A 52,165-nucleotide genomic window follows, 5' to 3' on the forward strand; every position below is an offset into this window, starting at 1 on the left:
CGGGGCGGCTGACCAGGACGAGTGTGGTGCGTGCGCCATCGGCCAAGGCGGCAACGGCACCGGCGTAAGTCTCCTTCTGAGCTGCGAGCCCTTCTAGGGGGCCGAGGCAGGAGGTCCCGGAGGTGTTGGTCTCGATATACCCGGTCCAGGCGCTAGGCAGAGAGAGCAGCCGCAACGTGTGCCCGGTCGGTGCTGTGTCGAAGACCAAGTGGTCGTAACCCTCCGCAGCTCGAGGATTGCCCAGCAGGTCGGCAAAGGCGTCGAAGGCGGCGATCTCCACGGTGCAGGCACCAGAGAGCTGCTCCTCCATGCTGCGCACGACGGCCTCGGGCAGTTGCTCCCGGTAGGGTCCGACCACGCGCTCCCGGTACGCTGCGGCAGCCTTTTCCGGATCGATATTGAGCGCGTGCAAACCCTCGACACCCTGAACCGGGCGCGGAGTGTCGTCCAAGTCGGTCTCTAGCACCTCGTCGATGTTGGAGGCCGGATCGGTGGAGATAAGCAGCACCCGCTTGCCCTGCTCTGCTAAGGCCAGCGCACTGGCGCAGGCCAGCGAGGTCTTGCCCACTCCTCCCTTACCGGTGAAGAAGAGATTGCGCGTGGCGTTGTCGAGAAAGCTCATCGGTGAACCCCGTGGAGATGCGAAGAGAGAGAAGCCGCAGACGCGCCCTGTTCAGTCGCAGGGCACTTTGGACCTCTAGCAGCAGCCGCTGCCGTGCCGCTTTTCGGCACCGTCGCCACAGCAACCGCCGGAGTCGTCCCCGCTCGAAGAGGGGGACACACCCACCCAGCTGGCCAGCGCCTCGCGATCCGGATAGCTGCCCTGACTCATCACCTCGCCATCCACTAGGAAGACCGGCAGGGCGTCCTCGCCCCGACGTTCGAGGATGGCCTTGATGGTGGCGTTCTCCACGAAGGCGCCAGGCTGCTGGGAGAGGTTGTAGCGGGTCACCGCCACCCCCTGGTTCTTCAGCCAATCCAGGTCAGCGGCCAGCCTCGAGAGCTTCGGATCGACGCTGGGGCCGCAGACGCCGGTACTGCAACATTGCGGGGGGTCATACACAGTCAGTTCGGTCATGTCGGAATCCTGTCATCATCAAGTGGTGGGCGATTGGGCATGCCGTCGAGACGGCGCTGAGCCGCCCGCCAAGAGTGGTGAGTGGCGGCGGCCTCAATGACCCGGTGTACCCAATCGGGCAGATCGTCGGCCAGCCGGTAGTGCACCCACTGCCCCTGCCGCTCGTCCACCAGCAAACCGGCGGTACGCAGCTGCGCGAGATGGCGGGAGATCTTAGGCTGGGACAGATCAAGGGCGTGGGTCAGCTCGCAGACACACAGGCGACCTTCGCTGTGCAGCAGCAGCACGCTCTGCAGCCGCGTAGTGTCCGCCAGCAGGCGGAAGAGTCTCTCAGGTACGATGTCCATGGGCATACTATACGCATATCCGTATATGCGCGTAAGCGTATTAGGTGATCAGCACGGAATCTGCGACCCCCGATAGGTCGAGGGTGCTGGTGTCGGCCTTCACTAGCCAGCGATTGACGATGATACCGAGAAGAGAATGATCGCCAATGCACGGTCGATGAACCTGTCGAAGAGCAAATGGATGGCCAATGTAATCCGGGAAAAATTAGTCGACGACTGGCCGACTGGCCAGACACGGTGCGGGAGTTGCCCGGAAGCTGGGCGGACTTCCCCTCACTAAAGGAGTTGCGCACAGGTGCTGATGCCGACTCGGAGCGCGAAGCGCGCTAATGCTTTAATTAACGGCGTTCCGTTGCCGCTCTTACGCCCTGACGCTCAGGCTCTTGTCTTTCCAGAAGACGGCACTCTGCTCAAGCCGCTGCCATACCTCGGTGAAGTGGCGCAGCTGGATCTCGGCCTGTGCCGCTTGCCAACCGATAACGATGCCGCCGGCGCAGGCCAGCATCTCGGGCGCCGGCTGTGCGGGTGACCGGCGACGGCGAGCGCCCTTTGACGGTGCCGATTTGACACCGGCAGCGGCCCCTTCTGCGGCCTGCCCCGACGTTGCTGAGTCGACGCCTTGATGCGGACCCGGCTGGAGAGCCTGCTGTTGCAGCTCCCAGACGAGTTGTCGTCCGACAGCCGCATCGTTGTAGACCCCAAGGCAATCCTGGAGCGCTTTGACCTCTTTAAGATAGCGCCCCGTTGCTTGGCGGCGAAACAGTGGAGCGAAAAACTCTACTGCATAGCGCAACTTTTTGCCGCGGATGCGAAGTTCGTGGAGCTGTTGATCGTTCAGCTCCGCGCTCCGCCGACCGAGCTTGCGCAGCTTGCGCCGGCGCCCTTTGAGCTGTTTGACGGCAAAGGGAGCAATCGGCTGTAGCCGCGGGTCGTGCGGCTCCGCGCGCCAAAAGCTATCGTCCGGCAGCGTCTCAAGGCGCGTCATCAGAGTGCGGTAGCGCTCGCCGCGCAGTGCTGCATGCGCTTGCGAGTAGGCGTGGCGTTGATAGTCGTGGGCTGCCGCCGCGATCGGCTCTAAGGAGATATGGGGGCCGACCCACTCGCGGATAGGGGGCAGCGTCTCATGCAGAAAGACATCGGCATCACGCGCCGGCCCGAGCGCTTGCTGCAGCCAGCGCAGTTCGGTACGAAGCCACTCATACGGCTCGGAAGCAATCACCTCGCTGAAGGTGTTGAGCAGGGCACGCAGGCGGCGAACCCCGACGCGCAGCTGATGAACGCCCTCCGGATCGGTTCCGACCAACGCGGGCGCTTCGTTGCTGCGAATTTGCCAGCGGCAGTCCTCAAGCAGGCGGGCACAGGCGCTTGCAACGGTGTCGTCTTTGCGCAGACTCGAAGGTGGGGCCTTCTGCGGACGCGCTTCAGTTGCCGTGGTTGCCGTGGTTGCCTGATTCGCAGTGGCTTCGGCCGGCGTGGCTTTAACCATTGATCGTCATCTCCGGGACACATTGACGTCATCACTCTGTCACAAAGGATAGCGCCGAAAACTAGCTCCGTGTACAACGAGCCCTACGGTGCAACAAAAAATTCACGGGGCTGTAATATTTTGCCTCGACCGGCGCCCTTGCTCCTTCAGGAGAACTCGAAAAATCCCGTTCTCGACTGATTAGGTGAGTCGCGACTGCAGGCGAGGCGCGACTGTCATCGAGCTGTGATCGGCGAATCATCGCCCTGTCACGGGGGGGACGCATCCTTCGTGGCATGGAACCGTCTATCTCTGCGAGTCTTGACCCAACGGCGCTGCGCCGCATTGCGATCGTCAGCGAGACTTTCGCACCCGAGGCGAATGGGGTTGCGACGACGCTGCGCCACCTAACCGCTGAGCTGCAACGCATGGGCGTTGCGGTCGATCTGGTGCTGCCGACCCATCCCGCGCGCGCACATTGGGGTCCGGCTAGGGGCTCGGCGTGCGCCCCCCCTCTTCAAGGAATCGAAGGGCAACCCCAGCGCGCCGTTTCGTTGCGCGGTGGTAGCGCGCCCGTCGGCGAGGTGCGACTGGAGCCGGTCACCGGAGTGCCCTTGCCCAGCTACCGGGACGTCCGCATCGGTCTAGTCACCACTCGGCGGCTGCGGAAGTTGTGGCGGCAGCATCGCCCGGATGCGCTCTACATCGCGACCGAGGGGCCGCTCGGGCGTGCTGCCTTGAAGGCCGCCGAGCAGCTCGGGATCGCGGCCGTTACCGGCTTCCATACCCGCTTTGATACCTACATTGCCCACTACCTCTCGGCGCGGCTGCAGCCTCTGGCGCAGTCGGTGTTGCGCCGTTTCCATAACCGCGCCGCCAAGACCTTGGTCCCCGATGCGGCACTGGCGCAGCAGCTCGCACACGCGGGCTATCGCCACGTCGCCCTGATGCGCCGCGGTGTCGATACCACGCTGTTCGATCCGCAGCGCCGCTGTCGCGAATTGCGCACGCATTGGGGCGCTGCCCCGCAGACGCCGGTGCTGCTCTACACCGGACGGATCGCCGCAGAGAAGAATCTTGCGCTGCTGGCGCGCGCCTTTGAACGGGTACGTGCCCACTGTCCGCAAGCGCGGTGTGTCGTCGTCGGCGAGGGGCCGTGGCGACATGAACTCAAGCGCCTGGCACCGGCGATCCACTTTGCCGGCAATCGTTATGGGGACGACCTGGCCCGCCACTACGCCTCGGCCGATCTCTTTCTCTTTCCAAGCCTGAGCGAGACCTTCGGCAACGTCACGCTGGAGGCCATGGCCAGCGGTCTACCCGTCGTCGCTTTCGACTATGCCGCGGCCGCCTCCTACGTCGAGGATGGCAACCACGGCTTTTTGGCCCCTTGGGGCGCTGAAGCGGAGTGGGTCACAGCGGCGACGACTTTGGCACAGCTGCCGACGGCACAACGGCGAGCGATGGGGCTGCAGGCGCGCGCCGCAGTCGCCGAATTGGCATGGCAGCAAATTGCCGTGCGGTTTGCATCGATCCTGGCGGAGGCGATGGGTGCCCCGCCGCAACACGACGGGGCCGGACGCCCGCCGCTGGCGCCTCGTGGTGCCCAGGCGCGAGGGTCCAGGTCCAGTGCTGAACCCAATGCGAAGGAGGAGATCCCATGCAACGAGCGTTGAATCGTGTTCAGCAGTGGGAGGTGCAGGTCTGTCTGCTGCTTGCGCATTGTTCGCGGCTGCCGCAACTGCGCGAACTCTTCGTCTTGGCCAGCCGTCTCGGCGATGGCGCGCTCTGGTACGCCTTGATGGCCGCGCTGCTGATGACCTACGGGCAGGCGGCGTGGCCGGCCGTTTTGCATATGGCCGTAACGGCAGTGGTCGGCGTCTTGCTCTACTGGGCGATCAAGCGCAACACCCGGCGCCCGCGGCCCTTCGAGGCTGAGGCCAAACTGCAACCGCTAGCGCCGACCCTCGATCGCTACAGCTTTCCATCAGGACATACTCTGCATGCGGTGTCGCTGACCATGATCGCAGTGGCCTATTACCCGGTGATGGCGGCGTGGCTGATTCCGGTTGCGGCATTGATCGCCGCCTCGCGCGTCGTACTGGGGCTCCACTATCCGACCGACGTGCTCGCCGGAGCCCTCCTCGGTGCGCTGTTGGGCTATGGCGGTTTGGCGCTGATGGGCTTCTGAGCGCGGCGTGCGTAATTGGCGCGAGCAGGACGTCAAGAGAGGGAACGACTGGCGATGAGTCGCGGGGGGAAGAAGAGCGTAAACGTCGAGCCTTGATTCGGTTCGCTGCGGATATGCAATTGGCCTCCGTGACGCTGCATTACGTGTTTGACGATCGCCAACCCGAGGCCGGTGCCGCCGGTGGCGTTGGAGCGCCCCTTGTCGACACGGTAGAAGCGTTCGGTCAGGCGCGGGATGTGCTCGCGCGGGATCCCGATCCCGGTGTCGATCACTTGTCCATAGGCGCCTCTGGCATCGGAGTACCAGCGCACCTCAATCGCCCCGCCATCCGGGGTATAGCGCACCGCGTTGGAGAGCAGATTAGAGAAGGCGCTGCGCAGCTCTTTTTCAGCACCGAAGATCGTCAAACCCGGCTCGGCGGTGAGTTCAACGTGGTGTCCCCGGTCGCCGGAGAGCGTACGCGTCTCGGCGCAGAGCGCGTTGAGCATCTCGCCGATATCGACCGGGTGCTGCTCGGCGCTTGGCGCGGCCGTCTCCAAGCGTGAGAGCATCAGTAGATCTTGTACCAGGGTCTCCATGCGCCGCGACTGATCGCGCAGCAGCTGGATCGACGGAGCCCACTCCGGATGATCGACGGCCAACTCGTCGGCCATCTCCTCGGCGACCCCATAGATCACCGTCAGCGGCGTCTTCAGCTCGTGCGAGACGTTGGCCACAAAGTCGCGGCGCACCGTCTCTAAGCGCTCGGTGCGCGTTGTGTCACGGGCAATCAGAAGGCGCTGATCGCGCCCGTAGGGAATCAGCCGAACCTCCAGCAAGACCCCCGGCTGTGCCGGCGAGGGCAGCGTCAACGGCTCCCGTCCGCCACCTGCAGCCACCCACTCGGCCAAGGCCGATCTACGAATCAGACTGGTGATGTACTGGCGCTCATCCTCGGGCCAACGCAACCCGAGCAAGCGCCGGGCAGCGTCGTTCCACCACACGACCCGATCGCCGCGTTGCAGCACCACGGTGGCATCGGGCAGCGCCTTGGCCGACTCCCGATACTGACGAATGACCCGCTGCAGCCGTACGCGCCGCTCGCGCTGGCGGCGCTGACGACGACTGAGCGCATGGAAGGTCTCTCCCCAGACTCCCCACGACAACGGCGGCTCGATCCGTCGATCGCGACGCGCCCAGCGCTCCAGCCGCGCCAACTGCCACAGGTTCCAGGCGCCATTCAGCGCCAGGAGCAGCGCTGCGATCTCGAGCCACCAGCCGGTCGCTAGGGCAACGACAACAGCAACGCCGCCGACCAGCGCCACTCGACCCCAGAAGGCCGTCCACGGGTTATAACGCATGACTCACCACTACTACCGAACGCATTGGCTCGTGCATTCTCCCGTCGGCACATCCTGTGTCCGCATCCAGCCCCCTCTATTCCCCCCCGCCTCCATTAGGCCCGTTCAGAGAAGCGATAACCGGCGCCGCGCACCGTCTGCACCAGCCGGTCGTGTCCCGTCTCGGCGAGTATTTTACGCAGCCTACGGATATGAACATCGACCGTGCGCTCTTCGACGTAGACGTTGGCGCCCCAGACATGATCGAGCAGCTGCGTGCGCGTAAAGACTCGGTCGCGGTGGGTCATAAAGAAGCGCAGCAGGCGAAACTCAGTCGGCCCGATGGCCAGCGTCTGACCTTCGACACTTACGCGGTGGCTGACTGGATCGAGCACCAGGCCGTCGACCTCCACCGGCTCGTCACTGATCTCCGGCGCTGTGCGCCGCAGCACCGCCTTAATACGCGCTTTCAGCTCGCGTGGCGAGAAGGGCTTGGTGACGTAGTCATCGGCACCGCTCTCCAGCCCCTGCACCTTGTCTTCTTCCTCGCTGCGCGCGGTAAGTAAGATAATCGGAATCGCGCGTGTCTGCTCGCTCTCCTTGAGTTGCCGCGCCCACTCGACCCCGCTCACCCGCGGGAGCATCCAGTCGAGCAAAATCAGATCGGGATGCTCGCGCTTAAGCAGTTCCGCTGCCTGCATCGCATCGCAAGCAACCGTCGTCACGACCCCCTCCCGACCCAGCGTACTGAGCAACAACTCGCGAACCGCCGCATCGTCCTCGACGACCAGAATCTTGCCACTCATTGTCATCGTCACCCTCTCGCCTACAGTCTACCCACAGTGGGCCTCGGCAGTACCCCGCGCTGATCCCGCCTAGTAATAAGGCAAACGGGTGACAGCCGTGTGACATGCGCGGCTTCCATCGTTGCGCCCGATCAGTGCGCCCAGGCGTGTAGATCCTCACCCGGGATCACGAAGACGCCGTGGCCGCCGCGCTCAAACTCCACCCAGACCGCCGGCAGACCGGGGAAGGCCGCTTGCAACGCGCGTTCACTGTCGCCGACCTCAATGACTAAAAGGCCATCATGGCTTAAGCGCCGTGGCGCCTCGGCGAGCAATCGCCGGACCACGTCGAGACCATCGGCGCCAGCGGCAAGCGCAGCGTGCGGCTCATGGTGGTACTCAGGCGGCAACGCCGCCATCGCCGCGGCATCGACGTAGGGCGGATTGCTGACGATCAGTTGATAGGCCGCTCCCTCCGGAACGGCCTCGAAGAGATCAGAGCAGATAAGATCTACCCGTTGCTGCAGGCCGTGGCGGTGGCGATTGAGGGCGGCAACCTCAAGCGCTGCACTGCAGTTATCAACGGCATCAATATGCGCCTCAGGAAAGGCGTAGGCGCAAGCGATCGCGATGCACCCCGACCCGGTGCCGATCTCCAGAATCCGCTCAACGGCAGCGGGCTCAAGCCACGGCCCAAACCCCGCTTCGATCAGTTCTGCGATCGGCGAGCGGGGGATCAAAACCCGCCGATCGACATGGAAAGGCAGGCCGGCGAAGTGAATCTCGCCAGTCAGATAGGGCAACGGAATCCGCTCCTCGATACGCCGACGCACCAGCGCCATGACGGCGATACGTTCACGGCGCGTCAGACGGGAGCCCCAGTAGAGATCAGGCAGCTCGGGAGGCAAGCTGAGGGCGTGCAACGCCAACGCAGCGGCCTCATCTATGGCGTTATCGGTGCCATGGCCAAAGTGCAATCCGGCCTCATTGAAGCGACTGGCGGCAAACCGAACGATATCGCGCAGCGTTACGATCCCAGCGGGGGGCTGATCAACCGGCTCGTGCACCGTAGCCTCCTCTTCCTCTGTTGTTGTTACCATTCAGCCCCGGTCGCCCGCAACACACCAACCACCCGTAAATCAAGCGGACAGCAGGATCTCCGTGGGAGGGAGCATGAACACTTACCTGTTGTTGAGCTTAATTCGTTGAGTTAAAGAAACCGGAACCATCATCCGGGTGCGACCCTATAGAGCCCCCACCCCAGTGGCGCTGTGCAGGAAGGCCCCGGTAAGATGGAGGCCGACCTTAACCTGAACACGCAGTCGTCGAAGGCTCCTATGACGCGCAAACGGGCCCGCATCTTACTATGGACGGCGTTGGCAGTCGCAGCGGTCGTTGCGGCGCTCGCCAGCTTGTGGCTGGTGATCTACACCATCGGCGCCCCCGCTTCGCCGCCGGAGATTCGCGGCACCTACCTTGAGGAGGGGCGCCCGATTGCCGATTTCGAACTCACCGATCATGACGGTAGGCCCTTCACTCCGGAGCGCCTGAGCGGTCAATGGTCGCTGCTAACCTTTGGCTACACCGGCTGTACCGACGCCACCCCCGAGATGCTTGAGCTGCTCACCTTCACCCATCGCCTACTGGAGGAGACCCGTGTGGCGAGGCGGCTGCAGTTGGTACTGATCAGTGTCGATAGTCAGCACGATACGCCGCCACGGCTCGCCGACTACGCACCCCGCTTTCACGACGAGCTGATCGCCCTGACCGGGGAACCCGAGCAGATCTCAACCCTAGCGCAAAGCCTCGGCATCCGCTATACCCCGATCGATGGCAATGGCGCCCCAGCCTACCGTATTGAACCCGTAGCCACCGTGCTGCTGATCGACCCACGCGGGCGCCTGTTGGCTCTCTTTCGTCCGCCACACCACCCGCAGCTGCTTGCCGAGGACCTCTATGAGTTGGCGCAATATCACCGTCGGCAGCAGTGGATCGAACGGCTCGCACCACCTTAGACCAGACCAGACTCCATGACCACCACACCCACGCCACCCCGCATCGGTGCCTCCGAACCGGCAGCGAGCCTCTTCGACCACCTGCGCGCAGCGGGCCACCGTCTGATGCCGACCCATGCGCTCTCGCGCCTGACCTACCACGTCGCACGCGCCCGCGCGCCCTGGTTCAAAGACCGGCTCAACCGCTTCTTTGCCGAGCGCTACGCGCTCGATCTTACCCAGTCCGAACTCGACGACCCGTGCGCCTACTCTTCGCTCAATGCCCTCTTTACCCGCGCCCTACGACCCGGCGCCCGGCCGTTACCGGACGACCCCACGGCGATCATCAGCCCATGTGATGGCACCATCAGCGCCATCGGCACCCTATCCGCGGGGCGGATGATTCAGGCGAAGGGGATCGACTATGCCGCTAGCGAGCTGCTCGGCGCCCTCTACGATGAGTGCTTTGCGGACGGCCACTTCGCCACCATCTACCTCTCGCCGCACGACTACCATCGTTTTCACGCCCCGATCGGCGGGCGGCTGCGCTGCACCCAGCAGATCCCCGGGCGCCTGCTCACGGTGGCACCGCCGGCGGTGCGCTCCATCCGCGGCCTCTTTTTGCGCAACGAACGCTTGGTGACGCGCTGGCAGACCGCGCTCGGCCCCGTCGCCCTAGTCGCCGTCGGTGCGGTCAATGTCGGCTCCATCACCACGGTGTGGTCCGAAGAGGGCACTCCTCTCCCCCGCGGGCAGCTCCGCCACTACGGCGAAAACGGCCCAGCTTTCGAACGCGGTGCTGAGATCGGCCGCTTCAACCTCGGCTCCACGATCATCGTCCTCTTCCCTGCCGGATCGATCACATGGACAGATGGGCTCAACAGTGGAGACCGGATTCGGATGGGCGAGTGGCTCGGCACCCACCCGGGTGGCACTGCCTGATGCAGCGGGCGCTGGGCGAAGGCGCTAGGAGGCCGTCGCGGAGCTCGCTTCATCCCCATCGGCTGACGCATTGCGGTAGTGGACCAACTTCCAGTAGCCAAAGAGGTTGGTCGGATAGACCCCGATGCGGTGGAAGTCGGGCCGCTCAGGCAAGGCGCTGAGCTCCATATCGGGGCGAAAACCGAGCAGTTTAGAGAGCGGTTTGAGGGTTTGTTCGAATTTACGCAGCAACCGATGCTCCGAAGCGAAGTGGTTGACGATAAAGATCTCCCCGCCGGGGCGACAGACGCGCTGAACCTCGGTGATAAAACGGTCCGGGTTCGGTACGACGGAGGCCACATACATGGCCACGACGACATCGAAGCTGTCATCCTCCAATTCCAACGCCTCGGCGTCCATCTCGTAGAGTCCCTCGACAAACTCCAAGCCATGCTCGGCGACCCGCCGCCGTGCAATATCGAGCATATCCGGGCTAACATCGACGCCGACGACCGTGACATCGGGGCGATAGTCCGGCAGCGAGATGCCAGTCCCGACTCCGACCTCAAGGATACGTCGCCCCGGCCGCTCGTTCAGATACTGCATGGTCAGCTTGCGCCCCGGCGCAAAAACAGGGCCAAAGACCCGATCGTAGTAACGCGCATAACGCCGATAGGCACTGCGGATCGACGACAGATCCATTCCTCTCTCCCTTAATCCACCCACAAGACCACTCGCTCACCGGCGAATGGGCACGTGATATCAAACGGCCTACTGCGGTTGCGACACCCTACTGAGCCGTTGCGCGCAGCGCCTCAGCGAAGGCCTCAACCGCGCGGTCAAGCTCTTCGCGCTGAATGATCAGCGGCGGCAGCCAACGGACGATCTGACCCTGCGGGCCGCAGCGAATCATGATCACCCCCCGCTCCTCCATCGCCCGCAGCACCCGGGCCGCGCGCTCACCGTCCGGCGCCCCAGCGGCATCGACGAGCTCAGTGCCGAGCATCAACCCACGTCCCTGCACACTGTGAATGGCCGGCTCCTCTTGCTGCAACGCTTCGAGTTGCGTGCGCAGGTGCGCCCCCTGAACGCGAGCATTCTCCACCAGGTTCTCTTCGTCGATGACCTCCAGGGTCGCGAGCGCAGCGGCACAGGCTACGGCATTCCCACCGTACGTCCCGCCCTGCGAACCGGGCCAACCGCGGCTCATCAGCTCTTCCGTCGCGCCGAAGGCCGAGAGCGGGAAGCCGCTCGCCAAGCCCTTCGCGGTGATGACGATATCGGGCTGAACTTCATCTTGCGCATGGGCCCAGAAGGTGCCGGTACGGCCGTAACCGCTCTGCACCTCATCGGCAATCAGCAGCATACCGTGTCGATCGGCGCGCTCCCGCAACCCCTGCAGGAAGCGCCGTCCGGCCGGGATGTAGCCAGACTCCCCCTGCACCGGCTCGACAAAGAAGGCCGCCGACTCGGCCGGCAACGACTGTGTAGCCAGGATATGATCGAGCTCGCGCAGACAGAAATCGACTGCGGCCTCTTCGCTCCAGCCGTAGCGCACGGCGTTCGGGAAGGGGGCCACCACCACGCCGCCCATCATCGGTTGGACGCCGGCGCGCAGCCCAACGCTCGAGGTCGTCATCGACAACGAGCCCATGGTGCGGCCGTGGAAACCGCCTTGAAAGACGATCATATTCGGTCGTCCAGTCGCCTGCCGGGCTAACCGCAACGCCGCCTCACAGGCCTCGGTACCGGCGTTGGAGAAGAAGAGACGATCGATCGGCCCCGGCATCCGCTCACCGAGGCGCTCGGCCAACTTGAGCAGGCCCGGGTGGCGAACGATGGCGTACTGCCCGTGAATCAAGCTTGCGACTTGGCGCTGCGCGGCCTCGACCACCTTCGGGTGGCAGTGACCGGTCGCCGTCACCCCGATCCCGGAGGTCATATCGAGGTAGCGGGTGCCGTCGCTGCCGATGAGATAGGCCCCCTCGCCCCGCTCGGCGACCACTCCGCTCGAGGTCTTAAGCAGCGGTGAGAGCTGCCCCTGCCCGGTGCTGCGCTGTGCACTGTTCATAGCTCTAACTCCTTCAACAGGGCGCGGCGCACCCCGGTTGGTTTATGACTGCTCGATCTGCTCAGCTGGCGCGGGAGCCGGCGCGCTACGGCTCGGCAACTCTCTAAGGTCGATCCCCGCACCCAACTCCGGGGTCGCCACCTCGGCTCCCTCGGCGCGCAGCGCTTCGGCCAAATCGTCCATGCCGCCGGCCTCGCCATGGACCAGCGCAACCTGCGGGCGTGTCTTGAAGGCCTGATACCAGGCGATCAGCTCGCTGCGCCCGGCGTGGGCTGAGAGACCACCAACGGTGTGCACTTTGGCGCCGACGCGAACGCTCTCACCCCATAGCGTCAACTCACGCGCACCGTCGACCAGGGCGCGCCCCGGTGTCCCCTGCGCCTGGAAACCGACGATGATGACGTGGCTGGTGCTGCGCCACAGGTTGTGCTTAAAGTGGTGGCGAATCCGCCCGCCATTGCACATCCCCGAGCCAGCGATGATCAACGCCCCGCTGCTGACCCGATTGATGGCCATGGAGTCCTCGGCGTGGGGGGTCAAGCGTAGATTCGGCAAATGAAAGGGGCTATTGCTGGGATCGGCGTAGAACTCGCTCGTCTCTTGATCGTAGAGGTGCTCATAGCGGGAGTAGACGTCGGTGGCATTGATCGCCATGGGGCTATCGAGAAAGACCGTCCACTCGTGCAGCCCCCACTCGCGGTAGAACTTGGCCAGGACGTAGAGCAGTTCCTGGGTGCGCCCGACTGCGAAGGCCGGCACCATAATGTTGCCGCGCGCTGCGCGTGCGCTACTGATGATCTCGCCAAGCTCCTCCCAAGTCTCCTCCCAGCTCCGGTGCTCGCGGTTGCCGTAGGTGCTCTCCATGACCACCAGATCGGCCTCGGTCGGACGCACTGGGTCTTGCAGGATCGGCGTATCGTCGCGCCCAATATCGCCGCTAAAGACGACCTTACGCCGCTCATCGCCCTCCTCAAGCCACAGCTCGACGATTGCCGAACCGAGGATGTGGCCGGCGTCCTGCAGCCGGGCAACGATCCCCGGTGCGACTTGCCACGGTGCGTCGTAGTCGCAGCCGATGAAGAGTTCGACCGCCGCCTCGGCATCGGCCACGGTGTAGACAGGATCAACCGGCTCCTCGTGACGCCGCTGACGTTTTTTGCTCTCAATCGCTGCATCGCGCTCCGCCAGATAGGCCGAGTCACGCAGCAAGATATCGCACAACTCGACGCTGGCCTTGTGGGTGTAGACCGGGCCACGGTAGCCGACCTGTGCCAACAGCGGCAAGCGCCCAGAGTGATCGAGGTGGGCGTGGGTCAGGATGACCGCATCAATGGCGTCCGGATCGAAAGGGAAGGCGTCACGATTGCGCACCTCTTGGCTCTTACCGCCCTGGATCATGCCGCAGTCGACCAGAATCTGTCGCCCGGCGCAGCGGACCAAAAAACAGGAGCCGGTCACCTGCCGGGCCGCCCCTAGGAACTCCACGCGCATCGCGCCTCCTTTATTCATCGGGCCTCACGGAGCCTCATCGCAGCAGTTTCATCTCACCCACCTCAACTCTATTGGCACTCGCTGAGCCGCTGCGCAATAGCGGCACCGACTTTCGAGCAGGCACGTCCCGCCATCCCGTGCTCGGCCAAGTCAGCAGCCACCACCTCGCGCAGGGCTGCAGCCGCGCGCGCAGCGGCGGCATCACGCTGGCCCAGCCACTCCAGCATCGCTGCCGCAGTGAGTAGCATAGCCGCCGGATGGGCCTGATCGCGACCGGCGATATCCGGGGCACTGCCGTGAGTCGGCTCAAAGAGCGGTGGGACCGCCGGATCACTCGGGTTAAGGTTCGCCGATGGCGCCACGCCCATACCGCCGGCGAGAACCGCAGCCAAATCGGTGAGGATATCGCCGTGCAGGTTGCTCGCCACGATCACATCGAAGATCCACGGCTGTGTGACCATCTTCATGCAGCAGGCATCGACCAGCTCGTGGTGTGTCGCGATATCGCGATACTCGCTCGCCACTTCGGCGAAGACCTCGGTCCACAGTTCACCGGCGTAGCGCACCGCATTGCGTTTGGTCACCACGCAGACCGCCGCTTCGGCCTCGGCACCCGCACCGAACGGGAAGGTCTTGGCCACGCGCAGCCCCTGACGCCGCTCAGCGGCGCGCGCCCGCGCGCGTTCGAAGGCGTGGCGAATGATGCGCTCAGTAGCAGCGCGGGTAAAGACCTCGAGCTGGGTCGCCGTCTCCCGCGCGCTGCCACGCGCTAACCGCCCGCCTTGATCGACGTACTCTCCCTCGCTATTTTCGCGAATGACCAAAAGGTCAGTCTGCGCAACCCGTGGGTCGGCAAGATACTGCGGCGCACCGGCCATCGGCACGGCCGGGCGCTCACAGGCCCACAGATCGAGCCCCTTACGCATCGCCAACAGTGGCTCTAAGGAGACACCATCGGGCAGCCGGTAGCGCTGTGGGTGGCTAACCGGCCCTGGATCGCCGAGCGCCCCGAGCAGCAAGGCGTCGTAGCCGCTCAGCTGCTGTTGCCAGTCACTCGGCATCATCGCACCGTGCGCCTCGTGCCAGGCGTGTGACGGCCACGGCAGTTCGGTCAGTGCCAGCGCCACCGCCCCGGAGGCGTGCAGCGCCTCCAGGGCCTGCCGAGTCGCTGCAACGACCTCGGGGCCGATGCCGTCCCCTGGCATGACCGCGATGCGCCAGGAGCGCCCCACATCGTCAGGGGAGGAGGTGTTTGACGGCATCCCGCTCCTCGCGCAGTTCGGCGGCGGTACGATCCATACGCTCACGACTGAATGCATCGATCGTTAAGCCAGTGACGATCTGATAGTCGCCTCCGCTGCAGGTTGTCGGGAAGGAGTAGATCAGCCCCGGCTCGATGTCGTAGCTGCCATCGGAGGGGACCGCCATGCTTGTCCAGTCGTCGGCCGGTGTACCGAGCGCCCAGTCACGAATGTGATCGATCGCAGCACCCGCAGCCGAGGCCGCGCTTGAGGCCCCGCGCGCCTGGATGATCGCCGCTCCACGCTGCTGCACGGTCGGGATAAAGTCGCTCTCAATCCACGCGGCATCGACCTTCTCTCGCGCCGGCTCACCGGCAACTAAGCAGTGGCTGAGATCGGGATACTGGGTCGCGGAGTGGTTGCCCCAAACGGCCAGCTTGCGAATATCACGGCTATGCACCCCGACCTTCATGGCCAACTGCGCCAGTGCCCGATTGTGGTCGAGCCGCGTCATTGCGGTGAAGGCGCGCGGGTCGAGATCGGGCGCGTTCTGTTGGGTGATTAAGGCGTTGGTGTTGGCAGGATTGCCGACCGCCAGCACCTTCACGCTGCGTCGTGCGACCCGATTCAGCGCCTGACCCTGAGCAGAGAAGATCGCTGCATTGGCCTCGAGCAAATCCTTGCGCTCCATCCCGGGACCACGTGGCTTCGCACCGACGAGCAAGACGTAGTCGGCATCGGCGAAAGCCTCATCAGCCTGTGCTGTGGCGTGGATCTCGGCGAGCAGCGGGAAGGCACAGTCGTTGAGCTCCATAACGACGCCCTTCAAGGCATCCTGCGCCTCCGGGATCTCAAGCAGCTGCAAGATAACCGGCTGATCCTTGCCAAGCATCTCCCCTGCAGCGATACGAAACAGTAAGCTATAGCCGATCTGCCCGGCTGCTCCGGTGACTGCTACACGCACGGGTGCCTTCATAGTCCTCTCCTGTCAGTCGATTGGCGAATCGCCCTGGCGGCGGTTCGCTCCGTTCGTTCCGCACTGGCCGTCTCCCCCCTTTCGCCGTACGCGCGCTCAAGCGCTTTACACGGGTCAGGGGAAGAACGCTCCGAACACCCTCTAACGGTGCCGCGGTGCCCAATTGTAGCAAACCCGCTGCGGCATAAGCCCCGACGCCCCATCCCCAGCTCCGCTCGTGAGCATGCTGGAATTGAAAGCACAGCGACTACCCAGTGCCGCCCTCTCCGCGCTCCTCGCTCGCCTCACTCTTGCCACCTGCGCCTATCGCCGCGCCCCAACAAAAGCGAACCCCCGGGCCGACCCCGAGACGCTCAGCCGCTGAAGCACTATTCGCAGCGATCTCAACCAAGCCCATCGAGTTGCGATACCAAAAGAGCGCCCCAGGTGGAACGTCGGCGAATGTGCGCGCCGCGCGGATCGGCTGTTCGCCGATGCAGAGCTCTCTCCCCGCCGGCACGGTCTCAGCGCGGCGCCCGGTCATCAGGTTGCCGAAGCCGTCAATGTAGATCACTTCATCGAGATCAACCGGCCAGTCGTAACCGGTCAACTGCTCAGCGGCCACCGTCGGCCACGCCGGCTCATACTCATCAGCATCACCACCGGCGCTGTCGACCGCTGCACTCGCAAGTGCGAGTGTTGAGGCTATCTCGGCGAAGAGATCACGCCCGTGGAAGGTTGCCGACGCTTCTGGGCCAGGCTCTGGCAATCGATAGCAAGCAACGCTACGGCCTCGCGCATGGTGGCGGATCGCCATGGCCAACAATCCGTTATCTGGGCCTACCAACCAGCGACTGCCGAGAGAGACCGCAAGACCGGAACGTACACTACCGACCCCGGGGTCGACGACCGCCAAAACCACCGCTTGATGGGGCAGATAGGGGAGCGAGGCACTGAGCAGATAGGCCGCACGGCGCGGATTACAGCGCGGCGCATCGTGCATTAAATCGATGACGGTCAGGGCGGGTGAAGCGGACCAGAGGCGAGATCTGAGCTGACCAACGTACGGCCCGGAGAGCCGATAGTCGGTATAGAGAATGATGGGGGGAGCATCAGCGCCACCCACGATCCCGGCCCAGTGGCCAGAGTCGTGGGCGGCGTGCATGAGCGTGTTACGTCCGCGCGGCCTCTCCGGCACTTGCGATTTCCGCCTGCTCTTCGACCGTAGCCGGCCGGTTCACAGCCTCGCGCCCGACCAGTTGAACGATCGCCATTGGCGCCCCATCGCCCTTACGGTAGCCGCAACGAAGAATGCGCATATAGCCACCCGGACGGCTCCGGTAAGCCGGCCCCAGATCGGTGAACAGCTTGGTGACCATCTCTTTATCACGCAGCCGTGCAAAGGCGAGTCGGCGATTGGCAGTGCTGTCCGCTTTCGCCATAGTAATCAGCGGTTCGGCTACACGCCGCAGCTCTTTCGCCTTCGGCACGGTGGTGCGAATCTCCTCCTCGCGGAAGAGGGCTGCGGCCATATTCTTGAACATGGCCCGCCGGTGCGCAGGCTTACGGTTCAGATGTCTTCCAGCTTTACGATGTCGCATGGCTTAAAATCCCTTGTTCGCTGTTCAGCCGGCGATGCGTGCTCGGTCCCCGAGCGACGGCGGCGGCCAGTTATCCAGGCGCATGCCGAGCGACAGCCCGTGCGCGGCGAGCGTCTCTTTGATCTCGTTCAGCGATTTCTTGCCCAAATTGGGGGTCTTGAGCAACTCGACCTCACTGCGCTGAACCAGATCACCGACGAAGTGGATGCTTTCGGCCTTCAGACAGTTCGCCGAACGCACCGTGAGCTCGAGATCATCAATCGGGCGCAAAAGGATCGGATCGAGCTCTTGCTCCTGCTGCGGCTCCTCACTCTCGAGCATCCCGCCTTGCAAATCGACAAAGATCGACAGCTGATCACGCAGCAGGCTCGCGGCAAACTTGACCGCCTCCTCTGGCGTTACCACACCATTCGTCTCGATATCCAGGACCAACTTATCGAGGTCGGTGCGTTGCTCAACCCGGGCACTTTCGACCGCATACGCGACTCGGCGCACCGGACTGAAACTAGCATCGAGCGCCAAATGACCGATCGACCGGGTCTCCTCTTCCTCACGCGCCGTGACCGGCAAATAGCCACGACCGCGCTCAACCCGCAGCGATAGCTTGAAGTCGAGTTCCTGCGTCAACGTTGCGATGTGAAGATCGGGGTTTTGAATCTCGACCCCATGATCGATCGCGATATCAGCCGCAGTGACCACCCCTGGGCCACGCTTATGGAGTCGCAGGGTCACCGCATCCCGCTCGTGTAAACGAATCGCCAGCTCTTTGAGGTTGAGCAGGATATCGACCGTATCTTCGTGAACCCCCTCGATCGCCGTGTACTCGTGCTGCACGCCCTCAATCTCGACCTCAGTAATAGCCGTCCCAGGCATGGACGAGAGCAACAAACGCCGCAGTGCATTGCCAAGCGTATGCCCAAACCCACGCTCCAGCGGCTCAAGCACCACCTTGGCTCGGCACTCGGTCAGCGGCTCAATCTCAACCGAGCGCGGCTTGAGAAAATCTTTCAGGTAACCCTTCATCAACGACACCCTGCAGTTGCGGTGTTACTTCGAGTACAACTCGACGATCAGCGACTCGTTGATCTCCGGAGAGAGATCAGTGCGCTCGGGGCACTGCTTGAAGACGCCCTGCATCTTGTTCGTATCGACCTCGATCCACGGCATCCAGCCGCTCTGTGCAGCCAGCTCTAGGGCCGCCTGAATCCGCAGCTGCTTCTTCGCCTTCTCTTTTACCGCCACCTCATCGCCGGGCTTGACCTTGTAGGAGGGAATATTCACCACCCGACCATTGACGGTAATCGCACGGTGATTAACCAGCTGACGCGCCTCGGCACGCGTGCTGCCAAAGCCCATCCGGTAGACGACGTTATCGAGACGGCTCTCAAGCAGTTGCAGCAAGACCGAACCGGTCGCCCCACGACGCCGAGCAGCCTCCTTGTAGTAGTTGCGGAATTGCCGCTCCAGCACGCCGTACATGCGACGAACCTTCTGCTTCTCGCGCAGCTGCAAGCCGTAGTCGGACATCCGACCACCACGCCGCTGGCCGTGTTGCCCGGGCGGCTGTTCGAGCTTGCACTTTGAATCCAGCGACCGCACCCCGCTCTTGAGGAAGAGATCAGTCTTCTCGCGCCGCGCCAGCTTGCACTTTGGACCAATATATTTCGCCATGGCCAGCGTTTCCTCCCTTAGACCCGTCGCTTCTTCGGCGGGCGACAGCCGTTGTGCGGAATCGGTGAGACATCCGCAATGTTCGTAATGCGATAGCCGACCGCGTTCAACGCGCGGACCGCTGATTCACGCCCGGGGCCAGGCCCCTTAACGCGAACCTCAAGACTCTTCAGACCATAGTCCTGCGCAGCTCGGGCAGCGTGCTCAGAGGCCACCTGCGCCGCAAATGGCGTGCTCTTGCGCGAGCCTTTAAAACCGCTACCACCCGCGCTTGCCCAGGCCAGCGCGTTCCCCTGCCGATCGGTGATCGTAATCAGCGTGTTGTTGAAGGTCGCGTTGATATGCGCAACCCCGTCCGTCACCGTCCGCTTTACCTTCTTTTTGCCGCCACTGCGGCTCGCTGCCTTCGCCATAAGCCTCGGTTCCCATTCATGCTTCAGGCATCGCCCGCGCTAGTGTTAAGACGATACCGGAGTGCTCAGACCTCTCGATCAGCGGCTCGCCGGCCCACGCCGCGGCCCTTTTCGGGTGCGTGCGTTGGTCTGCGTCCGCTGTCCACGTACCGTAATCCCGCGCCGATGACGGATGCCTCGATAGCATCCAAGATCCATCAAACGCTTGATATCCATCGCCACCGAACGACGCAGATCGCCCTCGATCACGTAGTTACCCACCTCGCGGCGAAGCGCTTCAATCTCAGACTCACCGAGATCGCGAATCCGCTGATGTGCAGGGACGCCTGCCGCCTTACAAATATCCATCGCCCGCGTGCGCCCGATGCCGTAAATGGACATAAGTGCCACCCAGGCGTGTTTGTTTACCGGAATGTTGATGCCTGCGATTCGGGCCATGGGGCCTCTCTCCCGTGATTCGCGCTACCCTCTGCGCGGGCCGCTCGGTACCGACTTGATCGGTGCCAGTGCGCTGTCAGCCCACGTCAACTGAACTCGTGCAGTGGTCGCATCAGACGACGAGACACAGCCAGGCCGTGCCGTCTCTAGTCAACTCAACCCTGCCGCTGCTTATGTCGCGCCTCAGTACAAATCACCCGCACCGTGCCACGGCGCTTGATGATCTTGCAGTTGCGACAAATTCGTTTCACCGAAGCTCTAACCTTCATGATTATCCCGTCTCCACCTTACCCTGGGGAACGCCGAGCGGGCGGCGCAAAGACGGGGGAGGATACCAGCCTTCCCGCCTCGACGCCACCCCCTCAGGTTGTGGCTGACCGAGCGCCGCTCCCAAGTCGAGCGCCGCGGGGCATACTTCAGCGCAGCAGACCACCACCAGGGCGCTTGTGCCCCTTAAGATTGGCCTTCTTCATCAGTGGCTCGTACTGGTGAGAGACCAAGTGCGATTGCAACTGCGCCATAAAATCCATCACCACGATCACGCTGATCAGTAAGGCCGTACCACCAAAATAAAACGGTACATTCCAATACAGAATCAGGAATTCGGGCATCAAACAGACCGCGGTGATGTAGAGCGCGCCGACAAAGGTCAACCGCGTCATCACCTGATCAATGTAGCGCGCGGTCTGCTCTCCGGGGCGAATCCCTGGTATAAAGGCGCCCGAGCGCTTGAGATTGTCTGCCGTATCGCGCGAGTTAAAGACCAACGCGGTATAGAAAAAGCAGAAGAACATGATCGCCGCAGCGTAAAGAGCCACATAAACGGGCTGCCCTGGCGACAGCGTTGCCGCGATATCACCAATCAAACCGAAGCCCTCGGTTCCCCCAAACCACTGTCCGAGTGTCGCCGGGAAGAGGATGATGCTGGAGGCGAAGATCGGCGGAATAACGCCCGCCATGTTGAGCTTTAGTGGCAAATGACTCTGCTGTGCCGCGTACATCTTGCGCCCGTGCTGACGCTTCGCGTACTGCACGGTAATGCGCCGCTGTCCCCGTTCAACGAAGACAACGAACGCAGTCACTGCCGCAGCCATCGTCAACAGTGCCAGGACGGTCGCAGTACCCAACTCACCGGTCCGGTGCAGTTCCAGTGCTCCGCCCAAGGCGCTCGGCAGACCCGCGACGATTCCAGCGAAGATGATGATCGAGATGCCGTTGCCGATACCACGTTCGGTGATCTGCTCACCGAGCCACATCAAGAAGATCACGCCCGTCGCCAGGGTGATCGTCGAAATCATAACGAACATCGGCCCAGGATGGGCCGCAACCCCCTGCTGCTGCAGAGCGATACTGATGCCGAAGCCCTGGAAAGTCGCCAAGCCTAGGGTGCCGTAACGAGTATACTGAGTGATCTTGCGCCGTCCGCGCTCACCCTCTTTTTTCAACCGCTCCAGGGAGGGCACAACAGCGGCGAGCAACTGCATGATGATCGCCGCCGAGATATACGGCATCACCCCCAATGCAAAGATCGACAGGCGCTCCAACGCACCGCCGGCAAACATATTGAACATTTCGAGGATGGTGCCACGCTGCTGGTCAACCATCTGCCCGAGCGCTGCCGGATCGATCCCCGGGATTGTGATATGGGTGCCGATCCGATAGATGATTAGCGCCATGAGGACGAACAGCAACCGCTGCCGCACCTCCGTCAGCTTACCCATACCGCCTAGTGCAGCTGCTGCCCCGCCTGCGCGTGCCAACCTTAAGCCTCCTCGACCCGGCCACCGGCCGCTTCGATCGCCTCACGGGCGCCGCGAGTCACTTTCAACCCCCGGACCGTAACCGCTCGCTCGATCTTCCCCGAACCTATGACCTTGACGAATCGCATGTTTTTACGCACAACGCCTGCCTGACGGAGAGTATTCAAGTCGACGGTCTCACCCTCAACTCGAGCAATCTCATGCAAACGCACCTCGGCAGTCCAGAGGCCCTTCTGCGAGCGGAAGCCATACTTCGGCACACGGCGCTGCAGCGGCATCTGACCGCCCTCAAAGCCGACCTTGTGGAAGCCCCCCGAACGGCTGCGCTGCCCCTTATGGCCACGGCCTGCGGTCTTGCCATTGCCGCTCGCGGCGCCACGGCCGACGCGCTTGGCATCCGGACGGCTACCGGGCGCTGGCGATAACGTATTGAGTCGCATCAGACCTCCCGTACCTCAAGCATATAGGCGACACGTTCAATCATGCCGCGATTTTCCGGCGTGTCGGCGACCGTGACCGTCTGGTGCATCCGTCGCAACCCCAAGCCAGCCACACAGGCGCGGTGTTTTTTCAGCCGCCCGTGAACGCTGCGCCGCAGCGTAATCTCAAGACTCTTTTGCTGTGCCATGTTCGTCAACCCGTGATCTCTTCGATCGATTTCCCGCGCCGCGCGGCCACGCTCTCAGGCGAGTCCATCTGCGCAAGCCCCTCGACCGTAGCGCGCACCACATTGATCGGGTTGCGCGAGCCGACCGACTTCGCCAGCACATCCTGAATGCCCACGACCTCGAAAACGGCACGCATCGCACCACCGGCGATGATCCCGGTACCCGGCGAGGCTGGCTTCATGAAGACCTTGCTAGCGCCGTGAAAGTGGATCACCGGGTAGCGCAGCGTCGGCCCCTCGAGATGGACGCGCCGCATCCCGACACGGGCCCGCTCCATCGCCTTTTGGATCGCTGCGGGCACCTCGCGCGCCTTGCCATAGCCGAAACCGACCCGACCATCCCCGTCGCCAACCACCGTCAGCGCCGTGAATCCGAACTGTCGACCACCCTTGACGACCTTGGCCACCCGGTTGATCGTGATCAGCTTCTCACGCAGCCCATCGGCGGCGGCCTGTTCTCCATTCGCCATAATCGTATGCCTCTGCCCTAAAACTGGAGTCCCGCTTCGCGTGCCGCCTCGGCTAAAGCCCGCACCCGACCGTGATAGCGATAACCGGAGCGGTCAAAAGCGACACGCTCAATTCCGGCCTGTTTGGCACGCTCTGCAATCAACCGCCCCACCTCGCTCGCTGCTCCCCGGTTCCCGGTCCCCTGTTCGCGACCGCGCAGCTCCGGTTCAACCGTCGAGGCTGCAGCCAAAGTGCGCGAGCCATCAGGCGCCTGAATCTGAGCATAGACATGCCGCGGCGTCCGATGCACGGAGAGCCGATAGGCACCCACCTCGCGGATCCGCCCACGACTCCTGCGGGCACGGCGTATGCGTGCACTCTTCTTGTCCATCTTCGCTCTCCTGCTCGCTACTTCTTCTTGGCCTCTTTCAAGACCACACGCTCACCAGCATAGCGTACGCCCTTCCCTTTATAGGGCTCGGGCGGCCGGTAGCGCCGAATCTGCGCAGCCACTTCACCCACCTGCTGCTTGTCTGTTCCGCGCACGATAATCTCGGTTTGCGACGGCACCTCGATCGTGATCCCCTCTGGCGGCTGGAAGTGAATCGGATGCGAGTGTCCCAGCGTCAGGTGCAGGGTGTTCCCTTGCAGCTGAGCCCGGTAGCCGACGCCCTTAAGCTCCAGCTTGCGCTCGAACCCGGTGCTGACTCCGACTACCATATTGTTGACCAGCGCGCGCGTGGTACCGGTCAGGGCAACCGCCTGCACACCGCGATGACGCGGCTCGAAACGCAGCTCACCCTCTTCCTGCGCCGGCTTGACCCAGTCATGGCAATGCCACGACAGTTGGCCCTTCGGCCCCTTGACCGTAATGTCGTTGCCGTTCAGATTGACCTCTACGTTGGCAGGAATCCGAACCGGCGCTTTCGCCACTCTCGACATGATTGCTCGTCCTGTTAAAAGACCACACAAAGGACTTCGCCGCCGTGTCCCTCTGCCCGAGCTGCGCGATCCGTCATCACCCCGCGCGAGGTCGAGACGATGGCCGTACCGAGCCCATCGCGGACTTGCGGCAGATCGCTGCGCCCGCGGTAGGCGCGCAGACCGGGACGGCTGGAGCGCTGAATCTCGCGGATTGCGGGCCGCCCCTGGTGGTAGCGCAGCGTGATTTCCAACTCGGGCTTCTTCTCATCGCCGACAACCTCGTAGCCGTCGATGTAGCCCTCTTCGTAAAGAACCCGAGCAATCGCACGCTTAGCGCGTGAGGAGGGCATCCGCACGCTCGCCTTCTCGGCATGCTGACCGTTACGGATGCGGGTCAGCATATCAGCGATGGGGTCGGTCATCGTCATACTTGATATCCCCTTACCAGCTCGAGAAGGTCAGACCGGGGATCTCCCCGCGCACGGCAGCAGCGCGCAGCTGATTGCGCGCCAGCCCGAACTTTCGATAGTACCCACGCGGCCGCCCTGAAAGCGCACAACGGTTACGCTGCCGCGCCGGCGCGGCGTTGCGTGGAATCTGCTGCAGCTTGAGCTGCGCCTCGAAACGCTCTTCAACGCTCGATTGTGGGCTGCGAATAATCGCCTTGAGCGCCTCGCGCTTCGCCGCATACTGATTCGCCAGCTTGCGACGCTTACGGTCACGCTCGACCATACACTTCTTGGCCATCGGTGTCGCTCCTCTGGACGTTAGGTCCGGAAAGGAAAGCCAAACCCTTCAAGCAGGGCCTTCCCTTCCTCGTCGGTGCGTGCGGTCGTGGCTACCGTGATATCCATTCCGCGCACACGGTCAATCTCGTCGTAGTCGATCTCCGGGAAGATCAGTTGTTCCCGAACGCCGAGGTTATAGTTGCCGCGTCCATCGAAGGCACGCGGCGAGAACCCCCGGAAATCGCGAATTCGTGGCGCCGCAACGTGGATGAAGCGCTCCAGAAACTCGTACATCCGCTCTCGCCGGAGCGTCACTTTGCAACCGATCGGCCAGCCCTCCCGGATCTTGAAGCCGGCGACGGACTTACGAGCCCGCGTAACCAGCGGCTTCTGCCCAGTGATCTTAGCCAGATCGCCCTGCGCTGCGTCGACAATCTTTTTGTCGCGCACCGCCTCACCCAGACCCATGTTGAGTACAATCTTCTCGAGTCGCGGCACCTGCATGACGTTCTTGTAGCCGAACCGCTCTAGCAGCGCCGGGGTGATCTCATTTTGATACTGCTTTCTCAGAGTCGCCATCCTCGCCCCCTCACGCATCGACCGGCTGCTGATTCGACTTGAAATAGCGCACCTTGCGATCCCCGTCCCAGCGAATCCCGACGCGATCCGGCTTATCCGTCTCCGGATTGTAGATGGCCACGTTGGAGATGTGGATCGGGGCCTCTTGCTCCACGATACCGCCGGTCGAACCCTGCATCGGATTGCCACGGCGATGCCGTTTGATCATGTTCACATTGTCTACAATGACTTTATCTTGATCAGGCAGCACCCGCGATACACGGCCACGCCGCCCCCGATCCTTGCCGGCGATCACAACGACTTCGTCGCCCTTCTGAATCTTCCGCATGATAACCTCTGCCTACAGTACCTCGGGCGCCAAAGAGATGATCCGCATAAAACGCTCAGTGCGCAGCTCGCGGGTAACCGGCCCGAAGACCCGGGTGCCGATGGGCTGCAGGTTGTTATTCAGCAGCACTGCCGCGTTTCCGTCGAACCGGATCTGCGAGCCGTCGGCACGGCGCACGCCGCGGCGAGTCCGCACCACAACCGCGTTGTAGACCTCGCCTTTTTTCACGCGCCCGCGCGGAATCGCATCCTTGACGCTGACCTTAACGATATCGCCAATCCCCGCATAGCGGCGCTTGGAACCACCCAGCACCTTGATGCACTGTACTTGCCGGGCGCCGCTGTTATCCGCCGCCTTAAGGAGGGTCTCCATCTGGATCATGACGCTTTACCCGCTTCCGATTCGTGATGCCCCGCTCGGGGCGCCGCCGCGCCTCTCTCAGCCTGCGGCCCGCTCGAGCACTTTTACCAACCGCCACGCCTTGTTCTTCGACAAGGGACGGCACTCTTCAATGGCGACCCAGTCTCCCGCGCGCGCCTCATTCTGTTCGTCGTGCGCGTAGAGCTTCGTGGAACGCCGGATGTACTTGCCGTACAACGGATGCTTGACGCGTCGCTCAACGAGCACGGTTCGCGTCTTATCCATCTTGTCACTTACCACACGCCCATTGACGGTGCGGGTACTCTTTTCCTGACTCATGCCTGCTGCTCCGCACGCTTACGCTCATTGAGCACGGTCTTAATCCGGGCGATCTCACGCCGCACCCGCCCGAGCTGATGGTTGCGCGACAGCTGTCCGCTGGCCTTCTGCATTCGCAGCTTGAACTGCTCTTTGCGCCGCTCGATCAGCTCCTTTTCGAGCGCCCCGATCTCTTTATCGCGCAGCTCACTCGCCTTCATCACATCACCGTCCGCGTCACGAAGGTGGTCCTGACCGGGAGTTTGGCCGAAGCGCGCCGAAATGCCTCACGGGCCACTTCCTCCGAAACCCCTTCGATCTCGTAGAGCACACGCCCCGGCGCAATCGGCTCGCACCAGTGATCAACGTTGCCCTTGCCTTTACCCATCCGCACCTCAAGCGGCTTCTCGGTCACCGGCTTATCCGGGAAGACGCGAATCCAGATCTTGCCGCCGCGCCGGATGTAGCGGTTGATCGCCCGCCGCGCCGCCTCAATCTGCCGCGAAGTGATGGGTCCACGGGTCGTCGCCTTGAGGCCATACTCGCCAAAGCTCACACGGTCACCCCGCCGAGCCAGGCCGGTATTACGACCCTTCTGTTTTTTACGATATTTCGTACGTTTCGGCTGTAACATCGCCTAGCACCTCTTCGCTCAGCCTTGAGCAGCCGCAGCACGGCGCACACGCTCTGCCGGCGCCCCCTCGTTCTCGGTATCGATGATCTCGCCTTTGAAGATCCAGACCTTGACGCCAATCACACCATAGGTCGTCTTCGCCTCGGCAAAACCGTAGTCGATATCGGCACGCAAGGTGTGCAGCGGCACCCGGCCCTCGCGGTACCACTCCGTGCGGGCAATCTCCGCGCCGTTCAAACGTCCGGCCACCTGCACCTTGATCCCCTGCGCCCCGGCACGCTGCGCATTGGCAACGGCCCGCTTAAGCGCCCGCCGAAACATCACCCGGCGCTCCAACTGCCCGGCAATACTCTCGGCGACCAGGTTCGAGTCGGCCTCGGGCTTGCGAATCTCCTCAATATTGATATGCACCGGCACACCCATCTTGGCCGTAACCTGGCTGCGGAGCCGATCAATATCCTCGCCCTTCTTACCGATCACGATCCCGGGGCGCGCAGTATAGATCGTCACCAACGCATTCTTCGCCGGGCGCTCAATCTGGATACGACTCACCGAAGCATTCTTGAGGCGCTCGCGAATAAAATCGCGCACCTGCAGATCCGTATACAGATACTCGCCGAAGCGTTTGCTATCGGCGTACCACATCGAGCGCCAGTCTTCGGTGACGCCAAGCCTAAATCCCGTAGGATGGGTCTTATTTCCCATGCCGGCCTCTCTCGCTTATTCGCTCACGCCTCAGCGACCGCCACTGTAATGTGGCTGGTGCGCTTGAGGATCCTAGTCGCCCGCCCCTTAGCGCGCGGCCGTATGCGTTTCATCGTCGGCCCCTCGTCGACGCAGATGCGGGAGACCCGCAGCTCGTCGATATCGGCCGCATCGTTATGCTCAGCGTTGGCGATCGCCGACTCGAGCACCTTGCGGATAATACCCGCCGCTTTGCGGGGATTGTGCTCTAAGCTCCGCAGCGCTTCAGCCACGTGCAGGCCGCGAATCTGGTCGGCAACGAGGCGCGCCTTCTGCGGCGAGATGCGCGAAAAACGCAGTTTCGCTTGAGTCTCCATATCGCGCCCCCTTACCGCTTCGATTTCTTATCAGCCGCATGGCCGCGGAACGTACGGGTCACCGCGAATTCGCCAAGCTTGTGCCCGACCATATTCTCGTTGATCAGCACAGGCACATGCTGACGGCCATTGTGGATCGCGATCGTGAGGCCGACCATATCCGGCATCACCACCGAGCGTCGCGACCAGGTCTTAATCGGTCGCTTGCTGTTGTTTGCGTTCGCCTCTTCCACCTTCTTAAGCAGGTGGTAATCGATGAACGGCCCTTTCTTGGTCGAGCGTGGCACGGCTAATTACCCCTCAACGCTTCCGTCGGCGCACGATATACTTATCGGTGCGCTTGTTCTTGCGAGTCTTGTGCCCCTTCGTTGGCACACCCCACGGCGTAACCGGATGGCGACCACCGGCAGTCCTACCCTCACCGCCTCCATGCGGGTGATCGACCGGGTTCATTGCGACACCCCGAACGGTCGGACGAACGCCCCTGTGGCGTTTCGCACCGGCCTTACCGAGATTGCGCAGGCTGTGCTCACTGTTGCAGACCTCGCCCACGGTCGCCCGGCAATCGATCGGCACCCGCCGCATTTCACCAGAACGCAACCGCAGCGTCGCTGCTTCTCCTTCGCGAGCAACGATCTGCACGCTAGCCCCAGCAGAGCGCGCGAGCTGTGCCCCCTTACCGGGTTTCAGCTCGACACAGTGGACGTGTGTACCCACCGGGATATTTCGCAGCGGCAACGCGTTCCCGGGCCGAATCGGCGCCTCACGGCCCGCCTGGATAGGCGTCCCGGCATCAACCCCGCGGGGTGCAATAATATAACGCCTCTCGCCGTCGCGATAAAGCACTAATGCAATATGCGCGGAACGATTGGGGTCATATTCAAGTCTTTCGACCTTTCCGGGCACACCGTCCTTATCCCGCTTGAAATCGATGATGCGATAGCGTTGCTTATGCCCACCACCCCGGTGGCGCGTCGTGATCCGCCCAGAATTGTTCCGGCCACCACTCTTGGTCTTCTTGACCACCAGCGGCTCATAAGGACCGCCATCATGGAGGCGCTCGTCCTTCGGACGGACAACGAAACGTCGCCCCGGTGACGTCGGTCTGCACTTTACCAGTCCCATGACTCTTTCCCCTTACTCTGCGCCGAGGAAGTCGATATCCTCGCCTCCGACGAGAGTGACATACGCCTTCTTCCAATCGCGCCGCCGACCGTTCACACGCCCGAAGCGCTTGCGCTTACCCTTCGCGCGCGCCGTACGCACACCAGTCACTTGCACCTCGAAGAGCTTCTCGACCGCCTCCTTGACTTCCTGCTTAGTCGCATCGGGAGCAACCCGGAAGACGAGCTGCCCAGCCGACTCTGCGATCACCGTGCTCTTCTCCGAGATGTGCGGACCTTCCAGCACCGTGTAGAGCCGCTCCTCATTCATGACAACCACTCCTCAATGCGACGGACGGCAGCCACCGTCATCACCACCCGTTCGGCTCCGACCAGCGCTGCCGGATCGATTGCCGCGGCGTAACCGACCTCAATCCCTGGCAGATTGCGAGCCGCCAACTCAAGGTGGTGATCCGGCGTGTCAACGACAATCAGAGCCTTCTTGACGCCCAACTGACCAAGCTTCGCATCCAGCTCACGAGTCTTTGGTGCTGTCAGAGCGAACGACTCCAGCACGGTCAAGCGCTCCTGGCGCGCCAGTTCAGAGAGAATAGAGCGCAGTGCGCCTTGAAACATCTTGCGGTTGACCTTCTGCTCGAAGCTGCGCGGCTTAGCCGCAAAGGTCTGCCCGCCACCGCGCCACAGAGGGCTACGGATCGTTCCAGAGCGCGCGTTGCCCGTACCCTTCTGCCGCCACGGCTTCTTACCTCCGCCGGAGACCTCGGAACGCGTCTTTTGTGCCTTACTTCCCGCTCGCCCACCGGCCAGATAGGCAGTGACCACTTGGTGAACTAGCGCCTCCCGGAACGGCTCATCGAAGGCCCGTGCTGAGACTTCAACCTGACCGGCCGCTTCGCCTTTTTCGTTGCTGAGCTTGAGCTCCATGGCTCCCCCTGTTGCCTCTTACCCTTTGCACGCCGGGCGCACGATCAAATCGCCGCCGACGGCCCCAGGCACGGCACCGCGAATCAGCAACAGATTGCGCGGCCCATCGACGCGCACCACCTCAAGGTTCTGCACGGTCGCACGGCGGTTACCCATCTGCCCGGCCATCTTTTTGCCCTTAAAGACCCGCCCGGGGCTTTGGCACTGACCGATCGAGCCGGGAACCCGGTGCGACTTCGAATTGCCGTGACTGTTTCTCTGCGCACGGAAATTGTGCCGACGAACCGTGCCGGCAAACCCGCGCCCCTTACTCGTTCCGGTTACATCAACTTTTTGTCCGACCTCAAAAGCCTCGACGGTCAGTTGTGCCCCACTCTCCGGCAACGCCTCGTCTGCGGCGTGGCGCTGCGCATCCAGGCGCAGTTCCCAGAGACCACGCCCAGCCTCCACGGCAGAGCGTGCAAAGTGCCCAGCCTCCGGCTTGCGCACCCGCTGCGGCTTGCGCCGCCCGGTCGTCACCTGCACCGCGCGATAACCGTCGACGTCATCGGTCCTGACCTGCGTCACCCGATTCGGCTCCGCCTCGACGACGGTAACCGGGATCGATTGCCCGTCTTCAGTAAAAATCCGCGTCATGCCGCGCTTGCGACCGACGATTCCGATAGCCATCGTCCGCCTCTCCTCAAAAACTCTCAGTGCCCGACCCACGGTCGGTCGTGACGAACCCGCTGCTGAGTCGCACTGCGCGCCACCGCTGCCGGGCCGCGCCGCACGATCACCACCTGTGGTCACAGACGAGGGGCATCTACTCAGCCCCACGACTGTGCATCACCGCCTTTCAGTAGAGCTTGATCTGGACATCGACACCCGCGGCCAGGTCGAGCTTCATCAGCGCATCGACCGTTTTGTCCGTGGGATCAATAATATCCATCAAGCGTTTATGGGTCCGGATCTCGTACTGGTCGCGGGCATCCTTGTTTACGTGCGGCGAGGTCAAAACGGTGAACTTCTCCTTTTTGACCGGCAGCGGAATGGGGCCACGCACATGGGCCCCGGTCCGCTTCGCCGTATCGACGATCTCACGCGCCGACTGATCGATCAGGCGATGATCGAATGCCTTAAGACGAATCCGAATTCGCTGGTTCGTTGCTGTCGTAGTTGCTGCGGTCACCATAGCCGATTACTCGATGATTTTGGCGACGACGCCGGCGCCGACCGTGCGCCCGCCTTCGCGAATCGCAAAACGCAGCCCGTCTTCCATCGCAATCGGCGCAATCAGACGAACCTTCATCTTCACATTATCACCCGGCATCACCATCTCCGTACCCTCCGGCAACTCCACCGAACCGGTCACGTCCGTCGTACGGAAGTAAAACTGCGGGCGATACCCCTGGAAAAACGGCGTGTGACGCCCCCCTTCATCCTTGGAAAGAACGTACACCTCCGCCTCAAAGTGCGTATGCGGCGTGATCGACTTCGGCTGACACAACACCTGACCGCGCTCCACCTCGTCACGCTTCGTACCACGCAACAGCGCCCCAATGTTATCACCAGCCTCCCCCTGATCGAGAAGCTTGCGGAACATCTCCACGCCCGTACACGTCGTCTTGCGCGTCTCCGTCAGACCAACAATCTCAACCTCTTCGCCAACCTTGATCACACCACGCTCGACCCGGCCCGTCACCACCGTGCCTCGGCCCGAAATCGAGAAAACATCCTCAATCGGCATCAAAAACGGCTGATCCACCGCACGCTCCGGCTGCGGAATCGACTCGTCCATCGCCGCAACCAATCGCAAAATCGACGGCTGACCCATCTCCGAATCATCACCCTCCAGCGCCTTCAGCGCCGAACCCGTGATCACCGGAATGCTGTCCCCATCAAAATCATAATCACTCAAAAGCTCCCGGACCTCCATCTCCACCAGCTCCAGAAGCTCCGCATCGTCTACCATGTCCGCCTTGTTCAAAAAGACCACAATCGCCGGCACACCCACCTGACGCGCCAACAAAATGTGCTCCCGCGTCTGCGGCATCGGACCGTCCGCCGCCGAAACCACCAGCACCGCACCGTCCATCTGCGCCGCACCCGTGATCATGTTCTTCACATAGTCAGCGTGACCCGGACAGTCAACGTGCGCATAGTGACGCTGCTCCGACTCATACTCCACGTGCGCCGTCGCAATCGTAATCCCACGCGCGCGCTCCTCCGGCGCATTGTCAATCTGATCAAAGGCTCGCGCCTCACCCCCGTACGCGCCCGATAACACCTTCGTCAGCGCCGCCGTCAGCGTCGTCTTCCCGTGGTCCACGTGACCGATAGTGCCCACGTTCACGTGGGGCTTCTTACGCTCGAACTTTTCCTTGGACACGCCACACCTCGTTGATCTGATCGTTCTACGTTGAATCGAATGGCCTCAGCGCCGTTTCTACGACGCCTTTTTGATCACCTCGTCGGCGATGCTCGCCGGCGCCTCTGCATACTCCTCGAACTCCATGACGTAGGAGGCCCGCCCCTGCGTATTGGAGCGCAGGTCGGTCGCGTAACCGAACATCTCTTTAAGCGGCACCAGGGCGCGGATCTGCTTTCCGGTCGGAATGTCCTCCATCTTCTGGACATTGCCGCGGCGCCGGTTAAGATCGCCGACCACGTCACCCATATACTCCTCCGGCGTTGTCACTTCGACCTTCATGAGCGGCTCGAGCAAAACCGGATTCGCCTTCATGAAGCCCTCACGGAAGGCCATAGAGCCGGCAATCTTAAAGGCCATCTCGGAAGAGTCGACGTCATGATACGAACCGTCGTAGAGCTCGACGCGCACATCGACCGCCGGGTAACCCGCCAAAACGCCCTCTTCCATCGCTTCGCGACAACCCTGGTCAACCGAAGGGATGTACTCTTTAGGCACCACGCCACCGACGATCTTGCTCTCGAACTCGTACCCCGCCCCGCGTTCCTGCGGCATCATGCGGATGCGCACGTGACCGTACTGACCCCGACCGCCAGATTGGCGGATAAACTTGCCTTCCTGCTCGACCGGCTTGCGAATCGTCTCCCGGTAGGCCACCTGCGGTTCGCCGACGTTGGCCTCGACCTTGAACTCACGCTTCATCCGATCAACGATGATATCGAGGTGCAACTCCCCCATCCCGGAGATAATCGTCTGCCCCGACTCTTCATCGGTGCGCACGCGGAACGACGGGTCTTCCTGCGCCAGACGGCCCAGCGCTTGCCCCATCTTCTCTTGATCGGCCCGGCTCTTCGGCTCCACCGCCACTGCAATCACCGGCTCGGGGAACTCCATCCGCTCCAGCGTGATCTTGTTGCTCGGATCGCAGAGGGTGTCCCCAGTCGTCACATCTTTGAGGCCGACCGCGGCGGCGATATCACCCGCTCGAACCTCTTTGATCTCTTCGCGCTGATTAGAGTGCATCTGCAGAATCCGCCCGATGCGCTCCTTCTTGCCCTTAACCGGGTTGAAGATCTGGTCGCCGGAGCTGAGCACGCCGGAGTAGACACGGAAGAAGGTCAGGTTGCCGACGTAAGGGTCGTTCGCGATCTTAAAGGCCAGCGCCGAGAAGGGTTGCTCATCGCTCGACTCGCGTGTTGCAACGGTCTCACCGTCATCCAGGATCCCTTCAATAGCAGGCACCTCATTGGGCGCCGGCAAGAACTCGATAACGGCATCCAGCAGCGTCTGTACGCCTTTGTTCTTAAAGGCCGAGCCACACAGCGCCAGGACGATCTCGTTTTTCAAGGTGCGCTGGCGCAAGCCGCTTTTGATCTGCTCATTGGTCAGCTCGCCGTCGCTCAGGTAGGTATCCATGAGCGTCTCGTCGGCCTCCGCCGCAGCCTCGATCATCGCCTCGCGCGCCTCTTCGGCCTCAGCTACGAGCTCGCTCGGAATCTCCTTCTCGCTGTAAGTCATCCCTTGCGGATCGCGATCCCAATAGATCGCGGTCATCCGAATCAGGTCGATCACGCCCTGGAAGTCTTCCTCAGCGCCGATCGGCAACTGAATCGGTACCGGCGTGGCACCAAGGCGGCTACGCATCTGCTTCACCACCCGAGAGAAGTCGGCACCGGCCCGGTCCATCTTATTGACGAAGGCGATCCGCGGCACTCCGTACTTGGTCGCCTGCCGCCACACCGTCTCGGACTGCGGCTCAACGCCGCCCACAGCACAAAAAACCGCTACCGCGCCATCCAGCACACGCAGAGAACGCTCGACCTCAATGGTGAAGTCGACGTGCCCCGGAGTATCGATGATATTAATCCGGGTCTCCGGGTACTGCTGATCCATCCCGCTCCAGAAACAGGTGGTCGCCGCCGAAGTGATTGTGATCCCGCGCTCCTGCTCCTGGGACATCCAGTCCATGGTCGCCGCACCGTCGTGCGTCTCGCCCATCTTATGGGAGATCCCGGTATAAAACAGGATGCGCTCGGTAGTTGTGGTCTTACCCGCATCAATGTGGGCCGCGATGCCGATATTCCGATAGCGCTCGATGGGCGTCTTGCGTGCCACGGTGGATACCCCGCCTATTGAATTGCCATGAACCAGAAACGATCAAACTCAACCCCGCGCGCAACGCGCGCCGGCACTTACCATCGATAATGCGAGAAGGCCTTGTTCGCCTCGGCCATGCGGTGCGTATCTTCACGTTTTTTGACCGCAGCACCGCGACTCTCTGCCGCCTCTTGCATCTCGTTTGCCAACCGGGCAGCCATCGTCTTCTCACCACGCTTACGGGCCGCCTCAAGCAGCCAGCGCATTGCGAGCGTCTGCCGGCGCTCAGGACGAACCTCGACCGGAACCTGATAGGTTGCACCACCGACACGCCGCGACTTCACCTCGACGCGGGGCTTGACGTTCTCCAGCGCACTCTCCATAACCTCAACCGGATCGGAGTGCTTCGCGCCAATGCGCTGCAGCGCGCCGTACATAATGCGCTCGGCCACTGCGCGCTTGCCGTCGAACATCACCATGTTGACGAACTTGGTCAGCACCTCACTCCCGTACTTGGGGTCAGGAAGAACCTTGCGCTTGGGAACCTCTCTTCTCCTGGGCATTGATCGAACCCCGTTACTTCTGTTTCGGGCGCTTGGCGCCGTATTTGGAACGACCCTGCCGGCGCTTGTCGACCCCCGCCGTATCCGCGGCTCCGCGGACCACGTGGTAGCGGACACCGGGCAGGTCCTTGACACGACCACCACGAATCAGAACCACGGAGTGCTCTTGAAGGTTATGCCCTTCACCACCGATGTAGGCGGCCACTTCGTAGCTGTTCGTCAACCGCACCCGAGCCACCTTACGCAGCGCCGAGTTCGGCTTCTTCGGAGTCGTTGTATAAACACGTGTACACACGCCGCGCTTTTGCGGACACCCCTCAAGAGCGGGGACGCTGCTCTTCGCGGTGCGCTTGGTGCGCCCTCTGCGCACGAGCTGATTGACTGTCGCCATAGGGTTTCGCGCTCCGTACCGACCCAAAAACGACAGGCCGGCGGGCCGGCCTGTCGAAGACGCGGAATTTTAGGGGTAACTGATCGTTTTGTCAATTCCCCCTGCTCGTTATCGTGACCCGGGGACGCGCCGCAAACATCCGGTCCCGCCCCGGGCCGCTTGTGCGGCTACTCGCTGCCGCCCTGATTACGCTCGAGGTTGGTGGTCTCCTCACCCTCATCGCCGTTGCCACCATCGCCGAAGACCTCGGCTGCCTGCTCAGCAGGCGAGAGCACAGCCTCGGCAGCCAGCGGTGCGCGCCGCCGGGCCGAGTGATAGGCAAAGCCGGTCCCGGCAGGGATCAAGCGACCAACGATGACGTTCTCCTTGAGCCCCCGCAGATCATCACGCACACCGCGCGTAGCGGCCTCCGTCAATACCCGGGTCGTCTCCTGGAACGACGCCGCTGAGATGAACGACTCGGTCGATAGCGACGCCTTAGTGATCCCGAGCAGCACCGGCTCGTAAGTCGCTGGCTCCTTGTTAGCAGCCACCAGACGTTCGTTCTCTTCCAGTAGTTTGGAGCGATCGAGCTGCTCGCCCTTGAGATAAAACGAATCCCCCGGATCTTTGACCTGCACCTTACGCAACATCTGGCGGATGATGACCTCAATGTGCTTGTCATTGATGCCGACACCCTGCAACCGGAAGACGTCTTGGATCTCCTGGACGATATATTCCGAGAGGCGTGTGATACCAAGCAGCCGCAGAACGTCGTGAGGGTTCGGCTCCCCATCGGCGACCACTTCGCCACGCTCGACATGCTCGCCCTCGAAAACGGTCACGTTGCGCCACTTGGGGATCAGCTCCTCGTGCGTCTCACCATCCTGCTGGGTGATGATCAACCGTTGCTTGCCCTTGGTCTCACGTCCAAAGCCGACCGTACCCGAGGCCTCGGCGAGGATCGCCGGCTCCTTCGGCTTGCGCGCCTCGAAGAGGTCAGCCACTCGTGGCAGACCACCGGTGATATCACGGGTCTTCGAAGCCTCCTGTGGAATCCGTGCCAAGGCATCACCGACGCGCACCTCAGCATTGTCCTCGAGCGAGACGATCGCCCCAGCCGGCAGGTAGTAGTGGGCGGGGATCTGGGTCCCGGCAATATTCAGATCGTTACCAGCACCGTCGACCAACTTGATCATCGGCCGTAGATCCTTATAAGCCACCCGCTCTTCACTGACCTTGCCGCTGGCATCACTGCTGTGTCGCTTGTGCTCACCGGTACCGCGACTCTTCGGATCGGTGACCACCAGACTAGCCAGGCCGGTCACTTCATCGAGTTCGCGATGCACGGTAACGCCTTCGACAAAGTCGTGGAAGCGCACATACCCATCGACCTCGGTGACGATCGGATGCGTATGCGGATCCCAGTTCGCAACCACCTGCCCCGCATCGACAGCCGCACTGTCACCGACGCTCAGGACCGCCCCGTAGGGGATCTTGTAGCGCTCCCGCTCGCGGCCGTACTCATCCATCACCGTCAACTCACCTGAGCGCGATACGGCGACATAGTTGCCACTGTGGTGCTGCACCGTCTTGATGTTGTGCAGCCGCACATGGCCGTTATTCCGCACCTCAATCTGCGAAACCGCCGCCGCCCGCGATGCCGCCCCACCGATGTGGAAGGTCCGCATTGTCAACTGCGTGCCCGGCTCACCGATCGACTGCGCTGCGATGACACCGACAGCCTCACCGATATTCACGGAGTGCCCGCGCGCCAGATCGCGACCATAACACTGAGCACAGACACCGTGCCGCGTCTCGCAGGTCACCGGTGAGCGCACCTTGACCTCGTCGATGCCGTAGCGTTCAAGACGCTCCACCCACTCCTCATCCAGCAGCGTACCGGCCTCGACCGCGATCTCACTCCCACCGGGAACCACCACGTCCTCGGCCACGACACGCCCAAGCACGCGCTCGGCCAGGGTTTCGACGACATCTCCGCCCTCAATGATCGGCGTCAGCACCAATCCTTCGAGGGTTCCGCAATCGACCTCGGTGACCACCAGATCCTGCGAGACATCGACCAGACGGCGGGTCAGGTAGCCCGAGTTCGCCGTCTTCAGTGCGGTATCAGCCAAACCCTTCCGCGCGCCGTGGGTCGAGATAAAGTACTGCAGGACGTTGAGCCCCTCGCGGAAATTAGCGGTGATCGGCGTCTCAATGATCGAGCCGTCCGGCTTCGCCATCAGACCACGCATCCCAGCCAACTGTCGGATCTGCGCCGCCGAACCCCGAGCCCCTGAGTCCGCCATAATGAAGATGGAGTTCAAAGACTTCTGGAGGGTCTCGCGGCCTTCACCATCAACCACAACCTCCTTGCCCATCTTCTCCATCATCGCCGAGGCGACCTGATCGTTGGTGTGCGCCCAAATATCGACCACCTTGTTATAGCGCTCCCCGCTGGTCACCAAACCGGAGGCGTACTGATCCTCGATTTCCCGGATCTCCTCCTCGGCGCTGCGCAACATCCGTTCCTTCTCCGGCGGCACCTCCATATCGTCGACACCGATCGACACCCCGGCCTTAGTCGAGTAGTGGAAGCCGGTGTACATCAATTGGTCGGCGAAGATAACGGTGCCCTTCAGGCCGACCCGCCGATAGCTGATGTTGACCAGCTTGGAGATCCCCTTCTTATCAAGCTCGCGATCGACTACATCGAATGGCAAGCCATCGGGCACGATCTCAAAGAGCAATGCCCGGCCAACCGTCGTCTGCCGGCGTGAGACCCGCTCACACATCTCACCGCTCTCATCGGGCATTCGCTCGCGAATCCGCACCTCGACCCGTGCGCCGAGCTCGGCAGCCCCGGTCTGATAGGCCCGGTGCACCTCCTGTACATTGGCAAACCGCATCCCTTCGCCACGCGCATTGACGCGCTCACGGGTCATATAGTAGAGGCCAAGGACGACATCCTGCGACGGCACGATGATCGGCTCACCGGAGGCTGGCGAGAGGATGTTATTGGTCGACATCATCATCGCTCGCGCCTCAAGCTGTGCCTCGAGCGAGAGCGGGACGTGGACCGCCATCTGATCGCCGTCGAAGTCGGCGTTGTAGGCCGTACAGACCAACGGGTGCAGCTGAATCGCCTTACCTTCGATGAGCACCGGCTCGAAGGCCTGAATACCGAGACGGTGCAGCGTCGGCGCACGGTTCAGCAGCACCGGGTGTTCCCGGATGACCTCATCGAGGATATCCCAGACCTCACCGGTCTCTCGCTCGACCATCTTCTTGGCCGCTTTGATCGTCGTCGCCAAACCGCGCCGCTGCAGCTTGGAGAAGATAAACGGCTTGAATAGCTCCAGCGCCATGCGCTTGGGCAGGCCGCACTGGTGTAGACGCAGCGTCGGCCCGACCACGATCACCGAACGCCCCGAGTAGTCGACGCGCTTACCGAGCAGATTCTGGCGAAAGCGCCCCTGCTTGCCCTTGATCATATCGGCGAGCGACTTCAGCGGCCGCTTATTGGTGCCGGTAATGGCACGCCCGCGTCGACCATTATCGAGCAAGGCATCGACCGACTCCTGCAGCATACGCTTTTCATTGCGCACGATGATATCGGGTGCAGCCAACTCGAGCAGACGCTTTAGGCGATTGTTGCGGTTAATGACCCGTCGATAGAGATCGTTGAGATCGGAGGTGGCAAAACGCCCGCCATCCAGCGGTACCAGGGGCCGCAAATCGGGCGGCAACACCGGCAACACCGTCATAATAAGCCACTCAGGCTTATTGCCCGATTCCAAAAAGGCCTCGATCAGCTTCAACCGCTTGGAGAAACGCTTGATCTTAGACTCGGAGCCCGTCGCTTCGATCTCATCGCGCAGACGCCGCGCCTCGGCCTCCAGGTCCATGCCCTTGAGGATCTCGAGCACCGCCTCGGCGCCCATGCGGGCGTCGAACTCATCGCCGTGCTCTTCGATGGCCTCCAGATACTGCTCATCGGTGAGCAACTGTCCCCGCTCCAACGCCGTCATGCCAGGCTCAATGACAATGAAGGCTTCGAAGTAGAGCACGCGCTCGATATCGCGCAGCGTCATATCGAGCAGCAGCCCGATGCGTGACGGCAAGCTCTTCAGGAACCAGATGTGAGCCACCGGACTGGCCAGATCGATGTGCCCCATCCGCTCGCGGCGTACTTTGGCTACGGTGACCTCGACGCCGCACTTCTCGCAGACAACGCCGCGGTGCTTGAGCCGCTTATACTTGCCACACAGGCACTCGTAGTCTTTGATCGGGCCGAATATTTTTGCACAGAAGAGACCGTCACGCTCCGGCTTGAAGGTTCGGTAGTTGATCGTCTCCGGTTTTTTGACCTCGCCGTAGGACCAAGAGCGGATCATCTCGGGCGATGCCAGCCCGATACGAATCGCATCGAAGTCCTCCAGTTGAGCCCCCGGCTGCTTGAAAAGGTTGAGAAGATCTCTCATATCTGCTGCCCGCTCGCGCTAGATTCGTTGCTGAACAGCGCTCGGGCGCCACCGCCACCTGGATAACCGGTGAGCGAAGAGCGCCCAAACGCTGTGCCGCTGTTGCTCATCCACTTAGAGTCGTCAGTCGTCCCGCTCCAGCTCGATGTTGATACCGAGTGAGCGGATCTCCTTAACCAAAACGTTAAACGACTCCGGCATCCCCGCCTCCATTCGGTGATCACCGTCGACGATATTCTTATACATCTTCGTGCGGCCAGAGACGTCGTCCGACTTGACGGTCAGCATCTCTTGCAGGGTGTAGGCCGCGCCGTACGCCTCAAGCGCCCAAACCTCCATCTCACCAAAACGCTGTCCGCCGAACTGCGCCTTACCACCGAGCGGCTGCTGGGTCACCAGCGAGTAAGGCCCAGTGGAACGCGCGTGAACCTTGTCGTCGACGAGGTGGTTGAGCTTGAGCATGTACATATAGCCGACAGTCACCGGGCGATCGAAGGCATCGCCCGTGCGTCCGTCGTAGAGCGTCGTTTGCCCTGACTCAGGCAATCCAGCTAAGCGCAACCAGCGCTTAATCTCCTCTTCGTTCGCACCGTCGAAGACCGGCGAAGCGACCGGAACCCCGGCGCGCAGATTACGACACAAGGCGAGCAACTCTTCGTCGCTGAAACTGTCGAGATCTTCCTTGCGGCCCGAGACGTTGTAGATTTCCGCCAAGAACGCGCGCAACTCGGTCAACTGCGCACGCGCCTCAAGCATCTCGCCAATCCGTCTGCCGAGCCCATTCGCAGCCCATCCAAGGTGGGTCTCCAAGACCTGGCCAACATTCATCCGTGACGGCACACCGAGCGGTGAAAGCACCACATCGACCGGCGTTCCATCCTCCATGAAGGGCATATCCTCTTCGGGGACAATCATGGAGATCACACCTTTATTACCGTGCCGTCCGGCGAACTTATCCCCGGGCTGCAGACGCCGCTTGACCGCCAAGTGCACCTTGACCGTCTTCAACACCCCGGGCGAGAGGTCATCCCCTGCGGTGATCTTCGCCTTCTTCTCCTCGAAACGCTTCTCGAAGCGCTCTCGCTGCGCCTCTAGCTGGTGGCGCACGGCCTCGAGCTGCTGATTGACATCCTCATCGCGCATGCGGATCTCGAACCAACGCTCCCGCGGCAAACCACGCAAGTACGCCTCGGTGACCTCGACGCCGCTGCCAAGGGCGTTCGGCCCTCCCTCGGCCTGCCGCCCAACGAGCAACCGCTCCAGGCGCGAATAGGCATCGTCTTCGAAGATCCGCGCTTCGTCATTCAGATCCTTGCGCACCCGGGCGATCTCTTCACGCTCAATCGCCCGTGCCCGCTCATCCTTGTCGACACCATCGCGGGTGAAGACCTGCACATCGATGACGGTACCATCCATGCCGCTCGGCACCCGCAGCGAAGTATCTTTAACATCGGAGGCCTTTTCGCCAAAGATCGCCCGCAGCAGCTTCTCCTCGGGAGTGAGCTGCGTCTCGCCCTTCGGCGTCACTTTGCCGACGAGGATGTCGCCGGCTTTGACCTCGGCCCCGATATAAACGATACCCGACTCATCGAGTCGAGCCAGCGCCGACTCGGAGACGTTCGGGATGTCGGAAGTGATCTCCTCGGTACCGAGCTTGGTATCGCGTGCGACACAGGTCAACTCTTCGATATGCACTGAGGTGTAGCGATCCTCCTTGACCAGGCGCTCCGAGATTAGGATCGAATCCTCAAAGTTGTAGCCATTCCACGGCATAAAGGCGACCAGCATGTTCTGCCCAAGCGCCAGTTCGCCCATATCGGTTGACGGCCCATCGGCCAGCGCATCGCCACGCTCGACCCGATCACCGGCATAGACCAGCGGCCGCTGGCTAAAGCAGGTGTTCTGGTTCGAGCGCGTGTACTTCGTCAAGTTGTAGATGTCGACGCCCGGCTCACCGGCATTGGTCTCGTCGTCGTTGACTCGGACTACGATCCGGCTCGCATCGACCTGCTCGACCATACCGCCGCGCTCGGCCGTCACGATCACGCCCGAGTCACGCGCAACCGTGCGCTCCATACCGGTACCGACCAAGGGCTTCTCTGCGCGCAAGGTAGGCACCGCTTGGCGCTGCATGTTCGCCCCCATTAGGGCACGGTTGGCATCGTCGTGCTCCAGGAAGGGCACCAACGAGGCCGCCACCGAGACAATCTGTCGAGGCGAGACATCCATATACTGGACCCGATCGGCTGTCGCCATCGTAAACTCATTCTGATGACGACAAGAGATCAAATCGTCGGCTAGCTGACCGCTGTCGTCGACGCGCGCATTCGCCTGCGCGATGACGTAGCGCGACTCTTCGATCGCCGAGAGGTAATCGACCTCATTCGTGACTTTACCATCGACCACTCGCCGATACGGGGTTTCCAAAAAGCCGTACCGGTTAGGCCGAGCGTAAACCGCCAGCGAGTTAATCAACCCAATATTCGGCCCCTCCGGCGTCTCAATGGGGCAGACCCGGCCGTAGTGCGTCGAGTGGACATCACGAACCTCGAATCCGGCTCGCTCACGCGTCAACCCCCCCGGACCGAGTGCCGAAATCCGCCGCTTGTGCGTAACCTCCGAAAGCGGATTGTTCTGATCCATGAACTGCGACAGCTGTGAAGAGCCAAAGAACTCCTTGATCGCCGCCGCCACCGGCTTGGCATTGATCAACTCCTGCGGCATCAACCCCTCGCTCTCAGCCAGTGAGAGCCGTTCCTTCACAGCGCGCTCGACGCGAACCAGTCCCACTCTGAAGACATTTTCCGCCATCTCGCCGACCGAACGCACCCGACGGTTGCCAAGGTGGTCGATATCGTCGACCTGGCCATTGCCATTACGGATATTGATCAACTCACGCAACACCGCTAAGACGTCGGAGTGTGCATCGCCGTAGCGCTCATGCAGGCTGCCAGCCTCGTCGTTGCCATCGGCGAGCAGACCAAAGTATTTCCCGTCGTAGAGAATTCCCGGCCCGGTTACTTCTTCATACCCAACCCTGAGGTTGAACTTCATGCGCCCCACCGGTGAGAGGTCGTAGCGCTCGCCCGTAAAAAAGAGGCTATGGAAGAGATTCTCCGCCGCATCTTTCGTCGGTGGTTCCCCCGGGCGCATCATCCGGTAAATCTCGACGAGGGCCTCCATCGGCGTGCGCGTCGAATCGACAGCCAGCGTATTCGACATGTAGGGGCCACGATCGAGATCATTGACGTAGAGCGTCTCGATCTCCTTAATGCCGGCATCGAGCAAGCTCTGGAGGGTATCCCCCGTCAGCGTCGAATTGGCCTCGACGAGCACCTCCCCGGTCCCCGGGTCGACCACATCGCGGGCAAGGATTTTGCCGTTGAGATACTCCTCGGGGACCTCAAGTTGATCGACCCCGGCCTGTTGTAGCTGCCTGACGTGCCGTGCGGTCACCCGACGCCCCGCTTGCACGATCGGTTCGCCATCCAGGTAGACATCGAAGCTGGCGGTTTCACCACGCAAACGCTCAGGAATCAGCTCAAGGACAACGGTCCCATCACCGCGCAACTCGAAGCGGTCGGTCTCGAAAAAGGCCTCCAGGATCTCTTCAGACGTGTACCCGAGCGCACGCAGCAGAACGGTCGCCGGCAATTTGCGCCGCCGATCGATACGCACGTAAATCGAGTCCTTAGGATCGAACTCGAAATCGAGCCACGACCCGCGATAGGGAATAACCCGGGCTGAAAAGAGCAATTTCCCCGAGGAGTGGCTCTTCCCCTTATCGTGATCGAAGAAGACCCCGGGGGAACGGTGCAGCTGATTCACGATGACACGCTCCGTACCGTTCACCACAAAGGTGCCGGTGGAGGTCATCAAGGGCAGCTCCCCCATGTAGACCTCTTGCTCCTTGATGTCTTTAACGCCACCACTCTCCTTGTCGTAGATCGCCAAACGCACCAGCATGCGCAGGGGGGCGGCGTAAGTTAGACCACGGTTTTGACACTCCTTAACATCAAAGGGCGGCTCACCGACACGGTACGTAACATACTGCAGCTCCGCATTTCCGGAATGACTGCGAATCGGAAAGACCGAGCGGAACGCGCCTTCTAGGCCTACATCCTGTTCTCGTCGCTCCTCGGCAACATCCTCCTGCAAAAACTGCCGATAAGAATCGATCTGGGTAGCGAGCAAGTAAGGGACTTCAAGGATATTCGGGAGTTTGCCGAAGTCCTTGCGAATGCGCTTCTTCTCGGTAAACGAATAGGCCATCGGGCTTCCTCAGCGCTTGAGCAGCTTCTTGAACCAGGCCACGGCAGGCCACCATACCTCGCCGCGGTCATCAATCATGTCAACCTAGCGTCCTAGCGACGCCACACGCGACCCACCCGCTAGCTCATGCTATACGGCGCGTCGCGCAAAATTCTGTGCTATACCTCTTGTCAGCAGCCGTTTATCACTCCACTATGGCGACCTGCGCCTGTGCGCTGGATCGATCGCCGCGCCCTGCCCCTCGCCACTCCCGCTACCCCCCATGCGCGGCTCAGGCCGGGAAAAATTCTCTTTTTATTTTCGCATGTTAACAACAGAGGCGGGCCGGCGACCCACAGGCCGCCAGCCCCACAAAAGAGTGCCGCGGATCCGAAAACCGGGCACGCCTCGCTCACTTGAGCTCGACGCTCGCCCCGGCCTCTTCCAGCTTGCTTTTGACCTCTGCGGCCTCGTCCTTCGAAGCGCCTTCCTTCACCGGCGCAGGGCAGCCCTCAACGAGCTCCTTGGCCTCCTTCAGCCCCAGACCGGTGACTGCACGAACCGCCTTAATCACGCCGACTTTGTTGTCGCCGTGCGAGGTCAAGACGACATCGAACTCGGTCTGCTCCTCGGCAGCGGCCTGCTCACCGCCACCAGCCGCCGCCGGAGCCGCAGCAACCGCTGCCGCTGCGGTCACTCCGAACTTCTCTTCCATCGCCTCGATCAACTCAACCACTTCCATCACGGTCATGTTGGAAATGGTCTCGAGAATATCGTCTTTCGATACCGCCATCTTCAGTGATCTCCTTAACTCAAAGACTCAAGCGAGCAAGATCCGGCTGGACCTTGTCAGGTGTATAGCGTGGCCAGTCAGGCAGGTGATCCCTGCTTGGCATCGCGAACCGCGGCCACCGTGCGCACCAGCTTGCCCGGCACCTCGTTCATGGTCGTCGCCAGCTTTTGCACCGGAGCACGCATCGTCGCCATCAGACGTGACAACGCCTCCTCGCGCGTCGGCAAGCTTGCCAATCGCTCAAGATGCTCAGCAGAGTAGGCCGTACCGCCAAAGGCCACACTGCGCGCTGCCAATGCGCTGTGCTCTTTCGCAAAATCGCGAACCAAGCGCGCCGCAGCACCCGGGTCCTCCTGAGAGAACGCCAGCAGCAGCGGGCCGTGCAGCGTATCGGTCAGGCACTCAAAATCGGTGCCAGCAACGGCCCGCCGGGCCAGCGTGTTCTTGACGACACGCAGGTAGACACCACGCTCGCGCGCCAGAGCGCGCAGTTGGTCCATCTCCCCGGCAGAAAGGCCCCGATACTCGGCGGAGACCGCGGTCAGCGCCTGTTGCGCCACCGCCGACACCTCCTGCACCATCGCCTTTTTCTGTTCCAGACTCAGTCCCATCGTCCATCTCCTGGGAAGGTTGCTCTCCTCGGAAGTCGCCTCCCGGGAGCCGATGGCACGTCCCAGCGGGGACGCTTCTCGGCTCTCTCGAGCCGGCTTCACGGTGGCGAAGTGCAGGCTCCTCGCTTGCGCCACCGTCTACGCTGGCGGGCCACACCTCAGCCCTTTAAGCCCCCGGCAGGTACAGTTTGACCTCATACCTGCCTTATACCCTTACCAAGGGCACCGGCGGTCTCGGACGGCTCTCCTTGTCGTCGCGACAGCCACAACCGGCCTCCCTGTCGGCCCAATATCCCCGATCCGGCTTCAATCCCGCCCTACTCTGTGACTGTCGGCAGAGCTAAAGGCACTCCGGATCGGACTTACACTCCTTTTCGTTGCCTCTTCGTCGACCTAACCTGTCTGCAAACTGCCTTGATCGACGCGCACCCCCGCGCCCATGGTCGAGGAGACCGTAATGTGCTTGAGATAGATTCCCTTGGAGGTGCTCGGCTTGAGCTTGTGCAGATCGGCAAGCAACGCCTGAAGGTTTTCCCGCAGGGCTGCAACCTCGAAGTTCGCCCGACCGATTGCGCAGTGGATCACACCACCACGATCCGTACGGTAGCGCACCTGTCCGGCCTTAGCGTTGCGCACAGCAGCGGCAACATCTGCGGCCACCGTTCCCGTCTTCGGGTTGGGCATCAAACCACGGGGACCCAGCACCGGACCCAAACGTCCGACCACTCCCATCGCATCAGGCGCTGCGATCACCACATCGTAGTTGAGTTCACCGCCCTGCATCCGCTCTGCCAGGTCATCCATACCGACGGCATCCGCCCCTTCACTGCTCGCCGCTTCGGCCTGTTCGCCCTGCGCGAAGACCGCAACTCGCACGCTCTTACCAGTGCCGTGAGGGAGCACTGTCGAACCACGCACGATCTGGTCCGACTTCCGCGGATCGACACCGAGTCCGACCGCAACATCGACACTCTCGACGAAACGCGCCGTCGCCAACTCCTTGACCAGCGTCAGGGCCTCATCGACCGAATAGTGCTGGGCGCGATCGACGCGCTCGCGGATCGTCCGTTGTCTTTTGCTCAGCTTCGCCATCGCTTAGACCCCCTCCACATCGATGCCCATACTGCGCGCAGTCCCAGCGATCGAGCGCACAGCACCATCCATGTCCGCCGCGTTGAGATCGGGCCACTTCGTGCGCGCGATCTCCTCAAGCTGTTCACGCTGCACGGTGCCAACCTTCTTCGTGTTCGGGGTCCCCGAACCACTCTTGACACCGATCGCCTTGAGCAGCAAGACCGGAGCTGGCGGGGTCTTGGTTACAAAAGTGAAACTGCGATCACTGTAGACGGTGATCACGACCGGCACCGGCAATCCGGCTTCCATCTCTTGGGTCTGGGCGTTGAACGCCTTACAGAACTCCATGATGTTAACGCCGTGTTGCCCCAATGCGGGCCCCACCGGAGGGCTGGGATTAGCCTGCCCTGCTGGCACTTGTAACTTAATGTAGGCTTCGATTTTCTTCGCCATCGAATCTAGCTCCTATCGCGGGTTCCGACGCCTATTAGGGCTCCCCGCTTCGACAACCCAAACACCGTGAGCACGGCCTCGGCTCACGGTGTCATAGCAAACTCGGCTACGCCAGGCTTGACTCCGCTGACGATTACGTCTTCTCGACTTGGCTGAACTCAAGCTCGACCGGCGTCGAACGCCCAAAGATCAAGACCGCAACGCGCAGACGACTCTTCTCGTAATTGACCTCTTCGACCGCTCCGTTGAAATCGGTAAAGGGCCCGTCGATCACCCGGACCACCTCGCCAACCTCAAAGAGCACTTTAGGCCGCGGCTTCTCCGCGCCTTCGCGCACCCGATTAAGAATCGCTTCCGCCTCCCGATCCGAGATCGGGGCTGGACGATCAGGGCGCCCGCCGATAAAGCCCATCACCCGCGGCACTTCTCTGACCAGGTGCCACGTCTCATCGTCGAGCTCCATCTGCACGAGGACATAACCGGGGAAAAACTTGCGCTCACTCTTGCGCTTTTGCCCCTCGCGCATTTCCACGACCTCTTCCGTGGGCACCAGGATTTCACCAAACTTCTCGCTCATCCCAGCGCGTCGAACACGCTCCTTCAAGGAGCGCTGCACCTGCTTCTCAAATCCCGAATAGGCGTGGATTACATACCAACGCAGCGCCATGCTCAGCCTCCGTGGCCGGTAATCATGCCCACCAACCAAAGCAGCAGCAGATCCATAAGCCACAGGAACACCGCCACAATGATGACGACGACAACGACCAACAGAGTCGTCTGCAATGTCTCTTGCCGCGTCGGCCAAACCACCTTGCGAAGCTCTTGCTTGGCGCCCTGCGTGAAGACCCATAAGGCCTTCCCTTGCGTTGTGGTCGCCAAAACGGTTGCAGCAAGTGCAACAGCTGCCAAGAGCCCACCGACCCGGTGCAACAGCGGCTGGTCACCGTACAAATAGAAGCCGGCCACACCCGCAACCATCAGGGCAACAGCCAATATCCACTTGACGACGTCGAAAGGAGAGGTCCGTGTTTCAGCGCTCGATTTCATGAACCCTGCTACCGAAGCGGTCCGGCGGGAGGCACCCCGCCGGACCGCGTCGAGAATTTGGCAGGCCAGGAGGGACTCGAACCCCCAACCTGCGGTTTTGGAGACCGCTGCTCTGCCAATTGAGCTACTGGCCTATTTCGATCATTGTACCTTCCCGGCTTCGCTACAGGAAAGCACCCCTAGCTACGCGCGACTTGCGCGCCACCCCTACCCCCCGGAAAGAAAAGGGCCAAGAGAGGCGCACTCGTCATTATTCGATGATTTTGGCGACGACGCCGGCGCCGACCGTGCGCCCGCCTTCGCGAATCGCAAAACGCAGCCCGTCTTCCATCGCAATCGGCGCAATCAGACGAACCTTCATCTTCACATTATCACCCGGCATCACCATCTCCGTACCCTCCGGCAACTCCACCGAACCGGTCACGTCCGTCGTACGGAAGTAAAACTGCGGGCGATACCCCTGGAAAAACGGCGTGTGACGCCCCCCTTCATCCTTGGAAAGAACGTACACCTCCGCCTCAAAGTGCGTATGCGGCGTGATCGACTTCGGCTGACACAACACCTGACCGCGCTCCACCTCGTCACGCTTCGTACCACGCAACAGCGCCCCAATGTTATCACCAGCCTCCCCCTGATCGAGAAGCTTGCGGAACATCTCCACGCCCGTACACGTCGTCTTGCGCGTCTCCGTCAGACCAACAATCTCAACCTCTTCGCCAACCTTGATCACACCACGCTCGACCCGGCCCGTCACCACCGTGCCTCGGCCCGAAATCGAGAAAACATCCTCAATCGGCATCAAAAACGGCTGATCCACCGCACGCTCCGGCTGCGGAATCGACTCGTCCATCGCCGCAACCAATCGCAAAATCGACGGCTGACCCATCTCCGAATCATCACCCTCCAGCGCCTTCAGCGCCGAACCCGTGATCACCGGAATGCTGTCCCCATCAAAATCATAATCACTCAAAAGCTCCCGGACCTCCATCTCCACCAGCTCCAGAAGCTCCGCATCGTCTACCATGTCCGCCTTGTTCAAAAAGACCACAATCGCCGGCACACCCACCTGACGCGCCAACAAAATGTGCTCCCGCGTCTGCGGCATCGGACCGTCCGCCGCCGAAACCACCAGCACCGCACCGTCCATCTGCGCCGCACCCGTGATCATGTTCTTCACATAGTCAGCGTGACCCGGACAGTCAACGTGCGCATAGTGACGCTGCTCCGACTCATACTCCACGTGCGCCGTCGCAATCGTAATCCCACGCGCGCGCTCCTCCGGCGCATTGTCAATCTGATCAAAGGCTCGCGCCTCACCCCCGTACGCGCCCGATAACACCTTCGTCAGCGCCGCCGTCAGCGTCGTCTTCCCGTGGTCCACGTGACCGATAGTGCCCACGTTCACGTGAGGCTTCTTACGCTCGAACTTCTCCTTGGACATGGACGGCTCTCCCCGTTATGACTGGCAAACGCGACACTGCCCGGGGCGGCAGACCCTGCGGGCAATCGAAAACATGGAGCCCATAACCGGACTCGAACCGGTGACCTCTTCCTTACCAAGGAAGTGCTCTACCTGCTGAGCTATATGGGCGCAGCGTCTCTACACAACAAAGGCAACCCTACGGTCAGCGCGTCCTTCCAGCTTGGAGCGGGTGATGGGAATCGAACCCACGTCATCAGCTTGGAAGGCTGAGGTTCTACCACTGAACTACACCCGCCAGGTCAAAGCGCTGCCTACCTAAGCCGCCCCCCTCGCCCATGGGCGAGGGATCGTATCGTATCTGGTGGAGGGGGTAGGATTCGAACCTACGAAGGCTAAGCCAGCAGATTTACAGTCTGCCCCCGTTGGCCGCTTGGGTACCCCTCCAATTCAGGACGCATAATTCTGCAGGTCCTGACCGAGACTGTCAACACCCCCGAGGCAATCCCCGAGAGGTATGGCCCCACGTCAGCGACTGAGAAGATGGAGCTGGCGACAGGACTCGAACCTGCGACCCGCTGCTTACAAGGCAGCCGCTCTACCAACTGAGCTACGCCAGCCAACGACCCTGTCCATGGTAATCGGCCGGGCGAAGCGGCGCAACGCCGGCAGCACGTGCCACCCCCTCAAGCACCAAACCACCACGTACCTCCCAAGCGTGCTGCAAATGATTGCGCAGTGCCGGAAGATCGCCTCCGGTGGCCAAATAGCGAAACACCGGAGGGGACTTAGCGTGCCCCTCTCGTACCCCCTTGATGCACTGCTCGGTTACCTCATTGATTGCCGCGGCCAACCCCCAGCAGAGCCCCCCAGCGATGGCATCAACCGTATTATCCGCCGGCAGCACCTCTTCCCAGCCCACCTGCAGGACGTCGCGATCCTGGACCAGCGCGACAGCGGCCTCACCTAAGCCCCGTTGCAAGGCCCGGACTCCAGGAAAAATAGCACCTCCATGATGCTGTCCAGCGCCGTCGAGCAGATCCACGGTCACCGCACTCCCTACGTCCAAGACGATGGCCCCCGCCGGTGCTACCGCTCGTGCCGCAATCAAAGCCGCCCATCTGTCGGCACCGAGCTGGCTCGCTGCCTCATAACCATTGATCACCCCATATGCCTCGCGAACGGGTTCAATCCACTCTACCCGCTGAGTCCTCAATGAGGGACCTCCAGCCTGCGGGCGAACCGCCGTTGCTAAACCGCGCAACGCCTCCTGCACGCCTGCCTCGACGCAGAGCCGGTGCTCGCGAGGGGCCACGCACACACCGACGACGTGCACGGCTTGCGTAGTGTGGTGTAGTGGCAATCGCGCACGGAGCTGATCGCGAATCACGCTGACTTCGTAGGGACATCGCCCCCCATAGACGAGACCATCATCAAGGGTATAGGCCCATTTCACGGCACTGTTACCAAGATCAAGCAAAACGATCACAAACCGCTCCGAAGTCGCACCTCGGCGCTGGAAAAGCGCTCCAAACCCCTCTCACCGCGCAATAACAAACGCCCCTGCATATCGATGCCAGCAGCTACGCCGACGACATCACCCCCAGGCGCCGAGACCCGCACCATTTCACCTTGAAGTGCATCAAAATCGGCCCACTCTGCCAACAGCCCACCCAGTCGGGCTTCCACCGCTGCTTGCAGAGCGTGCGCGATCGCCTGGCTGACCACGACGCCCAAACGGTTTCGCCCAACCCCTCGCACCGCCACCGCAGGCCACGGCGACACAACGCCTACGCCGCCATCCCGGTACGACATCGGCACGATGGCGTAGCCGGGAGCAGCGGGCCGTTCGCGAGGGGCAGCGAAGCAATTCAGTCCAACCCCCACCACGACCCGACACCCTCCCCGCGGATCACCCCGTAATTCAGCCAAGATACCAGCCACCTTGCTACCTTCGAGCAGAATATCGTTCGGCCACTTCAAGCTAACCGGAAGACCCTCCCGCCGCAACGCCTTAACCAGGGCGACCGCAACCGCCACTCCCAGAGCGTGCAGCGGTGCAGTCAGAGGACCAAGATCAGCCACTAGCGACAGATAGAGCCCCCCCAAAGGGGAGCTCCAGGCACGCCCAGCCCGCCCCCTGCCTGCAATCTGGCACTCGCCTAAGACCAGCCCCGGTTTGCCGGGCACTATCAGCCTGTGCGCCATTGCCAGCTCATTGGTTGAGGCTGGGCGAAAAAAAATCTTAATGTTTTCAAGAGGAACCACGCCGCACTCAGCAATCTGAAGCGCATCCAACGGCTCATACCCTGCGGAGAGACGATATCCGCCACCGCCAGTTGCCGTTTTCACGGCCAATCCGCGTTGCCGCAACCCGGCCACCGCACGGTAGAGGGTCGCGCGCGCGCAGCGGCACTCGGCAATTAGCCGAGCCCTACTGTGCCACTCACCGTCGGCGAGCTGCCCCAGCAGACGCCCAAGAACACACCCACGCAACTGTTCCATGACCGCTTCCGTTCTAGCCTCAATGTCGCTTTACACCACCAAAAAAAAACCCCCACAGTCGTTTTGACTGTGGGGGTTTGGTATAAGGCGCCTGGCGATGACCTACTTTCGCACGACAGTTCGGCCGCACTATCATCGGCGCAGAGTGGTTTCACTTCCGAGTTCGGCATGGGGTCGGGTGGTTCCCACTCGCTATGTTCGCCAGGCAAAAAAGAGGGCAGCCGCGCTGGGGGGGGGGATACAAGG

60 protein-coding genes, 5 tRNA genes and 1 rRNA gene are annotated in these 52,165 nt (G+C 62.0%); 4 read left to right on the forward strand and 62 right to left on the reverse strand.

Features of this window, described 5'->3' with window-relative positions; genetic code table 11:
• From CKO15_RS06365 to CKO15_RS06380, 4 genes are all read right to left on the reverse strand, one after another.
• Positions 1–622: TRC40/GET3/ArsA family transport-energizing ATPase (locus CKO15_RS06365; protein WP_200193702.1), on the reverse strand; the 622-nt coding region annotated here is incomplete at its 3' end.
• A gap of 75 nt (positions 623–697) precedes the next feature.
• Complete coding sequence (gene arsD / locus CKO15_RS06370) at positions 698–1,078, reverse strand: arsenite efflux transporter metallochaperone ArsD (protein ID WP_200193704.1); 381 nt, start codon at positions 1,076–1,078, stop codon at positions 698–700.
• Positions 1,075–1,431, reverse strand: coding sequence for a metalloregulator ArsR/SmtB family transcription factor (locus tag CKO15_RS06375; protein ID WP_200193706.1), 357 nt, complete (start codon positions 1,429–1,431; stop codon positions 1,075–1,077). Before CKO15_RS06375 ends, arsD begins: the two co-directional genes overlap by 4 nt.
• Positions 1,432–1,786: 355 nt before the next feature.
• Entirely contained in the window at positions 1,787–2,911 is a 1,125-nt protein-coding gene (locus CKO15_RS06380; RefSeq protein WP_200193708.1) for a CHAD domain-containing protein, read from the reverse strand.
• A 275-nt stretch (positions 2,912–3,186) separates the two neighbouring features.
• Between CKO15_RS06380 and CKO15_RS06385 the strand changes: the two genes are divergently transcribed.
• The gene (locus CKO15_RS06385) at positions 3,187–4,566 is read left to right on the forward strand and encodes a glycosyltransferase family 4 protein (RefSeq protein ID WP_200193710.1); all 1,380 of its coding nucleotides are present in this window, start codon (positions 3,187–3,189) and stop codon (positions 4,564–4,566) included.
• The gene (locus CKO15_RS06390; RefSeq protein WP_200193712.1) at positions 4,551–5,081 is read left to right on the forward strand and encodes a phosphatase PAP2 family protein; all 531 of its coding nucleotides are present in this window, start codon (positions 4,551–4,553) and stop codon (positions 5,079–5,081) included. Before CKO15_RS06385 ends, CKO15_RS06390 begins: the two co-directional genes overlap by 16 nt.
• Before the next feature lie 32 nt (positions 5,082–5,113).
• Here CKO15_RS06390 and phoR read toward each other — a convergent pair whose 3' ends face one another.
• The 3 genes from phoR to prmB all read right to left on the reverse strand — a co-directional run bounded on the left by phoR (position 5,114) and on the right by prmB (position 8,285).
• Entirely contained in the window at positions 5,114–6,421 is a 1,308-nt protein-coding gene (phoR, locus tag CKO15_RS06395) for a phosphate regulon sensor histidine kinase PhoR (RefSeq protein WP_200193714.1), read from the reverse strand.
• A gap of 95 nt (positions 6,422–6,516) precedes the next feature.
• Complete coding sequence (phoB, locus tag CKO15_RS06400) at positions 6,517–7,206, reverse strand: phosphate regulon transcriptional regulator PhoB (protein ID WP_200193716.1); 690 nt, start codon at positions 7,204–7,206, stop codon at positions 6,517–6,519.
• A gap of 131 nt (positions 7,207–7,337) precedes the next feature.
• Complete coding sequence (gene prmB / locus CKO15_RS06405) at positions 7,338–8,285, reverse strand: 50S ribosomal protein L3 N(5)-glutamine methyltransferase (RefSeq protein WP_200193719.1); 948 nt, start codon at positions 8,283–8,285, stop codon at positions 7,338–7,340.
• Between the two features lie 237 nt (positions 8,286–8,522).
• Between prmB and CKO15_RS06410 the strand changes: the two genes are divergently transcribed.
• Entirely contained in the window at positions 8,523–9,200 is a 678-nt protein-coding gene (locus tag CKO15_RS06410) for an SCO family protein (protein WP_200193721.1), read from the forward strand.
• Between the two features lie 15 nt (positions 9,201–9,215).
• Positions 9,216–10,121, forward strand: a complete 906-nt coding sequence (asd, locus tag CKO15_RS06415; RefSeq protein WP_242464621.1) for an archaetidylserine decarboxylase — start codon at positions 9,216–9,218, stop codon at positions 10,119–10,121.
• A gap of 24 nt (positions 10,122–10,145) precedes the next feature.
• On the opposite strand, the gene CKO15_RS06420 is transcribed toward asd, so the two are convergent.
• The 55 genes from CKO15_RS06420 to rrf form a co-directional block, all read right to left on the reverse strand.
• Positions 10,146–10,802: a class I SAM-dependent methyltransferase gene (locus CKO15_RS06420; RefSeq protein ID WP_200193723.1), complete on the reverse strand. Its 657-nt coding sequence runs from the start codon at positions 10,800–10,802 to the stop codon at positions 10,146–10,148.
• Between the two features lie 88 nt (positions 10,803–10,890).
• The gene (locus tag CKO15_RS06425) at positions 10,891–12,171 is read right to left on the reverse strand and encodes an aspartate aminotransferase family protein (RefSeq protein ID WP_200193725.1); all 1,281 of its coding nucleotides are present in this window, start codon (positions 12,169–12,171) and stop codon (positions 10,891–10,893) included.
• A 42-nt stretch (positions 12,172–12,213) separates the two neighbouring features.
• Complete coding sequence (locus tag CKO15_RS06430) at positions 12,214–13,662, reverse strand: MBL fold metallo-hydrolase RNA specificity domain-containing protein (RefSeq protein WP_200193727.1); 1,449 nt, start codon at positions 13,660–13,662, stop codon at positions 12,214–12,216.
• Positions 13,663–13,730: 68 nt separating this feature from the next.
• Positions 13,731–14,924 carry an isocitrate/isopropylmalate dehydrogenase family protein gene (locus tag CKO15_RS06435; protein ID WP_200193729.1) on the reverse strand — a complete coding sequence of 398 codons (1,194 nt, stop codon included), beginning with the start codon at positions 14,922–14,924 and terminating at the stop codon, positions 13,731–13,733.
• Positions 14,899–15,879, reverse strand: a complete 981-nt coding sequence (locus CKO15_RS06440; RefSeq protein WP_200193731.1) for a malate dehydrogenase — start codon at positions 15,877–15,879, stop codon at positions 14,899–14,901. Before CKO15_RS06440 ends, CKO15_RS06435 begins: the two co-directional genes overlap by 26 nt.
• A 247-nt stretch (positions 15,880–16,126) precedes the next feature.
• Positions 16,127–17,023: an SAM hydrolase/SAM-dependent halogenase family protein gene (locus CKO15_RS06445; RefSeq protein WP_200193733.1), complete on the reverse strand. Its 897-nt coding sequence runs from the start codon at positions 17,021–17,023 to the stop codon at positions 16,127–16,129.
• 7 nt (positions 17,024–17,030) lie between these two features.
• The gene (gene rplQ / locus CKO15_RS06450) at positions 17,031–17,459 is read right to left on the reverse strand and encodes a 50S ribosomal protein L17 (RefSeq protein WP_200193735.1); all 429 of its coding nucleotides are present in this window, start codon (positions 17,457–17,459) and stop codon (positions 17,031–17,033) included.
• 24 nt (positions 17,460–17,483) lie between these two features.
• Positions 17,484–18,482 carry a DNA-directed RNA polymerase subunit alpha gene (locus tag CKO15_RS06455; RefSeq protein WP_200193737.1) on the reverse strand — a complete coding sequence of 333 codons (999 nt, stop codon included), beginning with the start codon at positions 18,480–18,482 and terminating at the stop codon, positions 17,484–17,486.
• Positions 18,483–18,506: 24 nt separating this feature from the next.
• Positions 18,507–19,130 carry a 30S ribosomal protein S4 gene (gene rpsD, locus CKO15_RS06460; protein WP_200193739.1) on the reverse strand — a complete coding sequence of 208 codons (624 nt, stop codon included), beginning with the start codon at positions 19,128–19,130 and terminating at the stop codon, positions 18,507–18,509.
• Between the two features lie 17 nt (positions 19,131–19,147).
• Positions 19,148–19,543, reverse strand: coding sequence for a 30S ribosomal protein S11 (gene rpsK / locus CKO15_RS06465; protein WP_200193741.1), 396 nt, complete (start codon positions 19,541–19,543; stop codon positions 19,148–19,150).
• 78 nt (positions 19,544–19,621) lie between these two features.
• Positions 19,622–19,981, reverse strand: coding sequence for a 30S ribosomal protein S13 (gene rpsM, locus CKO15_RS06470; RefSeq protein ID WP_200193743.1), 360 nt, complete (start codon positions 19,979–19,981; stop codon positions 19,622–19,624).
• A gap of 155 nt (positions 19,982–20,136) precedes the next feature.
• Complete coding sequence (gene rpmJ, locus CKO15_RS06475; protein WP_096410199.1) at positions 20,137–20,250, reverse strand: 50S ribosomal protein L36; 114 nt, start codon at positions 20,248–20,250, stop codon at positions 20,137–20,139.
• 147 nt (positions 20,251–20,397) lie between these two features.
• The gene (gene secY / locus CKO15_RS06480; protein ID WP_200193745.1) at positions 20,398–21,741 is read right to left on the reverse strand and encodes a preprotein translocase subunit SecY; all 1,344 of its coding nucleotides are present in this window, start codon (positions 21,739–21,741) and stop codon (positions 20,398–20,400) included.
• Between the two features lie 2 nt (positions 21,742–21,743).
• Positions 21,744–22,181, reverse strand: a complete 438-nt coding sequence (rplO, locus tag CKO15_RS06485) for a 50S ribosomal protein L15 (RefSeq protein WP_200193746.1) — start codon at positions 22,179–22,181, stop codon at positions 21,744–21,746.
• The gene (rpmD, locus tag CKO15_RS06490) at positions 22,181–22,369 is read right to left on the reverse strand and encodes a 50S ribosomal protein L30 (RefSeq protein WP_200193748.1); all 189 of its coding nucleotides are present in this window, start codon (positions 22,367–22,369) and stop codon (positions 22,181–22,183) included. Before rpmD ends, rplO begins: the two co-directional genes overlap by 1 nt.
• A 5-nt stretch (positions 22,370–22,374) precedes the next feature.
• Complete coding sequence (gene rpsE / locus CKO15_RS06495; protein WP_200193750.1) at positions 22,375–22,878, reverse strand: 30S ribosomal protein S5; 504 nt, start codon at positions 22,876–22,878, stop codon at positions 22,375–22,377.
• A gap of 17 nt (positions 22,879–22,895) precedes the next feature.
• Positions 22,896–23,249 carry a 50S ribosomal protein L18 gene (gene rplR, locus CKO15_RS06500; protein ID WP_200193752.1) on the reverse strand — a complete coding sequence of 118 codons (354 nt, stop codon included), beginning with the start codon at positions 23,247–23,249 and terminating at the stop codon, positions 22,896–22,898.
• Between the two features lie 17 nt (positions 23,250–23,266).
• Positions 23,267–23,800, reverse strand: a complete 534-nt coding sequence (rplF, locus tag CKO15_RS06505) for a 50S ribosomal protein L6 (protein ID WP_200193754.1) — start codon at positions 23,798–23,800, stop codon at positions 23,267–23,269.
• 14 nt (positions 23,801–23,814) lie between these two features.
• Complete coding sequence (gene rpsH, locus CKO15_RS06510; protein WP_200193756.1) at positions 23,815–24,210, reverse strand: 30S ribosomal protein S8; 396 nt, start codon at positions 24,208–24,210, stop codon at positions 23,815–23,817.
• Positions 24,211–24,223: 13 nt separating this feature from the next.
• On the reverse strand, positions 24,224–24,529 hold the full coding sequence (gene rpsN, locus CKO15_RS06515) for a 30S ribosomal protein S14 (RefSeq protein WP_200193758.1): 306 nt from the start codon (positions 24,527–24,529) through the stop codon (positions 24,224–24,226).
• A 20-nt stretch (positions 24,530–24,549) separates the two neighbouring features.
• A complete protein-coding gene (gene rplE, locus CKO15_RS06520; protein WP_200193759.1) occupies positions 24,550–25,089 on the reverse strand; it encodes a 50S ribosomal protein L5 in 540 nt (179 codons plus the stop codon).
• Between the two features lie 10 nt (positions 25,090–25,099).
• Entirely contained in the window at positions 25,100–25,417 is a 318-nt protein-coding gene (gene rplX, locus CKO15_RS06525; RefSeq protein WP_200193761.1) for a 50S ribosomal protein L24, read from the reverse strand.
• 12 nt (positions 25,418–25,429) lie between these two features.
• A complete protein-coding gene (gene rplN / locus CKO15_RS06530) occupies positions 25,430–25,798 on the reverse strand; it encodes a 50S ribosomal protein L14 (RefSeq protein WP_200193763.1) in 369 nt (122 codons plus the stop codon).
• A 57-nt stretch (positions 25,799–25,855) separates the two neighbouring features.
• Positions 25,856–26,116, reverse strand: coding sequence for a 30S ribosomal protein S17 (gene rpsQ / locus CKO15_RS06535; protein WP_200193765.1), 261 nt, complete (start codon positions 26,114–26,116; stop codon positions 25,856–25,858).
• A complete protein-coding gene (rpmC, locus tag CKO15_RS06540) occupies positions 26,113–26,316 on the reverse strand; it encodes a 50S ribosomal protein L29 (RefSeq protein ID WP_200193767.1) in 204 nt (67 codons plus the stop codon). The genes rpsQ and rpmC overlap by 4 nt, the downstream gene beginning before the upstream one ends.
• On the reverse strand, positions 26,316–26,729 hold the full coding sequence (gene rplP / locus CKO15_RS06545; protein WP_200193769.1) for a 50S ribosomal protein L16: 414 nt from the start codon (positions 26,727–26,729) through the stop codon (positions 26,316–26,318). The genes rpmC and rplP overlap by 1 nt, the downstream gene beginning before the upstream one ends.
• Positions 26,730–26,747: 18 nt before the next feature.
• Positions 26,748–27,434: a 30S ribosomal protein S3 gene (rpsC, locus tag CKO15_RS06550; protein WP_200193771.1), complete on the reverse strand. Its 687-nt coding sequence runs from the start codon at positions 27,432–27,434 to the stop codon at positions 26,748–26,750.
• A 23-nt stretch (positions 27,435–27,457) separates the two neighbouring features.
• The gene (gene rplV, locus CKO15_RS06555) at positions 27,458–27,790 is read right to left on the reverse strand and encodes a 50S ribosomal protein L22 (protein ID WP_200193773.1); all 333 of its coding nucleotides are present in this window, start codon (positions 27,788–27,790) and stop codon (positions 27,458–27,460) included.
• An 11-nt stretch (positions 27,791–27,801) separates the two neighbouring features.
• A complete protein-coding gene (gene rpsS, locus CKO15_RS06560) occupies positions 27,802–28,077 on the reverse strand; it encodes a 30S ribosomal protein S19 (protein WP_200193775.1) in 276 nt (91 codons plus the stop codon).
• A 13-nt stretch (positions 28,078–28,090) separates the two neighbouring features.
• Complete coding sequence (gene rplB / locus CKO15_RS06565; protein WP_200193777.1) at positions 28,091–28,915, reverse strand: 50S ribosomal protein L2; 825 nt, start codon at positions 28,913–28,915, stop codon at positions 28,091–28,093.
• 12 nt (positions 28,916–28,927) lie between these two features.
• On the reverse strand, positions 28,928–29,224 hold the full coding sequence (gene rplW, locus CKO15_RS06570) for a 50S ribosomal protein L23 (protein WP_200193779.1): 297 nt from the start codon (positions 29,222–29,224) through the stop codon (positions 28,928–28,930).
• Positions 29,221–29,838 carry a 50S ribosomal protein L4 gene (rplD, locus tag CKO15_RS06575; RefSeq protein WP_200193781.1) on the reverse strand — a complete coding sequence of 206 codons (618 nt, stop codon included), beginning with the start codon at positions 29,836–29,838 and terminating at the stop codon, positions 29,221–29,223. Before rplD ends, rplW begins: the two co-directional genes overlap by 4 nt.
• 18 nt (positions 29,839–29,856) lie before the next feature.
• Positions 29,857–30,507 (reverse strand): 50S ribosomal protein L3, encoded by a 651-nt coding sequence (rplC, locus tag CKO15_RS06580; protein ID WP_200193783.1) that lies wholly within the window; start codon positions 30,505–30,507, stop codon positions 29,857–29,859.
• 169 nt (positions 30,508–30,676) lie between these two features.
• Positions 30,677–31,012: a 30S ribosomal protein S10 gene (gene rpsJ, locus CKO15_RS06585; protein ID WP_200193785.1), complete on the reverse strand. Its 336-nt coding sequence runs from the start codon at positions 31,010–31,012 to the stop codon at positions 30,677–30,679.
• Positions 31,013–31,018: 6 nt separating this feature from the next.
• Positions 31,019–32,209 carry an elongation factor Tu gene (gene tuf / locus CKO15_RS06590; RefSeq protein ID WP_200193787.1) on the reverse strand — a complete coding sequence of 397 codons (1,191 nt, stop codon included), beginning with the start codon at positions 32,207–32,209 and terminating at the stop codon, positions 31,019–31,021.
• 57 nt (positions 32,210–32,266) lie between these two features.
• Complete coding sequence (fusA, locus tag CKO15_RS06595) at positions 32,267–34,363, reverse strand: elongation factor G (RefSeq protein WP_200193789.1); 2,097 nt, start codon at positions 34,361–34,363, stop codon at positions 32,267–32,269.
• Between the two features lie 77 nt (positions 34,364–34,440).
• Positions 34,441–34,908, reverse strand: coding sequence for a 30S ribosomal protein S7 (gene rpsG / locus CKO15_RS06600; RefSeq protein WP_200193791.1), 468 nt, complete (start codon positions 34,906–34,908; stop codon positions 34,441–34,443).
• Positions 34,909–34,921: 13 nt separating this feature from the next.
• On the reverse strand, positions 34,922–35,299 hold the full coding sequence (gene rpsL, locus CKO15_RS06605; protein WP_200193793.1) for a 30S ribosomal protein S12: 378 nt from the start codon (positions 35,297–35,299) through the stop codon (positions 34,922–34,924).
• 167 nt (positions 35,300–35,466) lie between these two features.
• The gene (rpoC, locus tag CKO15_RS06610; protein WP_200193795.1) at positions 35,467–39,765 is read right to left on the reverse strand and encodes a DNA-directed RNA polymerase subunit beta'; all 4,299 of its coding nucleotides are present in this window, start codon (positions 39,763–39,765) and stop codon (positions 35,467–35,469) included.
• A 123-nt stretch (positions 39,766–39,888) separates the two neighbouring features.
• Positions 39,889–44,037, reverse strand: a complete 4,149-nt coding sequence (rpoB, locus tag CKO15_RS06615) for a DNA-directed RNA polymerase subunit beta (RefSeq protein WP_200193797.1) — start codon at positions 44,035–44,037, stop codon at positions 39,889–39,891.
• Between the two features lie 391 nt (positions 44,038–44,428).
• Positions 44,429–44,809 (reverse strand): 50S ribosomal protein L7/L12, encoded by a 381-nt coding sequence (gene rplL, locus CKO15_RS06620; protein WP_200193799.1) that lies wholly within the window; start codon positions 44,807–44,809, stop codon positions 44,429–44,431.
• Positions 44,810–44,886: 77 nt separating this feature from the next.
• Entirely contained in the window at positions 44,887–45,420 is a 534-nt protein-coding gene (rplJ, locus tag CKO15_RS06625; protein WP_338036012.1) for a 50S ribosomal protein L10, read from the reverse strand.
• Between the two features lie 393 nt (positions 45,421–45,813).
• Positions 45,814–46,512: a 50S ribosomal protein L1 gene (gene rplA, locus CKO15_RS06630; protein WP_200193802.1), complete on the reverse strand. Its 699-nt coding sequence runs from the start codon at positions 46,510–46,512 to the stop codon at positions 45,814–45,816.
• Between the two features lie 3 nt (positions 46,513–46,515).
• Positions 46,516–46,947: a 50S ribosomal protein L11 gene (rplK, locus tag CKO15_RS06635; RefSeq protein ID WP_200193804.1), complete on the reverse strand. Its 432-nt coding sequence runs from the start codon at positions 46,945–46,947 to the stop codon at positions 46,516–46,518.
• Between the two features lie 133 nt (positions 46,948–47,080).
• Positions 47,081–47,614, reverse strand: a complete 534-nt coding sequence (gene nusG / locus CKO15_RS06640) for a transcription termination/antitermination protein NusG (protein WP_200193806.1) — start codon at positions 47,612–47,614, stop codon at positions 47,081–47,083.
• Positions 47,615–47,616: 2 nt separating this feature from the next.
• Positions 47,617–47,994, reverse strand: a complete 378-nt coding sequence (gene secE, locus CKO15_RS06645) for a preprotein translocase subunit SecE (protein WP_200193808.1) — start codon at positions 47,992–47,994, stop codon at positions 47,617–47,619.
• A 58-nt stretch (positions 47,995–48,052) separates the two neighbouring features.
• A tRNA-Trp gene (locus tag CKO15_RS06650) sits at positions 48,053–48,128 on the reverse strand.
• 116 nt (positions 48,129–48,244) lie between these two features.
• Positions 48,245–49,435 (reverse strand): elongation factor Tu, encoded by a 1,191-nt coding sequence (gene tuf, locus CKO15_RS06655; RefSeq protein ID WP_200193787.1) that lies wholly within the window; start codon positions 49,433–49,435, stop codon positions 48,245–48,247.
• A 74-nt stretch (positions 49,436–49,509) separates the two neighbouring features.
• Positions 49,510–49,585, reverse strand: a tRNA-Thr gene (locus CKO15_RS06660).
• 53 nt (positions 49,586–49,638) lie between these two features.
• Positions 49,639–49,712: transfer RNA gene (locus CKO15_RS06665), tRNA-Gly, on the reverse strand.
• 64 nt (positions 49,713–49,776) lie between these two features.
• Positions 49,777–49,861, reverse strand: a tRNA-Tyr gene (locus tag CKO15_RS06670).
• Positions 49,862–49,958: 97 nt separating this feature from the next.
• A tRNA-Thr gene (locus CKO15_RS06675) sits at positions 49,959–50,034 on the reverse strand.
• Positions 50,025–50,903: a type III pantothenate kinase gene (locus tag CKO15_RS06680; RefSeq protein WP_200193809.1), complete on the reverse strand. Its 879-nt coding sequence runs from the start codon at positions 50,901–50,903 to the stop codon at positions 50,025–50,027. The genes CKO15_RS06675 and CKO15_RS06680 overlap by 10 nt, the downstream gene beginning before the upstream one ends.
• Positions 50,900–51,919, reverse strand: a complete 1,020-nt coding sequence (locus CKO15_RS06685) for a biotin--[acetyl-CoA-carboxylase] ligase (RefSeq protein ID WP_200193811.1) — start codon at positions 51,917–51,919, stop codon at positions 50,900–50,902. Before CKO15_RS06685 ends, CKO15_RS06680 begins: the two co-directional genes overlap by 4 nt.
• An 89-nt stretch (positions 51,920–52,008) precedes the next feature.
• Positions 52,009–52,125: ribosomal RNA gene (gene rrf, locus CKO15_RS06690) — 5S ribosomal RNA — on the reverse strand.
• Positions 52,126–52,165 lie beyond the last annotated feature (40 nt).

The sequence above is a fragment of the Halorhodospira abdelmalekii genome, from assembly GCF_016583625.1.
GTDB lineage: Bacteria > Pseudomonadota > Gammaproteobacteria > Nitrococcales > Halorhodospiraceae > Halorhodospira > Halorhodospira abdelmalekii.

Bases quoted from the DNA above. Each gene is read 5' to 3' on its own strand.
- arsD (WP_200193704.1), bottom strand. From the start codon at position 1,078: ATGACCGAACTGACTGTGTATGACCCCCCGCAATGTTGCAGTACCGGC.
- CKO15_RS06375 (WP_200193706.1), bottom strand. From the start codon at position 1,431: ATGCCCATGGACATCGTACCTGAGAGACTCTTCCGCCTGCTGGCGGAC.
- CKO15_RS06380 (WP_200193708.1), bottom strand. From the start codon at position 2,911: ATGGTTAAAGCCACGCCGGCCGAAGCCACTGCGAATCAGGCAACCACG.
- CKO15_RS06385 (WP_200193710.1), top strand. From the start codon at position 3,187: ATGGAACCGTCTATCTCTGCGAGTCTTGACCCAACGGCGCTGCGCCGC.
- CKO15_RS06390 (WP_200193712.1), top strand. From the start codon at position 4,551: ATGCAACGAGCGTTGAATCGTGTTCAGCAGTGGGAGGTGCAGGTCTGT.
- phoR (WP_200193714.1), bottom strand. From the start codon at position 6,421: ATGCGTTATAACCCGTGGACGGCCTTCTGGGGTCGAGTGGCGCTGGTC.
- phoB (WP_200193716.1), bottom strand. From the start codon at position 7,206: ATGAGTGGCAAGATTCTGGTCGTCGAGGACGATGCGGCGGTTCGCGAG.
- prmB (WP_200193719.1), bottom strand. From the start codon at position 8,285: ATGGTAACAACAACAGAGGAAGAGGAGGCTACGGTGCACGAGCCGGTT.
- CKO15_RS06410 (WP_200193721.1), top strand. From the start codon at position 8,523: ATGACGCGCAAACGGGCCCGCATCTTACTATGGACGGCGTTGGCAGTC.
- asd (WP_242464621.1), top strand. From the start codon at position 9,216: ATGACCACCACACCCACGCCACCCCGCATCGGTGCCTCCGAACCGGCA.
- CKO15_RS06420 (WP_200193723.1), bottom strand. From the start codon at position 10,802: ATGGATCTGTCGTCGATCCGCAGTGCCTATCGGCGTTATGCGCGTTAC.
- CKO15_RS06425 (WP_200193725.1), bottom strand. From the start codon at position 12,171: ATGAACAGTGCACAGCGCAGCACCGGGCAGGGGCAGCTCTCACCGCTG.
- CKO15_RS06430 (WP_200193727.1), bottom strand. From the start codon at position 13,662: ATGCGCGTGGAGTTCCTAGGGGCGGCCCGGCAGGTGACCGGCTCCTGT.
- CKO15_RS06435 (WP_200193729.1), bottom strand. From the start codon at position 14,924: ATGCCGTCAAACACCTCCTCCCCTGACGATGTGGGGCGCTCCTGGCGC.
- CKO15_RS06440 (WP_200193731.1), bottom strand. From the start codon at position 15,879: ATGAAGGCACCCGTGCGTGTAGCAGTCACCGGAGCAGCCGGGCAGATC.
- CKO15_RS06445 (WP_200193733.1), bottom strand. From the start codon at position 17,023: ATGCACGCCGCCCACGACTCTGGCCACTGGGCCGGGATCGTGGGTGGC.
- rplQ (WP_200193735.1), bottom strand. From the start codon at position 17,459: ATGCGACATCGTAAAGCTGGAAGACATCTGAACCGTAAGCCTGCGCAC.
- CKO15_RS06455 (WP_200193737.1), bottom strand. From the start codon at position 18,482: ATGAAGGGTTACCTGAAAGATTTTCTCAAGCCGCGCTCGGTTGAGATT.
- rpsD (WP_200193739.1), bottom strand. From the start codon at position 19,130: ATGGCGAAATATATTGGTCCAAAGTGCAAGCTGGCGCGGCGCGAGAAG.
- rpsK (WP_200193741.1), bottom strand. From the start codon at position 19,543: ATGGCGAAGGCAGCGAGCCGCAGTGGCGGCAAAAAGAAGGTAAAGCGG.
- rpsM (WP_200193743.1), bottom strand. From the start codon at position 19,981: ATGGCCCGAATCGCAGGCATCAACATTCCGGTAAACAAACACGCCTGG.
- rpmJ (WP_096410199.1), bottom strand. From the start codon at position 20,250: ATGAAGGTTAGAGCTTCGGTGAAACGAATTTGTCGCAACTGCAAGATC.
- rplO (WP_200193746.1), bottom strand. From the start codon at position 22,181: ATGCGACTCAATACGTTATCGCCAGCGCCCGGTAGCCGTCCGGATGCC.
- rpmD (WP_200193748.1), bottom strand. From the start codon at position 22,369: ATGGCACAGCAAAAGAGTCTTGAGATTACGCTGCGGCGCAGCGTTCAC.
- rpsE (WP_200193750.1), bottom strand. From the start codon at position 22,878: ATGGCGAATGGAGAACAGGCCGCCGCCGATGGGCTGCGTGAGAAGCTG.
- rplR (WP_200193752.1), bottom strand. From the start codon at position 23,249: ATGGACAAGAAGAGTGCACGCATACGCCGTGCCCGCAGGAGTCGTGGG.
- rplF (WP_200193754.1), bottom strand. From the start codon at position 23,800: ATGTCGAGAGTGGCGAAAGCGCCGGTTCGGATTCCTGCCAACGTAGAG.
- rpsH (WP_200193756.1), bottom strand. From the start codon at position 24,210: ATGACGATGACCGACCCCATCGCTGATATGCTGACCCGCATCCGTAAC.
- rpsN (WP_200193758.1), bottom strand. From the start codon at position 24,529: ATGGCCAAGAAGTGTATGGTCGAGCGTGACCGTAAGCGTCGCAAGCTG.
- rplE (WP_200193759.1), bottom strand. From the start codon at position 25,089: ATGGCGACTCTGAGAAAGCAGTATCAAAATGAGATCACCCCGGCGCTG.
- rplX (WP_200193761.1), bottom strand. From the start codon at position 25,417: ATGCGGAAGATTCAGAAGGGCGACGAAGTCGTTGTGATCGCCGGCAAG.
- rplN (WP_200193763.1), bottom strand. From the start codon at position 25,798: ATGATCCAGATGGAGACCCTCCTTAAGGCGGCGGATAACAGCGGCGCC.
- rpsQ (WP_200193765.1), bottom strand. From the start codon at position 26,116: ATGAGTCAGGAAAAGAGTACCCGCACCGTCAATGGGCGTGTGGTAAGT.
- rpmC (WP_200193767.1), bottom strand. From the start codon at position 26,316: ATGAAGGCGAGTGAGCTGCGCGATAAAGAGATCGGGGCGCTCGAAAAG.
- rplP (WP_200193769.1), bottom strand. From the start codon at position 26,729: ATGTTACAGCCGAAACGTACGAAATATCGTAAAAAACAGAAGGGTCGT.
- rpsC (WP_200193771.1), bottom strand. From the start codon at position 27,434: ATGGGAAATAAGACCCATCCTACGGGATTTAGGCTTGGCGTCACCGAA.
- rplV (WP_200193773.1), bottom strand. From the start codon at position 27,790: ATGGAGACTCAAGCGAAACTGCGTTTTTCGCGCATCTCGCCGCAGAAG.
- rplB (WP_200193777.1), bottom strand. From the start codon at position 28,915: ATGGGACTGGTAAAGTGCAGACCGACGTCACCGGGGCGACGTTTCGTT.
- rplW (WP_200193779.1), bottom strand. From the start codon at position 29,224: ATGAATGAGGAGCGGCTCTACACGGTGCTGGAAGGTCCGCACATCTCG.
- rplD (WP_200193781.1), bottom strand. From the start codon at position 29,838: ATGGAGCTCAAGCTCAGCAACGAAAAAGGCGAAGCGGCCGGTCAGGTT.
- rplC (WP_200193783.1), bottom strand. From the start codon at position 30,507: ATGGCTATCGGAATCGTCGGTCGCAAGCGCGGCATGACGCGGATTTTT.
- rpsJ (WP_200193785.1), bottom strand. From the start codon at position 31,012: ATGGTGACCGCAGCAACTACGACAGCAACGAACCAGCGAATTCGGATT.
- rpsG (WP_200193791.1), bottom strand. From the start codon at position 34,908: ATGCCCAGGAGAAGAGAGGTTCCCAAGCGCAAGGTTCTTCCTGACCCC.
- rpsL (WP_200193793.1), bottom strand. From the start codon at position 35,299: ATGGCGACAGTCAATCAGCTCGTGCGCAGAGGGCGCACCAAGCGCACC.
- rpoC (WP_200193795.1), bottom strand. From the start codon at position 39,765: ATGAGAGATCTTCTCAACCTTTTCAAGCAGCCGGGGGCTCAACTGGAG.
- rpoB (WP_200193797.1), bottom strand. From the start codon at position 44,037: ATGGCCTATTCGTTTACCGAGAAGAAGCGCATTCGCAAGGACTTCGGC.
- rplL (WP_200193799.1), bottom strand. From the start codon at position 44,809: ATGGCGGTATCGAAAGACGATATTCTCGAGACCATTTCCAACATGACC.
- rplJ (WP_338036012.1), bottom strand. From the start codon at position 45,420: ATGGGACTGAGTCTGGAACAGAAAAAGGCGATGGTGCAGGAGGTGTCG.
- rplA (WP_200193802.1), bottom strand. From the start codon at position 46,512: ATGGCGAAGCTGAGCAAAAGACAACGGACGATCCGCGAGCGCGTCGAT.
- rplK (WP_200193804.1), bottom strand. From the start codon at position 46,947: ATGGCGAAGAAAATCGAAGCCTACATTAAGTTACAAGTGCCAGCAGGG.
- nusG (WP_200193806.1), bottom strand. From the start codon at position 47,614: ATGGCGCTGCGTTGGTATGTAATCCACGCCTATTCGGGATTTGAGAAG.
- secE (WP_200193808.1), bottom strand. From the start codon at position 47,994: ATGAAATCGAGCGCTGAAACACGGACCTCTCCTTTCGACGTCGTCAAG.
- tuf (WP_200193787.1), bottom strand. From the start codon at position 49,435: ATGTCCAAGGAGAAGTTCGAGCGTAAGAAGCCTCACGTGAACGTGGGC.
- CKO15_RS06685 (WP_200193811.1), bottom strand. From the start codon at position 51,919: ATGGAACAGTTGCGTGGGTGTGTTCTTGGGCGTCTGCTGGGGCAGCTC.